General features: G+C 71.1%; 52 protein-coding genes and 2 pseudogenes (2 of these 54 only partly in view). 22 read left to right on the forward strand and 32 right to left on the reverse strand.

What is annotated here, in order from left to right; translation table 11 throughout:
* Positions 1–235: the 5' portion of a zinc-dependent alcohol dehydrogenase family protein gene (locus tag ACZ6WH_RS34775; protein WP_469733577.1), read on the reverse strand. 782 nt of this gene lie to the left of the window's left edge; the window shows 235 of its 1,017 coding nt (coding positions 1–235); it begins with the start codon at positions 233–235; its stop codon lies beyond the left edge, outside the window.
* Positions 236–529: 294 nt separating this feature from the next.
* On the opposite strand from ACZ6WH_RS34775, the gene ACZ6WH_RS34780 reads away from it, so the two are divergent.
* Positions 530–1,423 carry a helix-turn-helix transcriptional regulator gene (locus tag ACZ6WH_RS34780; protein ID WP_469733579.1) on the forward strand — a complete coding sequence of 298 codons (894 nt, stop codon included), beginning with the start codon at positions 530–532 and terminating at the stop codon, positions 1,421–1,423.
* 137 nt (positions 1,424–1,560) lie between these two features.
* On the opposite strand, the gene ACZ6WH_RS34785 is transcribed toward ACZ6WH_RS34780, so the two are convergent.
* Positions 1,561–2,226, reverse strand: coding sequence for an RsbRD N-terminal domain-containing protein (locus tag ACZ6WH_RS34785; RefSeq protein ID WP_469733581.1), 666 nt, complete (start codon positions 2,224–2,226; stop codon positions 1,561–1,563).
* Between the two features lie 149 nt (positions 2,227–2,375).
* Between ACZ6WH_RS34785 and ACZ6WH_RS34790 the strand changes: the two are divergent.
* From ACZ6WH_RS34790 to ACZ6WH_RS34800, 3 genes and pseudogenes are all read left to right on the forward strand, one after another.
* Positions 2,376–2,996, forward strand: a pseudogene (locus ACZ6WH_RS34790) (M20/M25/M40 family metallo-hydrolase); the annotation flags it as partial.
* Between the two features lie 202 nt (positions 2,997–3,198).
* Entirely contained in the window at positions 3,199–3,624 is a 426-nt protein-coding gene (locus ACZ6WH_RS34795; protein ID WP_469733583.1) for a M20/M25/M40 family metallo-hydrolase, read from the forward strand.
* A gap of 130 nt (positions 3,625–3,754) precedes the next feature.
* Positions 3,755–4,315: a hypothetical protein gene (locus tag ACZ6WH_RS34800; protein WP_469733585.1), complete on the forward strand. Its 561-nt coding sequence runs from the start codon at positions 3,755–3,757 to the stop codon at positions 4,313–4,315.
* Positions 4,316–4,378: 63 nt separating this feature from the next.
* Here ACZ6WH_RS34800 and ACZ6WH_RS34805 read toward each other — a convergent pair.
* A pseudogene (locus ACZ6WH_RS34805) lies at positions 4,379–4,672 on the reverse strand (aldehyde dehydrogenase family protein); the annotation flags it as partial.
* Between ACZ6WH_RS34805 and ACZ6WH_RS34810 the strand changes: the two are divergent.
* Positions 4,659–4,925 carry a helix-turn-helix domain-containing protein gene (locus tag ACZ6WH_RS34810; protein ID WP_469733587.1) on the forward strand — a complete coding sequence of 89 codons (267 nt, stop codon included), beginning with the start codon at positions 4,659–4,661 and terminating at the stop codon, positions 4,923–4,925. The pseudogene ACZ6WH_RS34805 and the gene ACZ6WH_RS34810 sit on opposite strands and share 14 nt — an antisense overlap.
* 14 nt (positions 4,926–4,939) lie before the next feature.
* Here the strand turns inward: ACZ6WH_RS34810 and ACZ6WH_RS34815 are convergent, their stop codons facing one another.
* On the reverse strand, positions 4,940–5,299 hold the full coding sequence (locus ACZ6WH_RS34815) for an ArsR/SmtB family transcription factor (protein ID WP_432851012.1): 360 nt from the start codon (positions 5,297–5,299) through the stop codon (positions 4,940–4,942).
* A 138-nt stretch (positions 5,300–5,437) separates the two neighbouring features.
* On the opposite strand from ACZ6WH_RS34815, the gene ACZ6WH_RS34820 reads away from it, so the two are divergent.
* A complete protein-coding gene (locus ACZ6WH_RS34820; RefSeq protein ID WP_469733589.1) occupies positions 5,438–6,823 on the forward strand; it encodes an MFS transporter in 1,386 nt (461 codons plus the stop codon).
* Positions 6,824–6,976: 153 nt separating this feature from the next.
* On the forward strand, positions 6,977–7,696 hold the full coding sequence (locus ACZ6WH_RS34825) for a class I SAM-dependent methyltransferase (protein ID WP_469733591.1): 720 nt from the start codon (positions 6,977–6,979) through the stop codon (positions 7,694–7,696).
* On the opposite strand, the gene ACZ6WH_RS34830 is transcribed toward ACZ6WH_RS34825, so the two are convergent.
* From ACZ6WH_RS34830 to ACZ6WH_RS34875, 10 genes are all read right to left on the reverse strand, one after another.
* Complete coding sequence (locus ACZ6WH_RS34830) at positions 7,623–8,318, reverse strand: class I SAM-dependent methyltransferase (RefSeq protein ID WP_469733593.1); 696 nt, start codon at positions 8,316–8,318, stop codon at positions 7,623–7,625. The two genes, ACZ6WH_RS34825 and ACZ6WH_RS34830, sit on opposite strands and share 74 nt — an antisense overlap.
* A 45-nt stretch (positions 8,319–8,363) precedes the next feature.
* Complete coding sequence (locus ACZ6WH_RS34835; RefSeq protein ID WP_469733595.1) at positions 8,364–9,593, reverse strand: peptidase C39 family protein; 1,230 nt, start codon at positions 9,591–9,593, stop codon at positions 8,364–8,366.
* Positions 9,590–11,692 carry an iron ABC transporter permease gene (locus ACZ6WH_RS34840; protein ID WP_469733597.1) on the reverse strand — a complete coding sequence of 701 codons (2,103 nt, stop codon included), beginning with the start codon at positions 11,690–11,692 and terminating at the stop codon, positions 9,590–9,592. The genes ACZ6WH_RS34835 and ACZ6WH_RS34840 overlap by 4 nt, the downstream gene beginning before the upstream one ends.
* 53 nt (positions 11,693–11,745) lie before the next feature.
* On the reverse strand, positions 11,746–12,810 hold the full coding sequence (locus ACZ6WH_RS34845; RefSeq protein ID WP_469733599.1) for an iron-siderophore ABC transporter substrate-binding protein: 1,065 nt from the start codon (positions 12,808–12,810) through the stop codon (positions 11,746–11,748).
* Positions 12,811–12,919: 109 nt separating this feature from the next.
* On the reverse strand, positions 12,920–13,783 hold the full coding sequence (locus ACZ6WH_RS34850; RefSeq protein WP_469733601.1) for an ABC transporter ATP-binding protein: 864 nt from the start codon (positions 13,781–13,783) through the stop codon (positions 12,920–12,922).
* Positions 13,784–13,961: 178 nt separating this feature from the next.
* Positions 13,962–14,834, reverse strand: coding sequence for a helix-turn-helix domain-containing protein (locus tag ACZ6WH_RS34855; protein ID WP_469733603.1), 873 nt, complete (start codon positions 14,832–14,834; stop codon positions 13,962–13,964).
* A gap of 149 nt (positions 14,835–14,983) precedes the next feature.
* Positions 14,984–16,165, reverse strand: a complete 1,182-nt coding sequence (locus tag ACZ6WH_RS34860) for an acyl-CoA dehydrogenase family protein (RefSeq protein ID WP_469733605.1) — start codon at positions 16,163–16,165, stop codon at positions 14,984–14,986.
* Positions 16,166–16,308: 143 nt separating this feature from the next.
* Positions 16,309–17,682, reverse strand: a complete 1,374-nt coding sequence (locus ACZ6WH_RS34865) for an NtaA/DmoA family FMN-dependent monooxygenase (RefSeq protein ID WP_469733607.1) — start codon at positions 17,680–17,682, stop codon at positions 16,309–16,311.
* Positions 17,683–17,703: 21 nt separating this feature from the next.
* Entirely contained in the window at positions 17,704–18,912 is a 1,209-nt protein-coding gene (locus ACZ6WH_RS34870; protein WP_469733609.1) for an LLM class flavin-dependent oxidoreductase, read from the reverse strand.
* Positions 18,913–19,070: 158 nt separating this feature from the next.
* A complete protein-coding gene (locus ACZ6WH_RS34875; protein ID WP_469733611.1) occupies positions 19,071–19,181 on the reverse strand; it encodes a putative leader peptide in 111 nt (36 codons plus the stop codon).
* A 460-nt stretch (positions 19,182–19,641) separates the two neighbouring features.
* Between ACZ6WH_RS34875 and ACZ6WH_RS34880 the strand changes: the two genes are divergently transcribed.
* Positions 19,642–20,289 (forward strand): class I SAM-dependent DNA methyltransferase, encoded by a 648-nt coding sequence (locus ACZ6WH_RS34880; protein WP_469733613.1) that lies wholly within the window; start codon positions 19,642–19,644, stop codon positions 20,287–20,289.
* 91 nt (positions 20,290–20,380) lie between these two features.
* Here ACZ6WH_RS34880 and ACZ6WH_RS34885 read toward each other — a convergent pair whose 3' ends face one another.
* Positions 20,381–20,812: a GNAT family N-acetyltransferase gene (locus tag ACZ6WH_RS34885; protein ID WP_469733615.1), complete on the reverse strand. Its 432-nt coding sequence runs from the start codon at positions 20,810–20,812 to the stop codon at positions 20,381–20,383.
* Between the two features lie 139 nt (positions 20,813–20,951).
* Between ACZ6WH_RS34885 and ACZ6WH_RS34890 the strand changes: the two genes are divergently transcribed.
* On the forward strand, positions 20,952–23,438 hold the full coding sequence (locus tag ACZ6WH_RS34890; protein ID WP_469733617.1) for a beta-L-arabinofuranosidase domain-containing protein: 2,487 nt from the start codon (positions 20,952–20,954) through the stop codon (positions 23,436–23,438).
* Positions 23,439–23,611: 173 nt separating this feature from the next.
* Positions 23,612–24,772 (forward strand): S1 family peptidase, encoded by a 1,161-nt coding sequence (locus ACZ6WH_RS34895; RefSeq protein ID WP_469733619.1) that lies wholly within the window; start codon positions 23,612–23,614, stop codon positions 24,770–24,772.
* Between the two features lie 166 nt (positions 24,773–24,938).
* On the opposite strand, the gene rph is transcribed toward ACZ6WH_RS34895, so the two are convergent.
* Positions 24,939–27,581 carry a rifamycin-inactivating phosphotransferase gene (rph, locus tag ACZ6WH_RS34900; protein WP_469733621.1) on the reverse strand — a complete coding sequence of 881 codons (2,643 nt, stop codon included), beginning with the start codon at positions 27,579–27,581 and terminating at the stop codon, positions 24,939–24,941.
* A gap of 437 nt (positions 27,582–28,018) precedes the next feature.
* Here rph and ACZ6WH_RS34905 point away from each other — a divergent pair, with 437 nt between their 5' ends.
* Positions 28,019–29,008 (forward strand): hypothetical protein, encoded by a 990-nt coding sequence (locus tag ACZ6WH_RS34905; protein WP_469733623.1) that lies wholly within the window; start codon positions 28,019–28,021, stop codon positions 29,006–29,008.
* A gap of 14 nt (positions 29,009–29,022) precedes the next feature.
* Here the strand turns inward: ACZ6WH_RS34905 and ACZ6WH_RS34910 are convergent, their stop codons facing one another.
* Complete coding sequence (locus tag ACZ6WH_RS34910; protein WP_469733625.1) at positions 29,023–29,544, reverse strand: MarR family winged helix-turn-helix transcriptional regulator; 522 nt, start codon at positions 29,542–29,544, stop codon at positions 29,023–29,025.
* Positions 29,545–29,584: 40 nt separating this feature from the next.
* Between ACZ6WH_RS34910 and ACZ6WH_RS34915 the strand changes: the two genes are divergently transcribed.
* Positions 29,585–30,496 carry an EamA family transporter gene (locus ACZ6WH_RS34915; RefSeq protein ID WP_469733627.1) on the forward strand — a complete coding sequence of 304 codons (912 nt, stop codon included), beginning with the start codon at positions 29,585–29,587 and terminating at the stop codon, positions 30,494–30,496.
* Here the strand turns inward: ACZ6WH_RS34915 and ACZ6WH_RS34920 are convergent.
* From ACZ6WH_RS34920 to ACZ6WH_RS34955, 8 genes are all read right to left on the reverse strand, one after another.
* Positions 30,465–31,307 carry a putative RNA methyltransferase gene (locus ACZ6WH_RS34920; RefSeq protein WP_469733629.1) on the reverse strand — a complete coding sequence of 281 codons (843 nt, stop codon included), beginning with the start codon at positions 31,305–31,307 and terminating at the stop codon, positions 30,465–30,467. The genes ACZ6WH_RS34915 and ACZ6WH_RS34920 overlap by 32 nt on opposite strands.
* Positions 31,308–31,545: 238 nt before the next feature.
* Positions 31,546–32,472: a LysR substrate-binding domain-containing protein gene (locus tag ACZ6WH_RS34925; protein WP_469733631.1), complete on the reverse strand. Its 927-nt coding sequence runs from the start codon at positions 32,470–32,472 to the stop codon at positions 31,546–31,548.
* A 46-nt stretch (positions 32,473–32,518) separates the two neighbouring features.
* A complete protein-coding gene (locus tag ACZ6WH_RS34930) occupies positions 32,519–33,889 on the reverse strand; it encodes an MFS transporter (RefSeq protein ID WP_469733633.1) in 1,371 nt (456 codons plus the stop codon).
* Between the two features lie 111 nt (positions 33,890–34,000).
* On the reverse strand, positions 34,001–35,443 hold the full coding sequence (locus tag ACZ6WH_RS34935) for an aspartate ammonia-lyase (RefSeq protein WP_469733635.1): 1,443 nt from the start codon (positions 35,441–35,443) through the stop codon (positions 34,001–34,003).
* Positions 35,444–35,525: 82 nt separating this feature from the next.
* On the reverse strand, positions 35,526–36,617 hold the full coding sequence (locus ACZ6WH_RS34940) for a M20 family metallopeptidase (protein ID WP_469733637.1): 1,092 nt from the start codon (positions 36,615–36,617) through the stop codon (positions 35,526–35,528).
* Positions 36,618–36,670: 53 nt separating this feature from the next.
* Positions 36,671–37,336 (reverse strand): DUF1028 domain-containing protein, encoded by a 666-nt coding sequence (locus ACZ6WH_RS34945; RefSeq protein ID WP_469733639.1) that lies wholly within the window; start codon positions 37,334–37,336, stop codon positions 36,671–36,673.
* A complete protein-coding gene (locus ACZ6WH_RS34950) occupies positions 37,333–37,803 on the reverse strand; it encodes a RidA family protein (protein WP_469733641.1) in 471 nt (156 codons plus the stop codon). The genes ACZ6WH_RS34945 and ACZ6WH_RS34950 overlap by 4 nt, the downstream gene beginning before the upstream one ends.
* 10 nt (positions 37,804–37,813) lie before the next feature.
* Positions 37,814–39,112, reverse strand: coding sequence for a flavin-containing monooxygenase (locus ACZ6WH_RS34955; protein ID WP_469733643.1), 1,299 nt, complete (start codon positions 39,110–39,112; stop codon positions 37,814–37,816).
* 251 nt (positions 39,113–39,363) lie between these two features.
* Between ACZ6WH_RS34955 and ACZ6WH_RS34960 the strand changes: the two genes are divergently transcribed.
* From ACZ6WH_RS34960 to ACZ6WH_RS34970, 3 genes are all read left to right on the forward strand, one after another.
* Positions 39,364–40,464 carry a baeRF2 domain-containing protein gene (locus tag ACZ6WH_RS34960; protein ID WP_469733645.1) on the forward strand — a complete coding sequence of 367 codons (1,101 nt, stop codon included), beginning with the start codon at positions 39,364–39,366 and terminating at the stop codon, positions 40,462–40,464.
* 100 nt (positions 40,465–40,564) lie between these two features.
* The gene (locus ACZ6WH_RS34965) at positions 40,565–41,446 is read left to right on the forward strand and encodes a universal stress protein (protein WP_469733647.1); all 882 of its coding nucleotides are present in this window, start codon (positions 40,565–40,567) and stop codon (positions 41,444–41,446) included.
* A 90-nt stretch (positions 41,447–41,536) separates the two neighbouring features.
* Complete coding sequence (locus tag ACZ6WH_RS34970; protein ID WP_469733649.1) at positions 41,537–42,118, forward strand: cupin domain-containing protein; 582 nt, start codon at positions 41,537–41,539, stop codon at positions 42,116–42,118.
* Between the two features lie 27 nt (positions 42,119–42,145).
* On the opposite strand, the gene ACZ6WH_RS34975 is transcribed toward ACZ6WH_RS34970, so the two are convergent.
* The gene (locus ACZ6WH_RS34975) at positions 42,146–43,174 is read right to left on the reverse strand and encodes a sporulation protein (RefSeq protein WP_469733651.1); all 1,029 of its coding nucleotides are present in this window, start codon (positions 43,172–43,174) and stop codon (positions 42,146–42,148) included.
* Between the two features lie 113 nt (positions 43,175–43,287).
* Positions 43,288–43,509, reverse strand: a complete 222-nt coding sequence (locus ACZ6WH_RS34980) for a hypothetical protein (protein WP_469733653.1) — start codon at positions 43,507–43,509, stop codon at positions 43,288–43,290.
* Between the two features lie 228 nt (positions 43,510–43,737).
* On the opposite strand from ACZ6WH_RS34980, the gene ACZ6WH_RS34985 reads away from it, so the two are divergent.
* Both ACZ6WH_RS34985 and mgtA read left to right on the forward strand, forming a co-directional pair.
* Positions 43,738–44,094, forward strand: coding sequence for an ArsR/SmtB family transcription factor (locus ACZ6WH_RS34985; protein ID WP_469733655.1), 357 nt, complete (start codon positions 43,738–43,740; stop codon positions 44,092–44,094).
* The gene (gene mgtA, locus ACZ6WH_RS34990) at positions 44,078–46,723 is read left to right on the forward strand and encodes a magnesium-translocating P-type ATPase (protein WP_469733657.1); all 2,646 of its coding nucleotides are present in this window, start codon (positions 44,078–44,080) and stop codon (positions 46,721–46,723) included. The genes ACZ6WH_RS34985 and mgtA overlap by 17 nt, the downstream gene beginning before the upstream one ends.
* Positions 46,724–46,728: 5 nt before the next feature.
* Here mgtA and ACZ6WH_RS34995 read toward each other — a convergent pair whose 3' ends face one another.
* Positions 46,729–47,235, reverse strand: coding sequence for a GNAT family N-acetyltransferase (locus tag ACZ6WH_RS34995; protein ID WP_469733659.1), 507 nt, complete (start codon positions 47,233–47,235; stop codon positions 46,729–46,731).
* Between the two features lie 90 nt (positions 47,236–47,325).
* Positions 47,326–48,894 carry an LCP family protein gene (locus tag ACZ6WH_RS35000; protein ID WP_469733661.1) on the reverse strand — a complete coding sequence of 523 codons (1,569 nt, stop codon included), beginning with the start codon at positions 48,892–48,894 and terminating at the stop codon, positions 47,326–47,328.
* Between the two features lie 159 nt (positions 48,895–49,053).
* On the opposite strand from ACZ6WH_RS35000, the gene tatA reads away from it, so the two are divergent.
* On the forward strand, positions 49,054–49,272 hold the full coding sequence (gene tatA / locus ACZ6WH_RS35005) for a Sec-independent protein translocase subunit TatA (protein ID WP_432851062.1): 219 nt from the start codon (positions 49,054–49,056) through the stop codon (positions 49,270–49,272).
* A 29-nt stretch (positions 49,273–49,301) separates the two neighbouring features.
* Here tatA and ACZ6WH_RS35010 read toward each other — a convergent pair whose 3' ends face one another.
* Complete coding sequence (locus ACZ6WH_RS35010) at positions 49,302–50,273, reverse strand: alpha/beta hydrolase (protein WP_469733664.1); 972 nt, start codon at positions 50,271–50,273, stop codon at positions 49,302–49,304.
* Positions 50,274–50,419: 146 nt separating this feature from the next.
* Here ACZ6WH_RS35010 and ACZ6WH_RS35015 point away from each other — a divergent pair, with 146 nt between their 5' ends.
* The 4 genes from ACZ6WH_RS35015 (at position 50,420) to ACZ6WH_RS35030 (ending at position 54,029) form a co-directional block, all read left to right on the forward strand.
* Positions 50,420–51,550, forward strand: a complete 1,131-nt coding sequence (locus ACZ6WH_RS35015) for a PP2C family protein-serine/threonine phosphatase (RefSeq protein ID WP_432851066.1) — start codon at positions 50,420–50,422, stop codon at positions 51,548–51,550.
* 250 nt (positions 51,551–51,800) lie between these two features.
* Entirely contained in the window at positions 51,801–51,944 is a 144-nt protein-coding gene (locus tag ACZ6WH_RS35020) for a hypothetical protein (RefSeq protein WP_469733666.1), read from the forward strand.
* Positions 51,945–52,006: 62 nt separating this feature from the next.
* Positions 52,007–52,135, forward strand: a complete 129-nt coding sequence (locus ACZ6WH_RS35025) for a hypothetical protein (RefSeq protein WP_469733668.1) — start codon at positions 52,007–52,009, stop codon at positions 52,133–52,135.
* A gap of 103 nt (positions 52,136–52,238) precedes the next feature.
* The gene (locus ACZ6WH_RS35030) at positions 52,239–54,029 is read left to right on the forward strand and encodes an ABC transporter ATP-binding protein (protein ID WP_469733670.1); all 1,791 of its coding nucleotides are present in this window, start codon (positions 52,239–52,241) and stop codon (positions 54,027–54,029) included.
* Positions 54,030–54,070: 41 nt separating this feature from the next.
* On the opposite strand, the gene ACZ6WH_RS35035 is transcribed toward ACZ6WH_RS35030, so the two are convergent.
* Both ACZ6WH_RS35035 and ACZ6WH_RS35040 read right to left on the reverse strand, forming a co-directional pair.
* A complete protein-coding gene (locus ACZ6WH_RS35035; protein ID WP_469733672.1) occupies positions 54,071–55,087 on the reverse strand; it encodes a LacI family DNA-binding transcriptional regulator in 1,017 nt (338 codons plus the stop codon).
* A gap of 131 nt (positions 55,088–55,218) precedes the next feature.
* Positions 55,219–56,059, reverse strand: the 3' end of a protein-coding gene (locus ACZ6WH_RS35040) for a PA14 domain-containing protein (RefSeq protein ID WP_469733674.1). It continues 1,769 nt past the right edge of the window; 841 of the gene's 2,610 nt are visible here — the last part of the coding sequence; its start codon lies beyond the right edge, outside the window; its stop codon occupies positions 55,219–55,221.

The raw sequence follows: 56,059 nt of genomic DNA on the forward strand, positions 1-56,059 counted from the left end.
GGCCCGGCTTGACCGAGGTGACCCCGCTGCCGACCTCCTCCACGACGCCGACGTACTCGTGCCCCATCGGGTGCGGGTCACCGATCGGCTCCAGGCCCCGGTAGGGCCACAGGTCCGAGCCGCACACGCAGGTGACGGCCGTGCGGATGATGGCGTCGGTCGGGTGGAGGATCTTCGGGTCGTCGAGGTTCTCGAAGCGCACATCGCCAGGGGAGTGGAGCACTGCTCCGCGCATGAGTGGTTCCTAACGTGCTGAGGGGCGGCCCGCGAGTGCGGCTGCGGCCGTCCGGGCCGGTCCGCGGCGGGCCCGCGTGCGGTTGCGTACCGGGGCACGAGGACGGCACCACTGTCGTCACGGTCGTCGGCGCACTCCCGGGTGGGCACACCCGACCGCCGCGGCGCCGTCGCGCCGGGCCGGGAAGTGCCACGTCACCCAGGTAACCGCCGTTTCTCGCGTGCAGCGAGTCACCAGCGAGGGGTGTACCACCAGTACACCCCTCCGGGGGCGTGTGCGGCGTACGGTCGAGGTGTGGACAACCGTGAAGAGGTCCGCGAGTTCCTGACCTCGCGGCGAGCAAAGATCACCCCCGAGCAGGCCGGGCTGCCCGCCGGGCCCCGGCGCCGTGTGCCCGGGCTGCGCAGGAGCGAGGTCGCGGCGCTGGCCGACGTCAGCGTCGAGTACTACGCCAAGCTGGAACGCGGCAGCCTCGCCGGCGTCTCCCCCGCCGTCCTCGAAGCCGTTGCCCGCGCACTCCAGCTCGACGACGCCGAGCGCGCTCACCTCCTCCATCTGGCCCAGGCCGCCGACGGCACCGACGCCCTCACCAGGCCCCGGCGCCGGCGCACCAAAGGGCAGTGGACGCCGCACCCCAGCCTCCAGTGGACCCTGGACGCGATCACCGAAGCACCGGCCTTCGTCCGCAACGGCCGCATGGACCTGCTCGCCGCCAATCAGCTCGCCCGCGCCTTCTACAGCGACATCTACAACAGCTGCTGCCGCCCGCCGAACTTCGCCCGCTTCAACTTCCTCGATCCGGTGTCCCGGCGCTTCTACCCCGACTGGGACCTCGCCGCCGACATCTCCGTCGCCATCCTGCGCACCGAAGCCGGCCGCAATCCGCACGACAAGGAGCTGCACGACCTGGTGGGTGAGCTGTCCACCCGCAGCGAGGAATTCCGTACCCGCTGGGGCGCCCACAACGTCCGCCATCACGGCACCGGAATGAAGCGCTTCCACCACTCGGCCGTGGGCGAGCTCACCGTCGCCTACGAGGGCCTCGAGATGGCCGCCGAACCCGGCCTCACCCTCACCATCTACACCGCCGAACCCGGCTCCCCCTCCGAGGAAGGACTACGCCTCCTCGCCTCCTGGGCCGCCACGCAGAAGTCGGAACCGTCAACGGATTCCCTCTCGGACAACTGACGGCTCGATCAATTGACGGCGCGTCAGCCAACACCGTCGGCTCTCGATCACGGCCCTCCCCCCGGACTCGACCGGACGTTGGGACGCCACCGGAACACTCCGCAAGGCATACAGCATCTTCTGAACCACAACACGCTTCAGGCCAGCGCCACCAGCACCACCGCGGCCTGCAGGTCGTGCCGGCGGCCCGACGGCGAGACCGGCCACATGAGGACGACGCGGCCGGGCTGGTTGACGACGAAGAGCTGCTCGCCGAGGGCGGTGATCTGGGCGGCCGCGCGGCGTGCGGCGTGCGAGGCCGACGCGTCGGCCACCACCACGCAGAAGGTGCCGTCGGCGTCGACTTCCAGGGCGCGCGCGATGTTCTGCACGTTACGGGGCGAGCGCCCCGCCGGGCCGAGCAGCTCCGCGAGATACGTGAGCTGCTCATCGCGCGTGGCGGCGGCCATGAGGGCCCGTTCCTCCAGGTAGCTCTGCTGGACCGCACGGGCGTAGTCGTCCACCACCCGCCACAGGTTCTCGGCGTGCAACGCCAGCACGGTCATGTCGCCGGACCGGCCCCGGGCCAGCATCGCGGACCATACGACGCCGAAGTCGAGCCGTACAGCGGCGACGAGGTCCTCTCCCGGTACTCCCTGGCGAGCGCGCAGCCGTCCCAGCTCGCCCGGCAGCTCGCTGAGCTGTGTCGTGGTGGAATCGGTGGCGAGCGCCCGGAGGATCAAGGCCAGCGAGTCGCGTGCCGACTCTCGCAACTGTTCGTCGGGCCCGGCCAGCGCGGTCATCCTCACGGTGATCGGAGTCATCGCGCTCGCCGGCGGCCTGCCGGCTCCGCGGCACAGCGTCGCCGAAGCCAGTCTCAAGCACTGACAACCGGTCTCAGGCACCAGCAGTGGCTCTCCACGCCGGCAGCCGGCCGGCGCTCCCAGCCCTCCCGAAAACTAAGGACATCACCATGACCAGCCCCGACCACGACCAGGACTTCCTGGCGGACTTCGCCACCCTCTCGCAGTTCGGAGAGACGCCCGGCGGCGGTGTCGAGCGACAGGCGGCCACCGCTGCCGACGGCGAACAGCGGGCCTGGTTGCACCAGTGGCTCACGGACCGCGGCCCCGAGGTCCACTACGACGGTGTGGGCAACCAGTTCGGGCTGTTCACCGTCACGCAGGGTGCGCCGTACGTCCTCAGCGGCTCGCACCTGGACAGCCAGCCGCTCGGCGGCCGTTACGACGGTGCATACGGTGTCCTCGCCTCGGCCCACGCCGCCCACCGGGCCGTCCGGCAGTGGGCCACCACGGGCAACAGCCCGCGCTACAACGTCGCCGTCGTCAACTGGTTCAACGAGGAAGGCTCCCGCTTCAAGCCGAGCATGATGAGCAGTTCGGTCTTCACCGGCAAACTGCCGGCCGAGACCGCGCTCGCGACGACCGACCCCGCCGGGACCACAGTGGAGGATGCCCTCCAGGCGATCGGCACCATCGGCGGCTACGAAGGCCCGGACGTGGCCGCGTACGCCGAAATCCACATCGAGCAGGGCCCTGGCCTGGAGAACGAGGGCACCACGATCGGGCTCGTGGACTCCACCTGGGCGGCGCGCAAGTACCAGGTCGTGGTACGCGGCGACCAGTCCCACACCGGTTCCACGATCATGGCGGACCGGCGTGACGCCCTGCTCGGCGCCTCGCTCCTGGTCGTCGCCGTACGCGAACTGGCCGAGGAGAGCACGCAAACGACGCTGCACACCTCGGTGAGCGAGATGACCATCCTGCCCAACTCCCGTGGTGGTGGCGCGCGAGGTACGTCTCCACGTCGACCTGCGCTCGCCCGACGAGGCGCTGCTCGACGCCGCGGCGAAGAAGCTGGCCGGGACGATCCCCGGTATCGAGGAGCGTGCGTCGGTCAGCATCGAGCAGGTCCAGACGCACGGCTGGGGTGTCGCCCCCTTCCCCGCCGCCGGTGTCGAACTCGCCGCCCAAGCAGCGGACGATCTCGGGCTCACCCACCAGAACGCCATGACCGTCGCGGGGCACGACTCGGTGAACATGAAGGACGCCGCACCGTCGATCATGCTCTTCGTGCCCAGCGTCGAGGGCATCTCCCACAACGAGGGCGAGTTCACCCACGACCGGGACGTCTGCGCCGGCACCGACCTGCTCACCGAGGTGCTCCACCGGCTCATGTCAGGTGCCATGGACTCCCGGTGATGCGGTGGGCGGCGTGCGGCAGTGACCACCGCACAAGGCGAACCGGGCGGCCATCGGCGCACCGTCCGCTGAGGAGAACGTCCGGCAGCGGGGTACAGTCCCGGCGAGCCGATCGGAGCCAGGGGGCAGCGTGAACAGCTCGTTCAGCCAGATCGTGATCGCGGTACTGGGCATTGGCGGCACCCTCGCTGCCGCCGTGATCACACAGCGCGGTGCCGACCGCGCCCGGGCCCGCGAGCTGGAGCACGCGAGGCAACTCCAGCAAGAGGACCGTGAGTACGCCACGCGCCAGGCTCAGCTCGAGGCGCGGCGCACGTGTTACGCAACTCTCAGCGCCGGGACTCGCGACCTGGCCAACGTGATGTCGAAGGTCCTGCACGCCCTGCAAAGAGGCGAGATGACCGAGGAGCTACGGACTGATCTGGATCGGGCGCGCCGTGAGCACCGCATGCGTCACGCCGAGGCCCAGATGGTGCTGCCCGACACCGTGGCGGAGGCGGCCAGCACGGCAAACCGTCATCTTGGTGATCTCTATGGCCTTCTGATGCGGCTCGATGGAAACACTCCGCAGCAGGGGGAGAACCTGGCAGCCGCCTCGGAGAGCATGGACCAGCTGTGGGATCCCCTGTGGAAGATGCGCCGCCTCATGCGTGTCGACCTCGGGATCACGGAGCCCGATCAGGCCCCGTAGGGCCAAGACACAGCCTTCAGTTCAGCCATCGAGACATCGTCCAAGCGGCGCGCAGGCTGCGTGTCAGGGCGTGGTGTGGGCGGCCATGACGTGCTTGACCCGGGTGTAGTCGTCGAATCCGTAGCGGCTCAGGTCGCGGCCGATACCGGACTGCTTGTAGCCGCCGTGGGGCATCTCCGCGAGGATCACCTGATGGCAGTTGAGCCAGACGCAGCCGAAGTCGAGTTCCGCGCTCAGCCGCGTGGCCCCTCCCAGGTCCGCCGTCCACACGCTGGAGGCCAGTGCGAAGTCGACTCCCGAGGCCAGCTCCAGGGCCTCCTCCTCGGTGTCGAAGGCCTGGACGGTGATCACCGGGCCCCCGGGTGGTGAAGCAGACGCCGGGTCGCCCGGTCAGTTTTCCGTACGCCTCCGACAGGTTCAGCTGCAGTTGTCGGGCGCCGGCTCGATCGCGGACACGGCCGCCGCCCTGTACTGCCATCGCAACACCATCCAGCACCGTCTCCAGCGCTTCGCCGAACTGACAGGACACGACGTACGGCGCCCTGAAAGCGCGGCACTCGTCACGCTGGCCCTGCGTGCCCGCGCTCGACATCACGAGGGCGGAAGGTGACTCGTCCGCGCCCGTCAGTCGTGTGCGGCCTCGCCACTGACGCGGTGGTCCGCGTGGCTCAGGGCCTCCAGTACGAGACGCCGCAGGTGCCCGTCGCTCAGCCGGTAGTAGATGTGCCGGCCCGCGCGCCGTGTCTCCACCAGCCCGGCGAGCCGTAGCTTCGCCAGGTGCTGGCTGACAGCGGTGCGCGAGGCCTCGGTGCGCTCGGTCAGTGAGCCGACGTCCGACTCCTCCTGTGCCAGCACCCACAGCAGGTGCAGTCGCGTCGCGTCCGCGAGCAGTGCGAACACCCCTGTGGCCTCGGCCAGGCGGGCGCTGTCGGGGACCTGCAGATGCGCATGTGGTGCAGATGGCACTGCATCGCGTTCGGGCATGCATACAGCCTAGAGCGCGGCGCCGGGCATGCGATCCCTCGGTCGTCACGGATGACGTAAACGATAGGTGCGCAGCTGCGCACCTATTCGTATAGTGGGCGGAGTCAGCCTCGACCGTTCGGGCCAAGGGACACCCGCATGCTCTCCGTACTGCGCGACCGCACGTACCTGCACCTCTTCGCAGCACAGGTCGTCGCCCTGGCCGGCACCGGCCTGGCGACCGTCGCACTGGGACTGCTCGCCTACGACATCGCCGGCGCGGCAGCCGGTTCGGTACTCGGCACCGCTCTGGCGATCAAGATGGTCGCGTACGTGACGATCGCCCCGGCCATCGGCGCGATCGCCGACCGACTCCCGCGCCGTGCCCTGCTTGTCGGCAGCGACCTGATACGCGTCGGCGTAGCCCTGATACTGCCGTTCGTCGACCAGGTCTGGCAGGTCTACCTCCTGGTCTTCGTGCTGCAGGCCGCCTCCGCCGCCTTCACCCCCACCTTCCAGGCCGTCATCCCCGACGTCCTGCCCGCGGAACGCGACTACACCCGGGCACTCTCCCTCTCCCGGCTCGCCTACGACCTGGAAAGCCTGTTCAGCCCGGCGCTCGCGGCCGCACTGCTCTCCCTGGTCACCTACAACTGGCTGTTCGCCGGCACCGCCGTCGGCTTCCTCGCCTCGGCCGCCCTGGTGGTCTCCGCGGTACTGCCGAAACCGGTCACCGCCCACCGCGCCGCCCAATACACGGGCAGCACCCGCAGCACCGGCGGCAAAGCCGGCACCGGCGCCCGGCTCTTCTTCACCACGCCACGACTGCGCGCACTGCTCGCCCTCAACCTGGCCGTCGCCGCCGCGAGCGCGGTCGTCACCGTCAACACCGTCGTCTACGTCCGTGACCACCTCGGCCGTTCCGCCAACGACGTACCGGTCGCGCTCGGCGCGTACGGCGCGGGATCCATGGCCGTCGCACTGCTGCTCCCCCGGGTACTCGACCGCATTTCCGACCGGACGGTGATGCTGAGCGGCGCCCTGCTGCTCACCGCGGCCTTCGCCGGCCTCGGCGGCATCACCGCGGCCGATGCGGGCAACTGGCGGTGGTCGGCCCTCCTGACGGCCTGGGCCGCGTTCGGCGCGGCCTGCTCGATGGTGCTCACGCCCGCCGGACGGCTGATCCGCCGGTCGGCACCGGCGGCGGGACGTACCTCCGCGTTCGCGGCGCAATTCGCCCTCTCCCACGCCTGCTGGCTGCTGACCTATCCGCTCGCCGGATGGCTCGGCGCGACGGCCGGACTGCAGTGGGCCGTCATCGCGTTGGGCGCGACGGCTCTGGCAGCCGGGCTCCTGGCGCTGCGGCTGTGGCCGTCGCGCGATCCGGACGTGATCCCCCACCTGCACACCGCGCTGGACGCCGAGCACCCGCACCTGGCCGACGCCGACCGCGCGCCGGAGGGCTGGCGGCACAGCCACACCTACGTCATCGACAGCCTCCACCACACATGGCCCACAGCTCCGCAGCACGCTCCCGGCCACTGACCCGCCCCGGGCGACCAGGTACCGCGGTCCGGTGGAGGCCCCTCCGACTTCCGCAGCGCTCCGGCACTGCGGTGTGCTGCAGTGCGGCGTCCGGCACTGCGGTGTGGATCTAGGGTGGCCACATACCTGGTCGGGCGGAGAGAGGGCGTCAGCATGTCGGAAGGCGGGCAGGAAGAGCTGGCCGAGGGGCAGCGTGAGCACTGGCAGCAGACCTACGGCGAACATCCCGGCATGTACGGCGAGGAGCCGTCCGCGCCGGCGGTCCACGCCGCCGCGGTGTTCCGGGCCTCCGACGCACACGAGGTACTGGAGTTGGGCGCCGGGCACGGTCGTGACGCGCTGTACTTCGCCCGCGAGGGCTTCTCCGTGCTGGCCACCGACTTCAGTCCGGTGGGGCTGGAGCAACTGCGGGAGACCGCCGCCGCGCAAGAGGTCGCCGAGAGGGCCACGACGGCGATCCACGATGTGCGCGAACCCCTGCCGCTCGCGGACGCCTCGGTGGATGCGGTCTTCGCACACATGCTGCTGTGCATGGCACTGTCCACCAAGGAGATCCACGCCTTGGTGGCGGAAGTCCGCCGCGTGCTGCGACCGGGCGGCACCTTCGTCTACACCGTCCGCCACACCGGAGACGCGCACTACCGGGCCGGTACCGGACACGGGGACGACATCTGGGAGCACGGCGGCTTCGCCGTCCACTTCTTCCCCCGCGACCTGGTGGACGCCCTGGCGGAGGGCTGGAGCCTCGAAGAGGTCCACGCCTTCGAGGAGGGCGGCCTCCCGCGCAGGCTGTGGCGGGTCACCCAGACCGTGCCACACCGCTTTCCACCATTGACGACCGCCCGGCCTGGACATACCGCAGCCACGGCCTGATGTCGCCACTGCCACTCACCACGAAACCCGCGTCTGTCACCAGTTCCTCCAGCAGCCCGGCCTCGTAGTCCCCCATGGAATGCCCGAGGAACAGGCCAGCCGTACGACGGCTCATGCGTCCCGACGGCGGCCGGAAGTCGGCAACCAACAGCCGCCCTTCAGGCCGCAGCACACGGAACATCTCACGCAATGCCAACGGTCGCAGCTCCGCAGGCAAGTGGTGCAGCATCAGGCTGGACACCACGACATCGACGGATGCGTCGGGGACGTCCAGCGCCTCGGCGACGCCCTCCCGGTACACGCACACGCCCTCGTCCTGGCCTTCTCGGCTCTTGCGACCGGCGTACGCGAGCATGGCCGGCGAAGGGTCCACACCGGTCGCCGTGCCGTCGGGGCCGACCACGGCTGCCATGCACCGCGTCAGGTACCCCGTACCGCAGCCCACATCCAGTACCTGATCTCCGGGCCCCGCGCCGGTGAGTGCCGCGAGCTGTGCGAAGGCCCGGCGCCGCTTGCCGCCGAAGAAAAGCTCACTGAACAGTTCGTACCCGCGAGCAGGCCCGATCGTCAGGCCGGGCGTCTGCTCGTGCTGCCGGCCCCGCAGAAGCCGCCCGATGACCATGCTCCTCACCCACCGTCCCGACCTTGACTGTGCGCACAAACCAATCTAGCCACGGCCGCGCGCACTCGCCGTCCGGCTCGTCCGGCCGATGGTCACGGCTCCGCGGAAGCGGTCTGCCGGGCTGCTCTCCGCTTCCGCCGAGTCCGCGGAGTCCGGGGAGAGGGGCGCGATGGTTGCGATGGTCGACATGGTGTCGAGCGACGGGTCGGGGACGGGGAGCAGATGGGCGTCGACCCAGGTGTCCCCCGCGTCCGCATGCGCCCACGGGTCCTCGATCACGAGGGCGCCCGGTACGGCGCCGTGGCAGAGCACCCAGTGCGGTACGTCGAACCCCTGCATCCCGGCGAGCGAGACCAGGAGCAGCACGTGTTCGCGCCGGCCGATCGCACTCCGGATCGGGGCCAGGGAGAGGCGGTGCGGGTCGATCGGAACGCCGATCCGCGCGGCCTCCGTACGCGACGTGCGTTGGAGCAGGGCACGCCACTCCTGCTCCTTCTCCGGGTAGTCGTCGAGCAGGACGGGCCGGTCCACATCGAGGTGGACCGTGACGGGGGACGACGGCCACGCTCGGCGCACGGCGACGCCCAGGCCGACAGGCTCGCACGCGGGGAAGTTGGTCGCGTCGCGCCACAGCGTCAGCTCCGCCTCGCGGTCGAGTGCCTCCCGCGGCAGTGTGCCCGCGTGCGCCTGCGCGACCAGCGCGGTGACGGCGCCGCACGTGAAGTGCGTGGTCTGCCCGTAGTACGGGGGTTCGGTCACCGTGGTCACCATGTCGTCGTGCAGCCAGCGGACGTACCCGGTATCGGGCCCTGCCGCGTGCTCCGTCGGCGTGAGCGGAGGGCTCAGCGGGGCGAAGCCGGCGGCAGCGGCGTCCTCTGGACTCGCCGTCCAGCCTTCCCACTTGACCTGCGCGAGCCCTTGGCGGCGTGCGTGGGCGACGACAGCCTCGACGGCTGCCGGTACATCGCCGACGGCATCGACGATCTTCAGGTACGCCGTGTGCGGGCGTGCCGTGACGAGCGCGGCAGCGACCCAGCCCGCACCGTCGGAACCGTAGCTGCCGTCGGAACCATCGCTACCGTCGGAGGCTTCGGCACTCGGAACCGCCACGATGCGGGGAGCGTGAGCGGACCGGTCGACCGTGTGCCAGCGCTCCGGCACCTCGTGGTGACCGAGCCGCCTCAGCGAAGCCGGCGACGTGTCGGGCTCGAACGGGACAACGACGCTGTTCACAAACGCCTCCTGTCGCTTCTGGGTGCTGCCGTCCGCCGTCATGCGCGGGACTGCCGGAGCACCCAGACGAAGTACGGGGCTCCGACCAGGGCGATCATGAGACCCGCCGGCACCTGGGCGGGGGCGACGAGCGTGCGGCCGAGGGCATCGGCCACGCAGACCAGCAACCCGCCGAGCAGCATCGCGACCGGGATCGCGCGGCCGTGCCGGGCGCCCACCAGCGACCGGGCGAGGTGCGGAGCGACGAGCCCCACGAAGCCGACGACGCCCACGGCGATCACACTGAGCGCCGCGAGCACCGCGGCGATCGTCAGTGCGGCGAAGCGGGTGCGTACCGGCCTGACGCCGACGATGCGCGGGGTGTCCTCGTCGACGGCGAGCAGGTCGAGCCGGCCGCGCATGGCGAGCAGCACGGGCAGCGCGAGCGCCAGGGCCACCGCGACCGGTACGACGTCGGGCAGCGTGCGTCCGTAGGTCGTACCGGAGAGCCAGGTGAAGATCCGGGGCGTGTTGTACGGGTCGGCACGCAGCAGGAGGAAGGTGGTGAGGGAGCTGATGCCGTATCCGCAGCCGATGCCGATCAGTACGAACCGGTCGGGCAGGAAGCCGCCGCGCCAGGACAGCAGGGCGATGACCGCGAACGTGGCGAGCCCCGCCGCGATGGCGACCGCGATGAGCAGCGGCTGTCCGCCGGACAGGCCCGACGTGACGACGGCCGCCGCACCCAGCCCGGCGCCCGCCGTGATGCCGAGCACGCCCGGCTCCGCCAGCGGATTGCGCACCGTGCTCTGTACGACGCATCCGGCCAGTCCGAGTGCCGCGCCGGCGAGGACCGCGGCGAGCACGCGCGGGACCCGGTCGTCCAGCGCCTGCCCGATCAGGGCAGGCGCTGCGCCCTGCGCCCAGAGCGCGATGTCCCCCGTACGCAGCCAGAGACTTCCCGCCAGGACCGCCACGAGGGCCGCCCCGGCCAGGAGTGCCACCGCGCCGAGCACAACGAGCAGGAACGCGCGGCGCGACCGTGCGGCGACCCGCGCGTGCGGTGGTTGCCGGAGCCGGCCCGTGTCGCGGAGGCGGAGCGCGAGGACCACGATCACCACGGCGCCGAGCAGCGCGGTCGGTACGCCGGTGGGAATGGAGGCGGCCCCGTCCGCACCCTGCACCGCGCGCAGCGACGCGTCCGCGAGCAGGATGAGCAGCGCACCGACCAGCCCGGCCGCCGGCACCAGGAAGAGGTGGCGGCGCAGCGCCCGTACCCTTCCGGCGACCAGTCGGGCCAGCACGGGGGCGCCGAGGCCGACGAAGGCGATCGGACCCGCGAGCGTCACCGCCGTGCTGGTCAGGAGCACCGCGCAGAGCACGGCGGTCACCCGGGTGGTCCGGATCGGCACGCCGAGGGAGGACGCGGCGTCGTCGCCGAGGTTCATCACGTCCAGCCGCCGGGACAGCGCCAGGGCCACGCACGACACCAGGGCCACGAGGGGCAAGGCCCGCATCGACGCATCGATGTTCAGCTGGGCGAGCGAACCGCTCCCCCAGGCGAAGAGACCGGTCGTGTTCTGCTTGAACAGGATGAGCAGCATCGCGGTCGCCGCGTCCAGGGCCATCGCGATCGCCGATCCGGCGAGGATGAGCCGGGTGCCGGCGGTGCCCGCGGCACGGCCCGCGAGGAGCAGTACGAGCGTCGCCGCTGCCAGACCACCGGCGAAGGCCACGGCGCCCGACGCCCAGAGCGGTACGGCGAGTCCGAAGGCCGCGACGAGCGAGAGCGTGAAGTAGGCCCCGGCCGAGACCGCGAGGGTGTCGGGTGAGGCGAGCGTGTTGTGCGTGACGGACTGCAGCAGTGTGCCGGCACAGCCGAGGGCGAACCCCACTGCCACGCCCGCGAACAGGCGCGGCAGCCGCGAGCCGGTGAGAATCTCACCGACCGGCGCCCCACCGGTGTGCTCCCGTTCCCCGGCGAGATGCCGCACCAGGTCACCGACACCGACGCCCGATGTTCCCTGCGTCAGGTGCCACATGCCCACCAGGGCGGTCAGGACGAGAAGGACTGTCAGTACGGCCACCCCGGCGGGGCCGCCGCCGCGCTCGCTGCGCGGCAGCGCCTCCCCTTCGCGTACCGATGTCTGTGCCGTGTTCACTTCTTGCGCCGTGTTCACTTCGTGCCGAGTACGTCGAGCTGTCCGCGGTGCGCTCACTTCTTGTCGAGTACGTCGACGTAGGCGTCGATCGCCTGCTCGCAGGAGCGCGGGCCGCCGGCGCCCCACACCCGGGCGGGGAATGAGTGCGCGCGGCCTTCCTTCACGGCCGGGATGGTCTTCCAGAGCGGGTTCTTCTTCAGCGCGGCGACGTACCCTCCGGCCCCTTCGTCGTTGGCGTAGAAGAGGTTGGCGTCCCCTACCGAGGTGAGTCCCTCGACGTCGGTCTGGGCGAGACCGTAGGACGGGTCGACGCCGCCGTCACCGTGCGCCTTGTTGACGTCGTCGGTCCACGCGGGGTGCATGCCGAGCTCTTCGCCTATCTCGGTGAACAGGGCGCCCTTGCTGTACGGGCGGACGGTGAGGTTGCCGCCCTCCAGCCATCCGTCGAAGAAGAGGAAGTCCTTCGTCGGCAGATCGGCGTCGGCGACCTGCTGCTTCGCCGTCGCGAGATGCTCGTCGAACTCCTTGAGCACCTTGTCCGCGCGCTCGGTGCGTCCCGTCGCCTTGCCGATCATGCTGAACACCTCCCGCATGTTCCCGATCGGGTCCTTCGGGTTGGCCCCCCGCGTGGCCATTACGGGGACGCCTCTCTTCTCCAGCTTCGCGATGGTCTCGTCGTCGGCCTTGAACGCCTCCACGACGATGAGGTCGGGCTTCGCCGCGTAGAGGGTGTCGAGATCGGGCTCCTCACGGGTGCCGATGTCGGTCACTCCGCTGGGCAGCTTCTCCGCGCTGACCCAGGTGCCGTATCCCTTCGCGTCGGAGACCGCTGTGGGGGTGACGCAGAGGGTCAGCGCGTCCTCGACCTGCTGCCATTCCAGGACCGCGATCCGCTCGGCGGGCTTGTCGAGCTTCACCTGCCGGCCGACTCCGTCCTTGAACGAGACGGGCTTCGTCGAGGTGGTCGTGGTGTCGTTGGCGCAGTCCTTCGACGCGGGCGACGCGCCGGCGCCGCTGCCCGCCTCGGCCTTGTCGACGTTGGTCGTGCCGCAGGCCGTTGCGGCGAGGACGATGAGTCCCGCGGAGGCTGACGCCGCCAGGCGACGGGCAAGCTTCATGAAATATCCTCGTTTGCGATTCATGGGATGAGAGGGATGAGCGGGAACGGCGGGCGCGCCGCTCCGGCGAAGCGCCCCGCCCTCTTCGGGCGAGGTGTTGCTTCAGACTTCAGACGAAGTGCCGCCCGATCGGGTCGATACGGAGACGGCCCGTGCGCGGGTCGACGCCGACCTCGACGCGGATGTCGTAGACCTCGCCGATGTTCTGCGCGGTAAGGACATCGGCGGGTGCGCCCACCGCGTGCACGCGGCCGGAACTCATCAGGACCAGCGTGTCCGCGACACGGGACGCCTGGTCGAGGTCGTGCAACACGATCCCGACCGCGATGCCGTGCTCCTCCACGAGATCGCGCACCAGGTCGAGCGTCTCGATCTGGTAGCGCAGGTCCAGGTGGTTGGTCGGCTCGTCCAGCAGCACAACGCCGGTGTCCTGGGCCAGGCAGGCCGCGAGCCAGACACGCTGCAGCTCCCCGCCGGAGAGCTCCCCGACCGGCCGGCCGGCCATGTCCCGTACGCCGGTGACACCCATGGCGCGGTCGATGACGCTCCGGTCCTCGGCGGTCGGTCCGGCGAAGCCACGCCGGTACGGGTGGCGTCCAAAGGCCACGACCTCCGCGACCGTCAGCCCTTGGAGCGCGGGCCTCGACTGGGAGAACAGTGTGACCTCGCGGGCGAACTGGCGGGCGCTGAGCAGGGCCGCGTCGCGCTCGGCCGGTCCGTCGGGGGCGCCGAGCGTGACCCGGCCGCCGTCCACCCGGTGCAGTCGGGAGAGCGCGCGCAGCAGCGTGGACTTGCCGCTGCCGTTCGGCCCCACCAGGGCGGTCGCGCGGCCGGGCTCCAGGGCCAGCGAGACGCCGTGGACGACCGGTGTGCCGCCGTACCGCAATACCAGGTCGTGCCCGTTGAGGGCGGCCACCGGCGTGGCGGGGGCGGGCATGGGGCGACCGGCGCGCCGGGAGGTGCTTGTGAACATCGGTGGGTCCGGACGGTCGGAGGGGCAGGGGCTGCGGCACCCTCCGTCCGGCCTTCGCCGTCCGGCTTGCACCGTAGGGCTTCCGCCGTCCGGGCAGCGAACTCTCCCGCACACGGACAGCACCAACTAAGGGTTACCTAACTCCGAGAAGAGTATGTTCCGCCTGCCATGTCGGCAATCAGGAGTTCTGGACAGCCGATACGGGATTCCGGACATCCCCGGGGGCGCCGTCCGCGTCGAAGAACGCACCCGGCGTGGTTCCCATGACCCTGCGGAAGGCGGCGATGAAGGTACTGGGCTGCGCGTAGCCGAGCGCCTCGGAGACCGCCGTCACATCGAGCCCCTCGGAGAGAAGCGTCAGCGCCCGGTGCACGCGCAGCACCTGTCGCCACTGCGCGAAGGTCAGGCCGGTCGCGTGGCGGAACGCGCGGGTGATCGTACGGTCGCTCATCCCCAGACACTGCGCCCACTCCTCCAGCGACCTGCCGTCGGCGGGGTCGTCCAGCAGGGCTTCGGCGATCGCGTCTATGCGGGCGTCGCCAGGCAGCTGCAGCGCGAGCTGGTGTTCCGACGGCTCCAGCACGTCGAACACGACCGACTCCGCCCGCGCCCTGGCCGCCGCGTCGAGGTCCGTGCGGCACAGATGGGTCAGCAGCGACTCCAGCAACGGCGTCATCGCGATCGCTCTCGGCTCCGCGAACGCGAACGGTGCCCGGTCGGGGGCGAAGAAGGCTTCGTAGAACTTCGCGCCCGCCGTCGCCCGGCCTCCGTGCACCACTCCGGCGGGCATCCACAGTCCGTGCCCCTCGGCCACGGTGAAGACGCGGTCCGCCACCCGGGACGTCAGCGTTCCGCCGCGTACCCAGACGAGCTCGTGCCGGGGGTGCGAGTGCGGCGCCCACTCCGTGGGAACGCGGGGGATCTGCAGACCGGCGAATATCGCGAACGGAGCTATCGCCTGCTCCGGGAACGGCTCCACCCGGCGCACCACGGTGCCCGCCTCGCGCCGCCACATCCCGGGGCTCGCATCACCACGGGAAGATCGGACCATGCGGACGATTCTACCCGGACCCCGGACCCCGGGCCCACGCCTGCGCCGGAGGCCCGTTCCCATACACCTACACCCCACTTCCTGGAATTGGCCACTATCGCACCAATATGAGGCTTTTGATGTCGATGTTCGGCTCGCCTGCCTGTTGATCACGGCACCAGGTCGAGAAATTCCCAGTGCGCTTGGGGTTCTGCACCGCTCAGCCATTTCCCGCAGTTCTGCAGGACCACCGGACTTGAGGTGATGTGCTGGGTACCTGTGCCGAGGTCGCGCAGGAACCGGTCGATCGGCCCGCGCCGGATCGCTGCCGTCCCCGCCCAGCGGTGCACCGTCCGGCCCACGTCCTGCGCGGTCCATGTCGCATGATTGAGCGCCAGCCTGAGCAGCGTGTCCTGCTCGGTGCTCAGCAACTCCCCCTTGTCCAGCATGGCTTCGATGTCCTGCCATACCTCCATCGCCCACGCCCGCGCCGAACGGAGCTTGGCTTCGGCGGTCGCGTACTCCGCGTGGAACTGCGTGGTGTCGACGGCGGCGTTGGGTGTGCCGGACTTGGCCGCTGCGACCGACCTCAGTTCATCGAGCAGGCGCCGCCCGACACCGAAGGCCCAGCCGGTGTGGCCGATGGCGGCCATGTTGACCAGGCCGAGGCGGTAGATCGCTCCACCGTTGGCCGGGGTCGTCGTGGTGGCGACGTAGGTGTGCGTCGCCGGGACGTACTCATCGGCGCAGTGGTAGTCGATGCTGTGCGTCGCCCGCAGCCCGAGTACATCCCAGTTGTCGACGAGTTCCACCTGCGACTTCGGCATCGCCAGCACCCGGAACTCCCCGGTGCCCTCGACCTGGATCGCGCTGTGGATATGGGTGGCGTGCGCCATGCCGGAGGCGAACTGCCAACTGCCGCTCACCAGAAAGCCGTCGCCCACCGGGACGGCCCGGCCGGGCCGGGTGCCGTGCCCGGCCAACAGCGCGTAATCCCCGCCGGCGACATCGGGGAACAGGTCGGCCGCCGCGACGGCATCGACATAGGCCGCGGTGGTGCCGGTCACCAACTGCAGCGCCATCATGGTCCAACCGGCCGCGGCATCGTGGTAGCTGACCCGTTCGACCGTCTCGATCAGTTGGCGCGGGGAGAACTCGTATCCGCCGAGGCTCAGCGGCAGTTCGGCCCGGACGATGCCCGCGTCCAGCAATGCTCGCGCGGTGTCCTCGGGGAGCCTGCCGAGTTCCTCGGCCGCGTCCGCCTTCGTGTCAAGTTCCCCGCCGAGTGCGTCGATTCGCTCGAGCAGCGCGGGGAATTCCGCGCTGACATGCAATCCGGCCGAAACCGCCATGGATGGTCGCCCCCTCGCTATCCAGACCGAGTCGGCGTCACTCTAACGAGAAGCCGTACCGTTCCCCAGCCTGCGCCCGGAAGTTTCCCGCGCGAGACCTGAGGGTGACCGGTGCGCCGATTCGTACGCGAAATCCACTGACTTCACGACGCCACCCGCTCGCCGCCCATGTCGTCCGGATGAGCGAGGCCGAGGTGGTGGCGCAGGGTCGGGCCCTCGTACTCGGAGCGGAAGACGCCCTGCTCCTGGAGGATCGGGACGACCCGGTCGGCGAAGGCGTCGAGGCCGCCCGGGGTGATGTGCGGGACGAGGATGAATCCGTCGCCGGCGTCGGCCTGGACGAGGTCGTTGATGGTTTTCGCGACGGTGGCGGGGGCGCCCACAAAGGTCTGCCGGTTGCCGGTGTTGATGACGAGGTCGCGGATGGACCAGTTGTGTGCGGCGGCCAGCTCGCGCCACTCGCGGGCGGTGGCCAGCGGGTCCCGGTACATGCGCACCTGGGCGCGCCCCTTGGCGATGTGCTGGTCGTTCACGTCCGGGTCGATGTCGGGCAGTGGCCCGTCCGGGTCGTACGACGACAGGTCGCGGTTCCAGACGAACTCCAGGTGCTTGACTGCGGTGGCCCCGCTGACCTGTTGCCTGCGCACATCGCGAGCGATCTCCTCGGCCTCCGCGTCGGTGTCGCCGAGCACGAAGGTCGCGGCGGGCAGGATCTTGAGCTGGTCCGGAGTGCGTCCGTACGCGGCCAGCCGGCGCTTGACGTCCGCGTAGAACGCCTGCCCCTCCGTAAGGGTGGCGTGCCGGCTGAAGATCGCGTCGGCGGTCGACGCGGCGAACTCGCGGCCTTCTTCGGAGTCCCCGGCCTGGAAGATGACCGGCCGGCCCTGCGGAGACCGGGGGACGTTGAACTGCCCCTGGATGTCGAAGTGCGGTCCGGTGTGGACGAAGGAGCCCGCCTTGGCGTCGCTCAGGAAGGTGCCGGTGGCCTGGTCGGCGAGGATCTCGTCGCCACGCCAGGAGTCGAAGAGTTCGCCCGCGGTGGTCAGGAACTCCTTGGCCCGGGAGTAGCGCTCCTCCTGCGGCAGGAAGCCGCCGCGGCGGAAGTTCTCGCCGGTGAAGGCGTCCCAGGAGGTGACGACGTTCCAGGCGGCACGTCCCCCGGTGAGGTGGTCGAGGCCGGCGAACTGCCGGGCCACCTCGTAGGGCTCGTTGAACGTGGAGTTGATGGTGCCGGTCAGCCCGAGGTGTTCGGTGACGGCGGCGAGCGCGGACAGGACGGTGAACGTGTCGGGGCGGCCGACGACGTCCAAGTCGTATATTTCTCCGCCCTGTTCGCGAAGTCGAAGGCCCTCGGCGAGGAACAGGAAGTCGAACTTGGCACGCTCGGCGGTCCGCGCGAAGTGCGCGAACGAACTGAACTCGATGTGACTGCCGGCCTCCGGGTCGCTCCATACGGTGGTGTTGTTGACACCGGGGAAGTGCGCGGCCAAGTGGACCTGCTTCTGGGGCTTGCTCATGGCGTACGGTCTCCGTCCGGCTCAGGCGGCAGTGGCGGCGTATCGGTTGGCAGGGCGGGCGAGGCCGAGCAGGCCGCGCAGGGTGTCGGCTTCGTAGGCGCGGCGGAAGGCGCCCCTGCGCTGAAGTTCGGGGACGAGGCCGCGGGTGATCGCGGGCAGGTCATGGCCGACCACGGCGGGCCGCAGCCGGAAGCCGCTCAGCCCTGCGGACTGGAACTCCTGCAGTGTGTCCGCGAGTTGGGCGGGGGATCCGGTGAAGACGAGGGCGTCGTCGGCGTACGGGGACCCGGCGAGGTCATCGAGGCGCGCACGGCGGGCACGTGCGTCGGCCGGGTCGTCGTCGAGGAAGACGACCAGGTCACCGAAGACGTGCAGGGGCTGCCCCGAGCGGCCGGCCGCTTCCTGCTCGGCGCGGATCTCGCCGACGATCGCACGGGCCCCGTCGACGTCGTGCGGGGTGACGTAGCCGATGTCGCCCTGCCGGGCCACCAGCCGGTACGGCGCGGACCGGTGGGCGAGGGCGCTGACGACGGGCTGGCCCTGGGGCGGACGCGGAGTGATCGAGGGGCCCTTCACACTGAAGTGGCGGCCCTCGAAATCGATGTAGTGCAGCTTGTCGCGGTCGATGAAGCGGCCGGTGGCCGCGTCCCGGATCTCCGCGTCGTCCTCCCAGCTGTCCCAGAGCCGGCGCAGGACCTCGACGTAGTCGGCGGCCTCGGCAACGAGGTCTGTCACCAACTTCTCCGCGTCCGGGCTGTCGTACGCCTCGATCGGCGGGATCGTACGACGGCCGAAGTGCGCGGCCTCGTTCGGGCGAGCACTGATCTGGACGCGCACTCCCGCCCGGCCGCTGCTCACATAGTCGAGGGTGGCGATGGCCTTGGAGAGGTGGAACGGCTCCGTGTGCGTCACCACCGCGGTCGGCACCAGACCGATGTGCCGGGTGAGCGGGGCGACGCGGGCCGCGAGCAGGACGGCGTCCAGCCGGCCGCGCACCTGGTCGGTGCGGCCGTCGAGCTCCAGGAAGTGGGAGGACTGCAGGCCGAGGCCGTCCTCGAAGGTCACGAAATCGAGCAGCCCGCGCTCGGCCTCGGCGACCAGGTCGGCCCAGTACGGGGCGGTGAAGAGGTCCCGGGGCCGGGCCACCGGCTCACGCCAGGACGCGGGATGCCGGCCGGTGCCGTCCAGAGCGACGGCAAGATGCAACGCGGAAGCGGGAGATGGGGACACGGGCGTGCCTTCCTATGGGTGTCCGTAGGTCGTCGTGCGTCCCTACGTCCGTACCTCCGTACGTCCGCACGGGATCGCTGATGGCCCACACGTGACGGGCGCGGGCACGGTGAATGAGGGGCCCGGGCGAGCGAGAGCCTGGGCAGACGTCGCAGACGTCAGGGACGACAGAGCGCGCCGGCGAAGCGCTGCAGGTCGATGTACGGCCGGGAGTGGAGCCGGACGCGGCGGCGGGGGTTCAGGGCGTGCGGGTCGAGCACGCGTCGCATGCCACACACCTCCGCCCGCCGAGCCGCCAGGACGGCGCGCCCCGTGGAGCGCCGGCCGCCGTGAGTCACAACAGCCCCGTCCCGCCTTCTGTTCCTGGCGTGCGCACCTGAAGGCTGCGGGTGCGGGTACGCCGGGTGCAGAGGGCTCACCTGCTCATGTTTAACAGGAAGCTGATCCATGGTTCATTGCGGACGCATGAACTTTGACGGCTCTCCCCAGAAGGAGTGCCCACCGTGATCCTCCCGAAGGTCCGTGCCCCCCGCTTCGTGACGATCCGGCGCGGTGGGACGCTCACCGATCCGCGAGCTCGTCCATGACGATCAGCGGCTCCGCAACGAGATGTACTGGTCGGTGTTTGACTGCTGAGCAGGGCGTGCGGCTCCTCATGTGATCGGCCGCACAGGCCCTCCGTCGCACGTTCTCGAAGCGCATGCGTGCTTCACCCGCTACGGTCTCCGGGTGACCGAACCTCAGACCCTGTGTGCCACCCGTGAGTCCTACGACGCCATCGCCCCGACCTACGTGGAGTTGTTCCAGGACTCCCTGCGCGACCGCCCCCTGGAGCGCGCGCTGCTGGGCGCCTTCGCGGAGCTGGTGCGGGCGGACGGCGACGGTGATGTCGCGGACCTGGGCTGTGGGCCGGGGTACGTCACAGCTCACCTGCGCGGGTTGGGCCTGAGTGCCTTCGGCGTCGATGCTTCCCCGGTGATGATCGATCTCGCTCGCGAGGCGCACCCCGAGCTTCGCTTCGAGGTCGGCTCGATGGCCGCGCTGGACATCGAGGACGGCACTCTGGCCGGGGTGCTCTCACGGTGGTCCGTCATCCACACCCCGCCGCGGGACGTGCCCGCCATCCTGGCCGAGATCGCCCGGGTCCTGACTCCCGGCGGGCACCTGCTGATCAGCTTTCCCGGCACCGACGGCCCCCACCACGAGACCGAGGCCTACGACCATGCGGTGGCAACGGCCTACCGCTGGTCTCCCGACCGTCTCGCCGCGCTCCTGCGCGACCACGGACTGGCCGAGGCGGCCCGCACGGTGATCGAGCCGCAGCCCACCGACAAGCGTCAGTTCCAAGAGATCCAGCTCCTCGCCCGCAAGGCGTAGGCCAGCGGGGACCGGTACCCACGGCAGTCCTGGCGAGGGGCCGGCCCGCAAAGGAGAGACGGGACCGCCACGAGGCCCGCCGCCGGCGCCGTCAGCTCGCGCGCATCCAGCGGTACATGCCGATCGAGTTGTGCTCGGCGGTGTCGGCGAAGCCGAACTTCTCGTAGAGGAAGCGCGCGGGCCCGTCCGCGATCAGGGAGACGTACGCCGTCTCGGGCGCGCGGCGCTCCAGTTCCTCGGTGAGCGCGGCCATGATGCGCCTGCCCAGCCCCCGCCCCTGATGTGCGGGGTGCACGCAGATGTCGACGATCTGGAACGCGGTGCCGCCGTCCCCGATGACACGCCCCATACCGATGGGCTCACCCTCGTGGTGGAGCACCACGCCGTGCCACGTGTTGGGCAGGGCCGGCGCGACCGCCTCGGGAGCTCTGTCGGAGAGCCCGGCGTCGGTGCGCAGCTTTCGGAAGATCTCGACGGAGGGGACGCCGACACGCAGCTCGTAAGGGTCAGTATCGGTATTCATGCATTACACGCTAGCAGGGGCGCGGGAGCTTGTGTGAGATGGGGCTTCCTGAGGGTGGGCAATTACTCGCACAGTTCCTAACATGTTTCCCCATCAAGGCTGCGCAAAAGTCAACGCATGTCTTTCTGGAGGCACCCGCATGCCCCTCTCTCGCAGACAGTTGCTCGCCACCGGCGTCCTCGCGCTCGGCACTCCGCTACTGACCGCCCGGTACGCCGCCGCAGTCACCCCTCCCACCGGCCGGGTGGCACCTGCCCCCGGCGGCCATTACGCCCCCAACGCCGCGCCCCTCTCCCCCACTGCCTTCCTGCGGCTGCCCCCGGGCTCCGTCACCGCGCACGGCTGGCTCGCAGGGCAGCTCAAGCTCCAGCTCGACGGGCTGTGCGGCCAGTACGAACGCGCCTCGCATTTCCTCGACTTCGAGGACACCGGATGGGTCGACCCGGAAAAGAACGGCTGGGAGGAAGTCACCTACTGGTTGCGCGGCTACGTCAGCCTGGCCATCGCCACGCGCGACAGCACCGCGCTGGAGAACAGCCGGTGGTGGATCGACGCAATCCTCGCCACCCAGCAGGACGACGGCTTCTTCGGCCCGCGCACGCTGCGCACGGCATTGAACGGGGGCCCGGACTTCTGGCCGTTCCTGCCGCTCCTGATGGCACTGCGCACCTGGCAGGAGTACGCGCACGATGACCGCATCGTGCCGTTCCTGACCCGGTTCACCCGCTTCATGAACGCCCAGGGGCCGGGCGCCTTCGACAGCAGCTGGGTCTCCTTCCGGTGGGGTGACGGGCTGGACGTCGCACAGTGGCTCTACAACCGCACCGGCGAGCCGTACCTGCTCGATCTCTGCGACAAGATGCACCGGTACGGAGCCGACTGGACCGGAGAACGGCTGCCCAGCCCGCACAACGTCAACATCGCGCAGGGCTTCCGCGAGCCCGCACAGTACGCCGTACGGTCCGGCGACACCCGGCTCACGCAGGCCACCTACCGCGCGTACGGCGAACTGCTGCGCACCTACGGCCAGTTCCCCGGCGGCGGCTTCGCCGGCGACGAGAACCGGCGGCCCGGCTTCGGCGATCCCCGGCAGGGCTTCGAGACATGCGGGATCGTGGAGTTCATGGCCAGCCACGAACTGCTGGTCCGCCTCACCGGCGACCCGCTGTGGGCAGACCGGTGCGAAGACCTGGCCTTCAACATGCTCCCCGCCTCCCTCGACCCGCAGGGCAGGGCCATCCACTACATCACCAGCGCCAACAGCGTCGATCTGGGCCGGGAGAAGAAGACCCAGGGGCAGTTCCAGAACGGCTTCGCGATGCAGACCTACGAGCCCGGTGTCGACAACTACCGCTGTTGCCCGCACAACTACGGCATGGGCTGGCCCTACTTCACCGAGGAACTGTGGCTCGCCACCCCCGACCACGGACTGGCCGCGGTCATGTACGCCGCCGGCGAGGTGACCGCGAAGGTCGCCGACGGTACGGAGGTCACCTTCCGCGAGGAGACCGACTACCCCTTCGACGAGACGGTGACCCTCACCCTCTCCGCACCCAAACGACTCTCCTTCCCGCTTCGGCTGCGCATCCCCGCCTGGTGCGACAACCCCACACTCAAGGTCAACGTCCGTCGTACTACGGCTCGTTCAGGTCCCGCCTTCGTCACGATCGACCGTACGTGGGCGGACGGTGACACGGTCACACTCCGACTGCCCCAGCACACCGCGCTGCGGACCTGGCCCGGCAACGGCAACGCTGTGAGCGTCGATCACGGACCGCTCACGTACTCGCTGCGCATCGGTGAGAAGTACGTCCAGTACGCCGGCGACGCCACGTTCCCGCACTACGAGGTGCATGCCACCACCCCGTGGAACTACGGGCTCTCCCTCGCGGCGGATACGGCGCATCCGGCTGATGTAGCGGCCGACGCCGAACGAGCCGCCGCCGCGCTGAAGTTTCACCGTGACCGAAGGCCCCTGGCGGACAACCCCTTCACCCACGACGGCACCCCTGTGCGGATCAGCGCCCCGGCCCGGCGCATCGCGGCGTGGACGGCCGACAGCGAAGGTGTGGTCAACCCGCTCCAGTCGAGCCCTGCCCGCAGCGAGGCCCCCGAGGAGCAGGTGACGCTGATACCGATGGGCGCGGCCCGGCTGCGTCTCACCGCGTTCCCCACCGTCTCGCCGACGGGACGGCGGTGGCACGAGGAGCCTCCGTACCACCGCGTCCAGAACAAACACAGCGGGAAGGTGCTCGCCGTGGACGGGATGTCGCTGGAAGACGGCGGACGCGTCGTGCAGTTCGACAACTCCGGCACGGGCGACCACGCCTGGCAGCTTCTCCCACGCGACGGCGGCCAGCTCGTCATACGCAACGGCTACAGCGGCAAGGTGCTCGGTGTCGAGGGCGGCTCGGGCACGGACGGTGCGCGCGTCGTGCAGTACACGGACCATGACGACCCCGGCCTGCGGTGGCGCATGACCGACAGCGGCGACGGATGGCACACACTCACCCACGTGCTCAGCGGCAAGGTACTCGGCGTGCTGGACGGGTCCACGCAGAACAGCGCCCAGGCCATCCTGCGCGAGGACACCGGGGCGGACGACCAGCGGTGGAAGCTGCTCTAGCCAGGGCCGGGAAGGCCGCTCCCGCACCGGCAGCAGCACCCCGCGCTCGTACCGGCGTCATTGGCATGGACCTGATACCCAGGTCGGGCTAAGCTCGACGCGACCCCGATGAGAGCGCTCTCAAATAGCGGTTGTTCCACCCATCCTTGCTGGAACGACGAAGGGCAACTCCCGTGAGACGCAGCAGACTCAAGCACGTCGGCGTGGCCACCCTCCTCCTGCTCGGCAGCTGGACCGCGTCGGGCACCCTGCCGGCCGCTGCGGCCGACTCCCCCACCACCGCCAAGGCCCCGTCCGCCGCCACCGGCCTGCTCAAGGCCATGCAGCAGGACTTCGGCCTCACCCGGGCGCAGGCCGAGCACCGGATCGCGGCCGAACGCCGCGCGACCGGCATCGCACCCAAGGCGGAACGGGCCGCCGGAGACGCCTTCGGCGGCTCGTGGTTCGACGCCGGCCGCGAGCGGCTGACCGTGGCCGTCACACCGGCCGCGACACCGGCCACCGTCCGGGCCGTCCGCGCCACCGGCGCCCAGGTGCGTACCGTCGAGCACAGCGCCCAGAAGCTGGACGCCGCCAAGACACGCATCGACCGCCTCGACGCACCCACCGGCGTCAGCGGCTGGCACGTCGATCCTGCCGCCAACACCGTGGTGGTCGACGTGGTGAAAAACAAGCGCGCTGACAACGATGTCCAACGCTTTGTGAGCCGAGCCCGCGAGTCCGGACCGGTCAAGGTCCGGACGGTGGCGTCCGCGCCCCGGACCTTCGCGGCGGGCACGGTCGGCGGCGACCCGTACTACACCGGCAACGTCCGCTGCTCCATAGGCTTCTCGGTGCACGGCGGGTTCATCACCGCCGGCCACTGCGGCAAGGCCGGTGCGGCCGTCAGCGGCTGGGACCGTTCCGCCATCGGCACGTTCCAGGGATCCTCGTTCCCGGACAACGACTACGCCTGGGTCAGTGTGGGCAACGGCTGGTGGACGGTGCCGGTGGTCATCGGCTGGGGCACGGTCTCCGACCAGCTCGTACGCGGTTCGGCGGAGGCCCCGATCGGCGCCTCCATCTGCCGTTCCGGCTCCACGAGCCACTGGCACTGCGGCGCCGTACTCGCCAAGAACGAGACGGTGAACTACAGCGAGGGCGCGGTGCATCAGATGACCAAGACCAGCGTCTGCGCCGAACCCGGCGACTCGGGCGGTTCGTTCATCAGCGGTGACCAGGCGCAGGGTGTCACCTCCGGGGGCTGGGGCAACTGCTCCAGCGGCGGGGAGACCTGGTTCCAGCCCGTCAACGAGATCCTGAGCCGTTACGGACTGACGCTGCACACGTCCTGACTCTGCACGGGGTCCTGACTCCGGACGGGCCCTGACGCCGCACGGCCCTGAATTGCCCTGGGGCCGACACCGCGAACGGGCTGCGGCCTGCACCATCTCCACCACCGGCGATGAACCGGCGGCGATGGCGCAGGCCGCTCCTCTCAGGTCTTCGCCGTGTGCTGGGTCACGGCAGGAGCTCGACGTATCCGTCGGTTCCGTGTACGCGGATCCGCTGTCCGTCCCGGATCCGCCGGGTGGCCTGTTCCACGCCCACCACGGCCGGCAGGCCGTACTCCCGGGCGATCACCGCGCCATGGGTCATCAGGCCGCCCACCTCCGTCACCAGGCCCGCGATGCCGACGAACAGCGGCGACCAGCTGGGGTCCGTGAAGGCGGTGACCAGGATGTCGCCCGCTTCGAGGTCGGCCTCCGCCATGTCGAGGACGACGCGTGCCCGTCCCTCGATCGTCCCGGCGGAGACCGGCAGGCCGACCAGGGCGCCGGCCGGTACGTCGTCGCGCCGGTACGCACCGGTGACGGCCTCGCCGTCCGAGGTGAGCACCCGGGGCGGGGTGAGCGCGTGGTACGACCGGAACGCGTCCTTGCGCTGCTGGATGAGCTGGTCATCCACCAGGTGCGAGCGCACGACGTCGTGGAACTCCTGGAACGTGAGGTAGAAGACGTCCTCCTGTTCGGGAAGCACGCCTGCCCGCACGAGGCGCTCGGCCTCCGCCAGCAGCGCCTGCTTGTAGACGAAGTAGCGGCTGATGATGCCGTACTTCGGGTACTCCCGGTACCCGATGAAGGTGCGGACCCGGTCGATCATCCGCTTGGCCTCGTCGGCCTTCCGGTCCCCGTCCGGCAGGGCCCGCAAGCGTGACAACACCTCCTGTTCCTTCTGCTGCGCCTTCTGCCGGCCTTCCTCGAAGCGCCGCTCGGCGGCGCCCGGCTCGAAGTTCCTGACGTTGTCGAGGATCACGGGAACGAGCGTGGTGGGGCGCTCACGCCAACGCGGCCTCGTGATGTCGATCTCGCCGACGCAGCGCATGCCGTACCGGTCGAGGTAGGACTCGATGGCGTCGCGCGCTTCGGACCCGCCCGCGAGCTTCGCCAGCTCGTCCGGAAAGTCCTCGTCCTCGACGCCGACACCCTGGAGGAACGCCACCACCTCCGGATGCGGGCGGATCACGTCCGCGACGTCGAGCAGCGCCAGCCCCATCTCCGAGGTGATGTTGTCGGGGGCGGACAGGGTGAGCGTGTCAGCCGCGTTCTTCTCGCCCAGCCACTCCTGCAGCTTGTCGTTGAGCCACCACGTGGCCTCCATCCCCGCCATGATCGCCTGCATGCTCAGCGGATCGCTGAGGACCCGCTTGTGCTCCTCGAAGGCTTCCAGCAGGAAGTCGAACAACGCCGGTCCGGTCTTCGTCCGGATGTCGCGCTCCAGGGCCGCGATGGACGCCTGGCTGCGCTCGATCAGCTCGGTGACGATGGCCGGGTCGGTCTCGATCGGAGCGGACGCACCGCCGGGCTTGGGGGTACCTCCCCGGCTCCCCGGGCCGGGGGGAGGCCCGCCGGGACCCGCGTCCGGGAGCGACGGTACGAAGCCGTCGCGGTCGAGGACGGTCTCCAGCGCGTCCCTGACCAGCGGGTCCCCCTTCCCCATGACGTCCAGGAGGCCCGCGCGGCTCGCGGGCGAGGCCAGCCGCCCGGTGGTGTCGACGAACAGCCGCCCGCCGGCCGTGTGCATCTGCACCATGGCCGTCAGCTGCCACACGGAGAGCCCCAGGGGCTTCATGGGGTCGGTCATCATCTGCTGATGACCGACGGAGACATAGACGTGATTCTCCTGGTCGTCGGCCTCGGGGATCGGAAAGAGCGTAGTGATCGGCCGGCTCTGCACGATCTGGAAGCCGGCGTCGTCATCGGCCAGGCACCATTCGATGTCCTGCGGGCTGCCGAAGTGGGCTTCGATCCGCCGCCCGAGCCGCACAAGATCCACGACCTGGGCGTCCGTCAGCGCCGGCTGCTCCTGCCGCCGCGAGTCGATCTCCACTTCCTGCGTGCCGCCGGCCGGCAGGGCGTGCACGGCACGCTGTTTGGCGGCGATCGTCCTGGCGATGACTTCGCCGTCCCGCACCTTGTAGACGTCCGGGTTCACCAGGCCGGAGACCAGTGCCTCGCCGAGGCCGAAGCCGGCGTCGACGGTGGCGACCTTCCGGTTGCCCGTGACGGGGTCGGCCGTGAACAGGATGCCGGACGCATGCGGGAAGACCATCTGCTGCACGACCACGGCCATGTGGACCGTACGGTGGTCGATGCCGTTCCGCTGACGGTACGTCACGGCCCGCTCGGTGAACAGCGAGGCCCAGCACCGGCTGATGTGCTGGAGGATCGCCGTCGGCCCCACGATGTTCAGGTACGTGTCCTGCTGACCGGCGAAGGAGGCCGTCGGCAGGTCCTCTGCCGTCGCGCTGGACCGGACCGCGTAGGCGGCCCGGTCGCCGAGCCGGGCGAGCGCGCCGGTGATCGCCGCCGCGAGATCGTCCGGGATGGCGATGTCTTCGACGGTCCGGCGGATCTGCGCGCTGAGCGTGCGGATCGCCTCCCGGTCGTCCGGGTTCAGGCGCGACAGCCGATCGAGCCGATCGCTGACCGCCGGCGCCTCCGCCACGATCCGCCGGAAGGCGTCCGTCGTCACGCAGAAGCCGGCCGGTACGCGTACGCCTTCGATCCGCGCCAGCCCGCCCAGGTGGGCGCCCTTGCCGCCGACGGCCGCGACCTGCGTCTCGTCGGCCTCGTCAAGATTCCACACGTACTGCTCGATCACCGCGCCACCTCCGAGGCAGTCGTGTCCTGTCGTCGTACCGCACCGGCCCATCGAATCACCGGCGCCTCAGGTTCTGCCGAACCTCTTGTCCGGCGCGTCCGCACCGTCCTGTGCGCTTGCGACCGCACTGCCGGTTCCCTCCCTGGTCCGACGTCACCGCGTCCCCCAGACGTCGACAACACACGCACGTCGTGTCCCCATTTCCGCAGGTTGTGGCCTCGACGGAGGATTTTGCTGCACCCCCCGGGCCTTGCCGCAAGCCCCCCGTTGCGCTATACATTGAGAGTGGCAAGGAGAAACTTCTCCTTGCCTTTGTCATTTCCTTCTGCCGTCGGCCCACGGATGCAGCCGCGGAACCTCGCACGTCCGAAGAACCGTTACGGTCCGTCTCGCGTCCCCACGGGGAACGGAACCGGAACGTACAGAAGGCTCGCACCATGACGCGCACCACACCACACGACCGCACAGCGCCGCCGAGCGTGGACTCGGGACGCGGTGTCACCGCCACGACGTTCGCCGTCCTGCGGCAGCACCGGCGAGCGCTGGCGGGTGCGACGGTACGTGTCGTCGGGTCGGCCGGGCTGATCGGGCTGCTGCTGACGGCCGCGATATTCGCGCTGGGCTGGCCCCTCTTCACCCACATGCGGAACCAACGCGTCTGGTACCACCACAACGAGGACCCCTACCTGCACGATCACAGCGACCTGGGACTGGTCGCCGCCTGCACGCTCCCGCTCTTCCTGCTCCTCTTCGGCATGGGCAGCGCGGCCCTGCAGAGTGTGTGCTCACGCGCCGTCGCCGTGGGGGTGCAAACTCCCGAGGCCGGTGACTCGTTGCGCGCCGCGGGCCGCGCGCGGCTGCGGCCGCTGCTCGTTGTGTACACGCTGCGCGGCCTCGCCGTATGGGCGCTGCCGCTGCTCTTCATGGCTGTGGCGGACAGTCTCACCGGCTACCAGATCGACACCGAGGACGAGATTCTGACGCGTGGATCGTGGCCCCACACACTCGTCAAGACCTCCCCGGTGGCGGCCATTGTCGTCGCCGTGCTGCTGCGTCTCGCGCTCGCCCTCGCCCCGGCAGCGGCGGCCGACGGGCTCGGCCCCGTCGCGGCCCTGCGGCGTTCCTGGTCGCTGACGTGGACGCGCACCGGAGGGCTCCGCGTCCTCGCCCTCGCACTGCCGCTGGCCGCGCTCACCGCCGGGGTGCTCCGGCTGGTGGTGCAGCTCGCCCTGCCGCTGCGTCCCCTCGTGCGCACCCTCCTCGAACAGGCCACGGGAAACTTCTTCGCCGCCTACTACGCCGGCATCCTCGCCCCCGTCATCGTGGGCCTCCTGGTCACCGCGGCCCTGACGCTCCCCCTCACGTACACGGCCTTCGCGGCCCTCCACGCCCACCTTCGGTCCCGGTCACTCCACGCCTCTCCGTAAGACACCGCGGTAGGTCACTCACTGCCGGGGGTGGGCTGTTCCATATGAGAGAGCCAGGTCGTGAGCAGCTTCTCGAGGGCGGTGGCCTCGGTGGGTGTCAGGAGGTCCAGTAGCCGGCGCTCGTTGTGCATGTGGTCGGTGAATGCCTGGTCGATGAGGTCACGCCCGGGTGTGGTGAGGGCGACGATCCGACCGCGCTGATCGTTGTCGGAGCGGCGGCGGGTGACGAGTCCGGCGCGCTCCAGGCGGTCGATTCTCTTCGTCATCGCGCCGGTGGTGACCATGGTGTGCGCGGCAAGCTCGCCGGGAGCCCGTTCGTAGGGCTCACCGGCGCGGCGCAGTGCGCACAGGACGTCGAATTCCCCCTCGCTCAGGCCGTAGCGCTCGTAGACGAGGCAGAGGTTGTCGGTAAGGCGGTCGCCCAGCCGGTGCAGCCGGCCGATCACTCCCTGCGGGCCGACGTCGAGGTCGGGGCGTTCGCGGCGCCAGTCGGCCTGGATGCGGGCCACGCGGTCCAGCGGTTGCCGATCGTTCATGGATCCCATAGTAGCTTCCCAGGAAGGTACATTAGCTTCCATGGAAGCCAATGTGCGTTGGGTGGCGCTGACGGCGGTCGCGCCGGTGGCCTGGGGAACCAACTACTACGTCACACGCGAGTTCCTGCCGGCGGACCACCCGCTGTACGGGGCCGCCCTTCGGGCACTGCCCGCCGGCCTCGTCCTGCTGGCCTTGCGCAGACGGCTGCCACGCGGTGCGTGGTGGTGGCGGTCCGCGGTGCTCGGGCTGCTCAATGTGAGCGTGTTCTTCGTCCTCGTCTACGCCGCCTCCCAGCTGCTTCCGACGAGCATCGCCTCGACCGTCATGGCACTGGCCCCGCTGACGATGATGCTCATGGCCTGGCTCTTGGTGTCCGAGCGGCCCCGAGCCGCCCATCTGGCCGGCGCGGCGACCGGGTTGGCGGGGGTGTGCCTCATGCTGCTCACGGGGGCGGGAGGAGTGAGTGCGGCCGGAGTCCTCGCCTCGGCCACCGCCATGCTGACGTCGTCCGTCGGTTACGTTCTGACCAAGCGATGGAGCGCCGGTACCGACGTACTCGCCTCGACCGCCTGGCAACTCACCGCCGGGGGCCTGTTCCTGCTGCCGATCGCCGCTGTCACGGAAGGCGCTCCGCCCGTGCTCTCCCCACCGACGCTCCTCGCGTTCGGCTACGTCACCCTGATCGCCACGGCACTGGCCTTCGCCGCCTGGTTCACCGGACTACGGCATCTGCCCGCGGGAACCGTGGGCCTGGTCGGTCTGCTCAACCCCGTTACGGGCGTACTGCTCGGGCTGGCGCTCGCCGGCGAGGCACTGGCTCCGCAGCAACTGTGCGGTCTGGCCCTGGTGTTGGCGGGGGTCGCCCTCGGGCGCCCCAGGGGTGCCGGGCGACGCGGCAGGACGGCGGCGCAGCGCTCGGCTACGGCAGCGGCCGGTACGCGGTCAGTGTGACGGACAGGGTGACGGGGCTCGATTCCGGCAGTTTCCGGACCCGCTCCTGGACGTCCTGGGCGTCGTGATGCCAGGCGTTGGGGCCCATGGCGACCAGCTGGGCCAGCGCCTGGTGGTCGAGCGTCATCGTCCGCGTCAGCTGCTCGGACTCGGCGACCGTGAAGTACGGGGCGAGCTGTTCGGTCAGCCTCGACTCCTTGCGGTCGTCCACGCGCAGCAGGCCCAGCGCATCGATCAGCTCCTGGAGATGGCCGGGTCGGGCGGTGACGACCAGCAGGACTCCGCCGGGCGCCAGGATCCGCCGCAGCTCCGGGCCGTTGCGCGGTGCGAAGGTGTTCAGCACCAGGGAAGCGGCACCGTCCTGGAGGGGCAGCCCCTGCCATGCGTCGGCCACCGCGGCACCGATCCGCGGATGCGTCCTGGCCGCGTGCCGCGCTGCGAACTTCGAAATGTCGAGCAGGACTCCCACGGCGTCCGGAAAGGCGTCCATCACCCGCGCGTGGTAGTAACCGGTGCCACCGCCGATATCGACGACACAGCCGGACTCCGCCGGATCGCTCGTACGGAGTGCCAGCTCGACCAGCGCCTCGGAAATGGGGGCGTAGTGCCCGGCTGCCAGGAATCCGGCACGCGCCTCCACCATTTCCCTGGTGTCCGCGCTGAGCTTCGTCGCGCCCGACAGCAGGTTCACATAGCCCTGCTTCGCGATGTCGAAGTTGTGACCAGCGGAGCAGAGCAGGGCGCGATCACGTTGGTCGAGCGCGGCGCCGCAGTGAGGGCAAGCGAGTGCGTGCACGACTCTGTTCAGCATGAGGCACCGTTCATCCGTGGGCAGCCGGGGATTACCTCCTGCAAGCTTATCGCGGGGCGCGGCAGTGGCGGACCTCACCGGGCGGCCGGCGAAAAGGGGCAGCTCGGGATGCCGCCCTTTCCCCGGTGTCCGGACATCCGAATTCAGGGCAACGCATTCCACCTCGCCGGACCTTCAACTTGTCAGTCGAATTCACAGCGCCCGATGGCGATCAATTCCCTGGCCGGTTTCTCGCAGGTCAGTTCCCGGGAGGACGGGTGGCGATTTCGCGCAGCAGGTCCATCACCGCCCGGGTCCGGGTGGTCTGGGTCATGCCCGCGACGGAGGTGAGTTTGACTTGCAGTGGGGGGCTGCCGTCCCGTAGCTCCAGCTCCGCGATCTCGCCGCCGCCGTAGGTCTGGCTCGTCGCCGGCCGTTGGTTCAGTACGGAGTAGCCGAGGCCCCGGGCCACCAGGGACCGTACGGTCTCGTAACTGCGGGTGCGGTAGCGGACATCGGGCGCGACGCCGGTGGCGGCCACCAGCGAGCGGAAGTAGTCGCGGCTGTGCGGCAGGTCGAGCAGGACGAGGGGCTCCGCCGACAGTTCGGCCAGCTCCACGGCGCCCTGCCCGGCCAGCGGGTGACCGGCCGGGACGATGACGTAGGCCGGGGCGGGCGCGATCGTTTCGCTGAGCAGGTTCAGCTCGGCAGACAGGCCGATGTCGTAGGTGAGGGCGAAGTCGATGCGTCCCGCGCCCAACGCCTGGACGAGCTGGTCCGTCTCCCCTTCCACCACGTTGATCTCGATGCCCGGACAGCGGTCGGTGCACTCGCTGAACAGGGGCGGCAGGTAGTACGGCGCCAGGGTCACGAAGCAGCCGACGGTCACCGGCCCGGAGATGGTCTCACCGTCTCCCCGGGCCTCCCGTTCGACCTCGCATGCGCGGGCCAGCAGCTCCCGCGCATGCTGCTGCAGCCTCTCCCCCGCCGGCGTCAGGGTCAGCCCCCGGCCCCTGCGGCGGAGGAAGAGCTGCACTCGCAGGTCACGCTCCAGGTTGTTGATGGCCGTGGACACGGCGGACTGTGCGATGTGCAGCTCCCCGGACGCCTCCGTCATCGACCCGCACTCGGCGGTGACGAGGAAGTAGCGGAGCTGAACGAGGGTGAAACCCGTCAGTGGCGTCATACGTGACCGGCCCTTGCGCCTCGTGAATCGCGTCCCGTGCCCGGCCTCATGCGGCAGGCGTCGCCCGGCGGGCCTCCGCGGGTGCGTCGGAGACGTCCTCGGGGCGCAGCAGGGCGGAACCCTTGGTCTCCTTGAGGGACAGGGCGGCGACGAGGCCGCCGACGGCGAACACCATCAGGTACGGACCCGGTACCAGAGTGCTGCCGGTCGCCGAGATGAGCACGGTCATGACGTAGGGCACCGTGCCGGCGAACAGGGCGGCGGTGAGGTTGTAGGCGATGGACAGGCCGCTCTGGCGGGTGCGGGTGGGGAAGGTCTCCGCCGACCACACCGCGTACGTACCGAGGATCGCCGCGAGGATCACGCCGAGCAGCAGCCCGGCGGCCCAGGTTCCGGCGAGCCCGACCCGCATGAGGAGGAACGCGGGAGTGGAGACGACCAGGAGGGCCACGGTGGCTCCCACGAAGACCGGCTTGCGTCCCACCCGGTCGGAGAGGTGGCCGAAGACCGGAACGAGCACCAGGCCCAGCAGTGAGATCACCGTGGACAGCAGCGCTGCGCTGTCGGCCGAGTGGCCCAGATGGTCGGTCTCGTACGTGACCAGGTACGTCAGCACCATGTAGAAGGGCACGTGCATGGCCGTCATCAGGCCGGCCGCCTGGAGCAACTGCCGCTTGTGCGAGCGGAACAGTTCCCGTACAGGGCTGCTCGGCACGGCGTCGTTGGCTTCGAGTGCCCGGTACTCCGGGGTGTCCTCGATCTTGTTGCGGATGATGACGCCGATGACGCCGAGCGGCGCGGAGACGAGGAAGGGGATGCGCCAGCCCCAGGACGTGAGCTGGCCGTCGTCGAGGCTCGTGGACAGCAGCAGGAAGACGAAGGAGCCGGCGAGGAAGCCCAGCAGGGAGCCGACCTCCAGCCAGCTGACACCGAATCCGCGGCGGCGCCGCGGGGCGCTCTCGGCGAGGAAGCTCGCCGCGCTGCCGAACTCGCCGCCCGCGGCGAAGCCCTGGACGAGGCGGAGGGCCACCAGGAGTATCGGGGCGGCGATCCCGATCGATGCGTAGCCGGGAAGCAGACCGATGGTGAGGGTGGCGCCGGACATCATGAAGATGACCAGCGACAGGGTGCGCTTCCGTCCGATCTTGTCGCCGAGCGGACCGAACACCATGGCACCGATGGGGCGGATGCCGAACGACACGGCGAAGACGCCGAACACGGCGAGCAGCCCGGTCGTACTGTCCTCGGCCGGGAAGAACACGGTCGCGACGGTACCGGCGAGATAGGCGTACGCAGCCCAGTCGAACCAGTGCACGAACACGCCGATGGCTCCCGCGACGACGCTTCTGCGCAGTGCGACAACATCGGTGGCCACCTCGGCCTCCGTCGTCGTGGCGTCCTTGTTGCAGGTGGGCATATGCACCTCCTTGTGGGAATGGGTGGAAGAGCCGGGGCGGTACGGATGCCGTCGGCGTCGTGTTCTCAGAGCGGTGGTGCTCTCAGATCGGTGGTGCTCGCGGTCGTGCTCTCAGAGGGTGGGCAGGCCGGTCAGGGAGGCCGGGCTGGTGAGTACGCGGAGTTCGGCCTCGGTCAGCAGCTCGCGCTCACGTATCAGGTCGAGCGCGGGCGTGCCGGTGTGGTGTGCCTCCAGGGCGATGGCGCAGGCGGTCTCGTAGCCGAGTGCGGGGCTGAGCGCGGTGACCAGTCCGGTGGAGGCGGCGACGGTCTCCGCGAGCCGGCGCCGGTTGGCGGTGATGCCGCGTACGCAGTGTTCGGTGAGGACCCCGATCCCCGCGGTGAGGTGGTCGAGGCCGCCGCCCAGGCTCCGGTAGATGATCGGCTCGAAGGCGTTGAGCTGGAGCTGACCGCCCTCGGCGGCGAGGGTGACGGTCACGTCGTTGCCGATGATCTCGAACGCGATCTGGTTGACCGCTTCGGGGATCACCGGATTGACCTTGCCGGGCATGATGGACGAACCCGCCTGGCGGGCGGGAAGGTCGATCTCGCCGAACCCCGCCTGCGGCCCCGAGGACAGCAGCCGCAGGTCGTTGCAGATCTTGGACAGTTTCACGGCGACGCGCTTGAGCACGCCGGACAGCTGGACGAAGACCCCGACGTCCTGGGTGGCCTCGATGAGATCGGGCGAGGACACGAGCGTCGGAATCCCGGTCAGCCGGCGCAGGTGTTCCACCGCGCGTTCCCGGTAGCCCGGGCGGGCGTTGAGGCCGGTACCGATGGCCGTACCGCCCAGGTTGAGCTCGTGCAGCAGCAGGCGGGCCTCGCCGAGGCGCTGCTCGTCCTCCGCGAGGGTGGCGGCGAAGGCGCCGAACTCCTGACCCATCGTCATGGGCACGGCGTCCTGCAGCTGGGTGCGGCCCATCTTCAGCACATCGGCGAACTCGGCGGCCTTGGCCTCGAACGCTTCGCGCAAGCCGGCCACGGCGGCCAGCAGTTCGGCGAGGTGCGCGTCCAGAGCCAGCTTCACCGCGGTCGGATAGACGTCGTTGGTGCTCTGCCCGAGGTTGACGTGGTCCAGGGGGTGCAGGGAGGAGTACTCCCCGCGGGGGCGGCCGAGCAGTTCCAGGGCCCGGTTGGCGATCACCTCGTTGGCGTTCATATTGGTCGACGTGCCCGCGCCGCCCTGAATGAGGTCGACGACGAACTGCTCACGCAACGCACCGTCACGGATCTCGGCGCAGGCGTCCGCGATCGCCGACGCGCGTCGGTCGTCCAGGGCGCCGACCTCGGCGTTGGCGCGGGCCGTGGCGTGCTTGACCGCCGCCAGGGCACCGATCAGGTGGGGCCGGGCGGCGAGCGTCTCCCCGGTCAGCGGGAAGCTGGCCACGGCACGCACCGTGTGCACTCCGTAGTAGGCATCCGCCGGCACGTCGACGGCGCCGAGCATGTCGTGCTCCGTCCGGTGCCCGCCGCTCGCCGGGGCGGTGTGCTGTGAGCCGGGAGTCAGGGACATCGGGGTCCTCCGGGTTGTCGGGGATCGGGGGATGAACGTCAGGTCGAGGCGTGGCGAGCCGTTCCCACGGGCGCCACCCTCTTCACGCCGCCGTTTCCCCGGCAGGCGTCGCCCGGTCCACACCGGTCCAGGCCAGCGCGACGGCACCGTCCAACAGGGCACGCTCGGCCGTCCCGCCCACACAGAACGCGGCGAACTCGTGCTGGTGGTTGGTGGCGGGCAGGGAGCCGATGCCGATGTAGGGGTGGATGGCGGGCACCACCTGCGAGACGTTGCCCATGTCGGTGGAGGCCCGGTTCATCCGCGCGGCCTGTCCCGGCGGCGCGAACTCCCGCCCCAGGGCGAGGGCGTTGGCGCGGTAGTGGCCGAGCGCGGTCTCGTCCGTGCGGAACTCCGCGTACGGCTTGCTCTCCGGCTCGATCTCCAGCTCGCACCCCGTCGCGAGGGCGCCCGCCTCGAAGGCACGCATGACGCGTGGCTCCAGCTCGGCCAGTTCGGCGAGCGTCTCGGCCCTGACGTACCAGCGTCCCGTCGAGCGCTCGGGGATGGCGTTCGGTGCGTCCCCGGCGTGCGTCACCACACCGTGGACGCGGGACGAGGCCGGCAGCTGCTGGCGCAGCAGTCCGATGGCGACCTGAGCCACGGTGAAGGCGTCGGCCGCGTTGATCCCGGCCTCCGGGTATGCCGCGGCGTGCGCGGACTTGCCGGTGTAGGAGACCTTGGAGTGGCTGACCGCGAACGGACGGGCCTCGGCCACGTCCACCGGCGCCGGGTGCACCATCATCGCCAGGTCCACGCCGGCGAAGGCGCCGCGCTCCAGCATCTCGATCTTTCCGCCGCCGCCCTCCTCGGCGGGGGTGCCGTAGACCTCCACGGTGAGCCCGGCGTCGTCGGCGACGGCGGCCAGCCCGAGCGCGGCACCGACCGAACTCGCCGCGATCAGGTTGTGCCCGCACGCGTGGCCGAGTCCGGGCAGGGCGTCGTACTCGGCGCACAGCGCTATCCGCCGGGGCCCGCTGCCGAACCGGGCATGGAACGCCGTCTCCAGCCCCAGGTAGGAGGGGGTGACATCGAAGCCCGCCCGGTCCAGGAGTTCCGGTACGGCGGCCGCGGCCCGGTGTTCCTCCCAGGCGGTCTCCGGGTCGGCGTGCAGCCGCTCCGAGAGAGCGATCAACTCCTGTGCGTGCCGGTCGATTTCGCGCCGGGCAGCCTCTTTCCGCGGGCCCATCACAGGTCGCCCGGAACGCCGTACGAGGGTGCGGAAGCGGGGTCGAGACCGCGCCGCACGTAGTCGTCCCGCTGCGGCAGCCATACCGACACGAGGTCCGCGAGCCGCTCCTCGGGGTCGTCGGCCCAGTCCACGCGCAGGTCGGTGACGCGCCAGTCCACGTCCGCCACCACCGAGAGACCCGCGGAATGCACCGGCCCCTCCTCACCGCCGGCCGCGACGGCGGCCCGCAGTGCGGCGACGAGCCGCTCCTCCAGCTCACCCGTGGTCGCGAAGTAGGTGTCGAGGAGAACGTCGGGGATGTGCTCGCCGGAGAGCATGTTGCCCGCCGCCACCGCACCGTCGGCGGTGGCCGAGGCGTGCTTGCCCAGCGTCCGGGAGCCGCTGTGGGCGAACCCGGGACCGGAGCGGCCGACCACGGTCAGCTGCCGGTACTCGATGTTGCCGACCGCCTCGGTGACGTCGGTGAGTGCGCGTCCGGCGTCGCCGTGCTCGCCCAGCCGGTCCAGCAGCCTGGTCCCGAGGGTGGGGTCGGTGATGTTCTGCGAGGTCGCGGCTCCGATGCCGGGCCGCAGATGGGCGACCCGGGCCGCCACCGCCGGACTGGACGAACTGGCCACGATGCCGAAGCGCTCGCCATCGCGGACCACCAGGGAAAACGTCATGCCTGCTCCTCCTCGGGGATTACGGCGATCGCGTCGATCTCGCACAGCCACTCCGGGCGGGCCAGCGCCGACACCACCAGGCCGGTGGAGATCGGGTGCACGCCCTTGGTCCAGCGGCCCACCGTGCGGTACACCGCCTCGCGGTAACGCGGGTCGATCAGGTAGATCGTCAGCTTGACCAGGTGCTCCAGGCGGCTGCCCGCTTCTTCGAGCAGCATCTTGATGTTGGCCATCGCCTGCTCGGCCTGCGCCTCGGCGTCGCCGATGCCCACGGACTCGCTGGTGTCCAGGTTTTGGCCGATCTGGCCCCGTACGTAGACGGTGTTGCCTGCGACGACGGCCTGGCAGAGGTCGTTGTCGAGACTCTGCTCGGGATACGTGTCGCGGGTGTTGAACGGCCGGATCCGGGTGTGGCCGCCGGTGACGATCGGGGCCTTCACCTGGCGCCCTTCGTTCGTCGAGGTCATTCTGTGCTCCTCAGGCGTGCTGGGTCGCCGGCGTGGTGCCGGGGCGGTCGGGGGTGCCGTACGCGAGGTATCCCCGCTGGGTCGTGATGTGGTCGGCGACGTGCCTGGCGTCGTGCCAGACCCCCCAGATGAAGCTCGACCCGCGGCGGGACAGCCAGGGCAGGCCCAGGAAGTAGACGCCGGGCTCGGACGACACACCGCGCCGCTGCTCCGGCCGGCCCTTCTCGTCGAACGCGTCGACCTGGAGCCAGCTGTAGTCGGCGGCGAAGCCCGTCGCCCAGACGATCGAGGTGACACCGGCCTCGGCCAGGTCGAGTTCCCGTCGGGGGCTGGTCACACAGTCCGGGTCCGGCCCCAGGACGTGGGCCTCCGGCTCCTCCGGCAGGTCCAGTCCGTTGCGCTCGACGTACGCGTCGGCCGCCCGCAGCAGCTCCAGGTACTTCTCGTCGCCGAGCGCGATGTTCGAGGCGAGGTCCGGCGCGAAGCGCAGCACGCCCTCGTCGTACGACGCGGTCAGACCGACGAGTTCGACACCGTCGGCGGCCAGGGCGCGGAAGTCCACGGTGTGGCCGCCGCGTGCACCGCTGACCGCGATGGTGACGTGTTCGGCGCCCTGCGGAGGCGTCTCCGCGTCCCAGCGCCCGAGCACACCGAGCCACCAGCAGAAATCGCGTCCGCGGTACTCGCGGGGCGGCCGGTCGTGGGGGCCGACGGAGAGGAGGACCCGGCGGCCGGACCGGCGCAGCTCGTCGGCGATCTGGACGCCCGAGGAGCCGGCCCCGACCACGAGGACCGCGCCCTCGGGCAGCTGCTCCGGGTTGCGGTACCCACTGGAGTGGAGCTGCACGGGAACAGCGCCGTTCGGGACGATGGGCGGGATGACGGGCCGCTGGAACGGTCCGGTCGCGGCCACGACGAAGCGCGTGTCGATGACGCCCTCCGACGTCTCGACGCGGAAGCCGGGCCGCCCGGTGTGCTTCCGCACCGAGGTCACCTCGACCCCGCACCGGATCGGCGCACCGATCTTCTCGGCGTACGCAACGAAGTAGTCCGCGACCTTTTCCTTCGAAGCGAAGGCATCGGGGTCGATGTCGGAGAATTCCAGCCCCGGGAATCGGTCGTGCCACGCGGGCCCGTTCGCGACCAGGGAATCCCACCGCTCCGAACGCCACCGCTCGGCGATACGGTGCCGCTCCAGGACGACGTGCGGTATGCCGCAGGCTCCCAGGTGCTCACTCATCGCCACGCCTGCCTGGCCCGCCCCGACGACGACTACTTCAGTCTCTTCGCTCGACAATTCGACCTCCAATCAGGCGGTAGTCCATGCCCGCTGCCGAGCCGACCGATCTACCGCACGAGAGATCCTCAGACGCACCCGAAATTCTGTCCAACAGTTGTTTTCGTTGCAGGCGATCTGATTTATAGATGCAGCGCGCGTGGCTGACACGCCTCGCACGGCGCAATTCGAGGGGTTTCGGACGGTACGTGAATTAGTGTGCCGTGACCGCTTCGGCAGCACCGAGAGGGAAGGCAGCGGGGCGAAAGCGCCCGGACACAGCCATGGACCTGCAGTTTCTCCGTCCCCTCTACGAGGGCGGCAGCGCCGTCGCATCGGTGCACCTGGACACCGCGCGCGAGGCCCACGACTCCGGCAAGCAGATCGAACTGCGCTGGCGGGCAGCGCGCCGGTTGCTGGCCGAGCAGGGCGCGGACGAGGAGACCCTCACCGTGCTCGACGAGGCGGTCGGCGGCGTGCCGGACGTGCCGGGGCCGCAGGGCGAAGCGCTGTTCGCCGCCGCCGGGCAACTGCTCGGTGTGTACACCATGGCGGAGCCGCCGCGCGCCGACAGTGCCACCGTCCTCCCCGTGGCCGATCCGCTGGACCTGGTGATCGACCGCGACCACCAACTGCCCCATGTCGTGGTCGCGGTGGACCGGGAGGGCGCGGACGTCGACGCGTACCCGGCGGCCGCCCACGAGCCGTCCTTCCGGCGTACCTTCCACGGCAGCACCCTGCACATCTCCCGGGTGCGGGCCGGCGCCGAGGCACAGTCCTCCTTCCACCGGCGCAGCGTGAACGTGTGGAGCGAGAACACCGCGCAGGCCGCCGACGACGTACGGGCGGCGGCCGCCGAGGTCGACGCCGCGGTGATCCTGATCGCCGGGGACCCCAAGGCCCTGGGCCTGCTGCGGGAGCACTTGGCCGAGCGGCCGCCGGCGGGGCGGCTGGTGTACGTGGAGGGCGGCCGGGCGGACGCGTCCGCGCAGGCCGGGCTGCGCGCGAGCGTGGACGAGGCCGTGCGGGAGGCCATGGACGCCGGCCATCGCGAGGTGCTGGAGGAGCTGAAGTCGAAGCTGGCCAGCGGTCACGAGCAGGCTCTGGAGGGCATTCCCGCCGTGAAGGAGGCGCTGGCGCAGGGCAGGGTGGAGACCCTGTTCCTGGCCGCCGACCGCACCGGCGACCCGGAGCTGTACGCCTCCCGCCGCGACCCGATGGCGCTCGGTACCGATGCCGCCGCGCTCGGGGACGATGCCGAGGTCTTCAGCGGCCCCGCGGGCGCGCTCCTGCTCCGCTCGGCCGTGCTCGGCGACGCCGGGTTCACCGAAATCCTCCCGCCGATGCGCTGTACGGACGGCGTCGCCGCCCTGCTGCGCTACTGACCGACAGCGCACCCCGGCGCATACTGAACGAGGTCGCACCTGACGCACCGTCACGGTGCAGATCGCCCGGCACGCTCCGTCTCATCGGAAGGTCCTTCGGATGGCTTCGACCGTCGTCGTCGGTATCGACGGCTCCGCCGAGAGCACGGCTGCCGCCGACTGGGCGGCGGAGGAGGCGCTCCGCCGCGGTCTGCCGCTCACCCTGGTGCACGCCTGGGATCCGCAGCGGCTGGCGAACGTATCGCTCGCCATGGCGCCGGATGCGCAGCAGGCCGTCGCCGCCCGCCTGGTACGGGACACCGAGGAGCGGGTGAGCGCGCGCCATCCGGACGTACGGGTCACGGGCGAAGTCGTGACGGGACCGGAGGCCGCCGGGCTGGCCGGGCGGAGCGAGGACGCGGCGTTGCTCGTGCTGGGTTCACGTGCGCTCGGCCCGGTGCTGGGGTTCCTGGTGGGTTCGATCGGCCTCAAGGTGCTCAAGCGGACCCGGTGTCCGGTCGTCATGGTCCGCGGCCGCGAGGACGGGGCGGAAGGCGGCGGTGGCGAGGGCAGCAGCGGTGACATCGTCGTCGGACTGCAGGACGCGGGCGAGGCGGCCGCCGCGGTGTTGTCGTTCGCCTTCGAAGCGGCCGCGTCCCGCGGTGCGGCGGTACGTGCGGTGCGGGCGTGGAGCCTGCCCACCGTCTTCTCCTTCCGGCCGTCGACGATGCGGCGCGCCGACGAGCACGGCGGCCTCGAAGAACTGGAGCGGCAGACGCTGGAGGACACGCTCGCTCCCTGGCGGGAGAGGTATCCGCAGGTCTCCGTGACACCGGTCCTCGAATTCGGCGGTGCGTCGGAAGTCCTGCTGTCGTCCTCCTCCGACGCACAACTGCTGGTCGTGGGAGCACGCGGCCGGCCCGGCGGCCGGCACATCGGCGCGGTCGGGCACGCCGTACTGCACTTCGCCGACGCCCCGGTCGCCGTGGTGACCGACGCCTGACACCGCCGCACGCCGGCCACCGCGGTACGCGCCGGACCGCGGGCGTTCGCGCCGGAGGACGACGCCGGCGGCGGTGCTACGGTGCGGCACATGCCCTCACAGACCGATCCGTCCGGCACCACGCCTTCCGCCGAGCCGGACACCGCAACGGGACACGACGCCTTCCACCCCGACCTGCCGCACCACGACCACGACGGCGACGGCGACGGCGAGCAGCTTCCGCTGCGCGCCCGGCTCCACCACGTACGGGCCGGCGCGCTGGACGGGGACACCGCGCAGACGGGCGGGATGCGGCGGCTCGCCGCGATCAGCGGCGGCACCGTCGGGTCGGAGCGCATCTGGATGGGCCAGACCCACGTCGCCCCGTCCACCGCCTCCTCCAACCACCACCACGGCGCCTCCGAGACGGCGATCCACGTGGTCAAGGGGCACCCGGAGTTCGTCTTCCTCGACGACTCCTCGGGCACCCCGGAAGAGGTCCGCATCCGCACCTCACCGGGCGACTACATCTTCGTACCGCCCTACGTGCCGCACCGCGAGGAGAATCCGAGCCCGGACGACGAGGCGGTGGTCGTGATCGCCCGCAGTACGCAGGAGGCGATCGTCGTGAACCTCCCCGAGCTGTACGTCCTCGGCAGTGCGGACACACCGGAGCCGCCCGCGGCGGGCTGACCGCAGCGGGCCGGCCGCAGCAGGCGCTCAGTCCTCGTCGCCGCCCTGGTCCTCGCCTTCGTCCTCGTCGTCGAAGACCTCGTCGATGACCTCGGCGGCGACGAATCCGCCCACCACGCCGACCGCGGCACCCGCGGCGACGCCCGCCACGACGGCCCCCGTGCTCGGGCCGGAGCGGTGGCCGCTGTCGTGATGGTGACCGTCGTGGTGGTGGCCGGCGAAGTGGGGAGCCGCGTGGTCGTCGTGGGGTGCGTACGGACCGGCGTGCCCGGCGGCGTGCGCACCGTGGCTGTCCACGAGCTGCCGCACCCAGGAGTCCACCTGCGTCTTCCAGTCGATGTGCTCGACGCCGTCGTGGCCGACGGTGAAGCGGTTGACCACGTCATGGCCGTCGGAGAAGAGGCCGCCGCGCTTGTCCGCCTCCAGGACGACCTCCATTCCGCCCGGCGTGGCGAGGAAGGTCACCTCGATCTCGTTGACGGCGTGCGCGTACCGCGGGGGCGGGGTGAGCTCGATCTCCTGGTAGAAGGGGAGCGTCTGGCCCGTGCCGCGGATGTGCCCGAGCTCCAGGTCGGCGGAGCGGAAGCCGTAGCCGAGCTGCCCGAGGGCCTCCAGGATCGCCTCCTGGACGGGCAGCGGCCCGATCCGCAGCGGGTCCAGGTCGCCCTTGTCCTTGGCGCCGGCCACGGCCAGTTCGGTGCGTACGCCGAGGACGATGCCGAGCGGCTGCCCGTACAGCTCGGTGACCGGCGTCTCCCAGGGGAGCCGGACGGTGAACGGGACGCTGCGCCGCTCGCCCGCGGCGAGGCGGAAGCCGCCGCCGACCGTGAACCGGTCGAAGGACAGGGCGCCTTCGCGCTCCCCGTCGTCGTGCTCGGCCTCGACGCGGGCGACGAGTTCGAGGGTGATGTGCTCGATGTCGAAGGCGGCGCTGCCGCCTTCGAGATGCACCTGTCCGGACAGGCTGTCACCGGGCCGGACGGCGCCGCCGTCCAGGACCGTGTCCACCGAGGGGGCTCCCACGCCGATCGCGCCGAGCAGCCGTTTGAACACCATCGCGGCGTTCTCCTTCAATTGTTCAGTTGGGGGAAGGGTGAGCGGATGGGGGACGAGGAGGGGTCGGTCGGGTGGTGGTCCCGCGCCGGGACCACCACTGTGCCGCCGCTGGCCTACTTGGCAGTGGCGTCCAGCGTCGCCAGGGCCGACGCCCAGTGGAAGTACTTCAGGTGGGCGAGGTCGGACACGGTCTTGATGCCGAACGCCTCCTCCAGCAGCGCGCCCTGGCGGTCCGATACGCCCTTGAGCGCCGACGCCGGCGCTGCGAGCACCTCCGCGAGGTCCTTCTCCGCCCACACCTTGTCGAGCACCTTGGTGAGGTCGATCGAAGCCATGTCTCTCCTCTGTGTGGTCGTGAGTGCCTGCCGCGGGGGGCGGCGGGGGTGTCACGCGACAGGCTACGAGAAAGTTCTACAGCTCTGTAGATACGGCAGCGGCGGCGATCATTATCGGCCACCCCGGCAGGGCAGGTGGCGAGCGGCGGCGCGGTGGTGCGTGCGCCTAAACTGAAGGGCGCAAAACCGTGCCGGGAGGCACGGACCGGGCAGGACGGGAGAGCGATCGTGGCGGCAGGAGCCGGGGACTTCGAGGATCCGTCCGCCGAGGTGTTGTCCGAATCGGCTGCCGTCTTCGGCCTGCTGGCCTCGCCCGCGCGGCTGCACATCGTCTGGGTGCTGGCGCAGGGCGAGAGCGATGTGACGGGGCTCGCGGAGCGGGTGGGCGGTGCGCTGCCCGCGGTGAGCCAGCATCTGGCGAAGCTGAAGCTGGCCGGGTTCGTACGGTCGCGGCGGGAGGGCCGGCGGCAGGTGTACTTCGTCGACGACCCGGACATGGTGACCGCGATGCGGCTGATCGTCGGCCAGCTCTCGGACCGTACCGCGCAGGCCCCGGCCCGGCGTCGCCGTGACCTCGGCGCCTGAGACCGACGGGGCCCGCGGCACACCGTACGCCGACCGGGAGGTCCGCGCGGCGGCACTCGGCCCCGTATCTGACGATGCGTCTCCCGGCGCGGACGCCCTTCCCACGATGCAACTGCTGCGGCACCTGGACACCGGTCCGCGCGGCCTGACCGAGCGCGAGGCCGAGGAGCGGCTGGCACGGTTCGGCGAGAACACCCTCCCCGCGTGGCGCACCGCGTCCTGGCCGCGCCGTTTCGTACGGAGTCTGCGCGACCCCTTCACCGCCGTGCTGTTCTGTCTGGCCCTGGTGTCCGCCACCGTGACGGCCTGGGGCACGGCGGGAGTGATCCTGACGCTGGTCGTGGTCAGCTGCGTCCTGCGCTCCTCCGGCGAGTACCGCGCCGACCGCTCCATGGCCGCGCTGCGTGAGCTGGTGGCCACCACCGCCACGGTGCTGCGCCGTACGGAGCGGGACGCGCCGGCGCGGGACCGTGAGACACCCGCCGGCCTCCTGGTGGCCGGGGACGTCGTCCGGCTGGGCCCCGGCGACCTGGTACCGGCCGATGTCCGGCTGCTGAAGGCGACCGGCCTGACAGTGCATCAGGCGGCGCTCACCGGGGAGTCCGCTCCGGTCGCCAAGCGTCCGGTCGACGCGCCGGAGCCACCGCGGGCCGGCGTCCTCGACCAGCCGCAGATGTGTTTCCAGGGCAGCAGCGTGGCTTCCGGCAGCGCCACCGCGGTCGTCGTGGCGACCGGGCCGCGCACCCGCTTCGCCACCGCGCACGGCGGCCCGGGGCGCCGCGCGGCGAGTGCGTTCGACCGGTCGGTGCACCGGGTCTCCTGGCTCCTCGTACGGTTCATGCTGCTCACCCCGCCGCTCGTGCTGCTGGCGGGCGCGGCGCTGCGCGGCCGCGGCCTGGAGACGCTGCCGTTCGCGGTGGCGGTGGCGGTCGGACTGACGCCGGAGATGCTGCCGGTCATCGTCACGACCTGCCTGGCGCGCGGCGCTTCCCTGCTGGCCCGCGACCACGGTGTGATCGTCAAGCGGCTGCCGGCACTGCACGACCTGGGCGCGGTCGATGTGCTGTGTCTGGACAAGACCGGCACGCTCACCCAGGACCGCCCGGTGCTCCACCGCGCGCTGGACGCCGAAGGGCGGGACGCGCCCGAGGTGCTCCGGTGGGCGGCGGTGAACTCCTGGTGGACGCTGCACCTCGCCGACCTGCCCGTCCCCGACGCGTTGGACGAGGCGCTCCTCGAAGCGGTGGACGAGGACGCGCTGACCTCGTACGACGGGGTGGCGGCGCTCCCCTTCGACCCCGTACGCCGGCTCGCCACCGCGGTCGTCCGCGGCCCTGGCCGGCTCGGCGTCCACACGCTCGTGGTCAAGGGCGCCGTCGAGGACGTCCTCCAGCGGTGCGCGCTGCCCGACGAGGAGCGGGACCGGCTGCGCGCGCTCGCGGCCCGCGAGACCGCGGGCGGCCTGCGGCTGCTCGCCGTCGCCACCGCCGAACGGCCGGCCCGGCACCGCGACTGGACCCCGGCCGACGAGCGCGGCCTGGTCTTCCGCGGCTTCGTCGCGCTGCGCGACGCGCTCGCGCCCACCGCCGCCGACGCCCTGGCCGGCCTCACCCGGCGCGGCCTCGCCGTCAAGGTGCTCACCGGCGACCATCCCGGCACCGGCGTCCGGGTCTGCCGGGACCTGGGCCTGGCGCCCGGTGCGGTGCTCACGGCGGACGGTATCGACGCACTCACCGACGCGGAGCTGGCCGGAGCGGCCCGCCGTACGACCGTCTTCGCGCGCTGCACACCCGCCCACAAGGCCCGGGTGGTGTCCGCGCTGCGGGCCGGCGGGCACACCACCGGCTTCCTCGGTGACGGCGTCAACGACCTGCCCGCGCTGCACGCCGCCGATGTGGGCATCTGCCCGCGGGACGCCGTCGATGTGGTCCGCGACAGCGCCGATGCCGTGCTGGCCGAGAAGGACCTGACGGCGATCGACCACGCGATCTGCGCGGGCCGGCACAGCAGCGGCAACATCGCGACGTACCTGCGCATCACCCTCTCCTCGAACCTGGGCAACGTGATCGCGATGCTCGCGGCCGGTCTGCTGCTGCCGTTCCTGCCCATGCTCCCGGCCCAGGTCCTCGTCCAGAACCTCTTCTTCGACGCCGCCCAGCTGGCCTTCGCCCACGACCGGCCGCCCCGCTCCGCGCTGCGCCGCCCCACCGAGCTGCTGCCCCGCGCGCTCCTCCGCTTCATCACCGGCTTCGGGCTGCTCAACGCCGTCGCCGACCTCGCCACCTTCGCGGTGCTGGCGCTCGCCGGACACACGGCGGGCAGCGGCGGCGAAGCGGCTTTCCACGCCGGGTGGTTCACCGAGAACCTGCTCACCCAGGCTCTGGTGATGGTGCTGTTGCGCACCGGCCGCGGCGCCGCCGAGGGGCGCGCGCCGAGCCCCGTACGGTGGGCCGCCGCCGCGCTCGCGGCGATCGGCGTCCTGTTCCCGCTGACGCCGCTCGGCCCCGCACTGAACATGGCGGCGCTGCCGCCCGCGTACTACCTGCTGCTGACCGCCGTCCTCACGTTGTACGCGCTCGCCCTGCTGGCCGCCCGGGCGCGCCACGAGCGGAGCCTGCGGGACGGCTGAGGGCTTCAGACGTCTCTGCGCATGCAGACACGCGGCCACCGGTCCAGGCCCTGGGCGGCTTCCTGGCGCCGGATTTCCCGCAGTCCGGCACCGGTCTCGGCACCGTAGAGGACGCGGAAGCCGCAGCGCGCGTAGTACGGCGCGTTCCACGGGACGTCGGCGAAGGCGGTGAGGGTCAGGGCGGGCACCTCACGCTCCACCGCGTGCTCCGTGAGGCGGTCGAGCAGGGCGCGTCCGATGCCTTGGCGCGCGCTGTCCGGGTGCACCGAGACCTGGTCGACGTGCAGGTTGCCGTCGACGTGCGAGGCGATGAGATAGCCGACCGGGGTGCCGGTCCCCTCGGCGGCGACCCAGGCCAGGCCCGCCCGCTGGTGGCGGCCGAGTACGGCGAGCGGGGGCGGTGCGTCGTCGGCGATCTCCGGCATGCCGATGTCGCGGAAGCACCGCCCGGCGGCTCTCTCGATGTCCTGGAGGCGGGCCAGTTCGTCGGCCCGGGCCGCTCGGATACGCATGGGCCCATTGTGCTGCGGCTGCCCCGGCGTGCGGTGGTCGGGGCGGCCCCCCCCCGGGTACACCTTCGGGAGCTCCGCCGCTCCCCCGGCTCAGCCGTAGGAGAGCCGGGAGCAGGGCGAGTCGGCGGCCGAGCGGGCGTCGTCGGCCACCTCGGACGGCACCTTCGCGGGCACGTCGGAAGAACCGCCGGAGGCGGCGGACGGGTCGTCCGCGTACGACCGGCCCAGGGTCACACTGATGCCCGGTGCGCTTCCGGAGCGGAGTTCCGCGCCGGGGAAGAGGCGCGCGACGGTGCGGGCGTGGTCCTCCTCGCCGGGTCCGTACCGGATGCGGGTGGCGGCCAGGTCCTGGCTGCTCGCGGTGGCGGTGCCGGTGACGGTGAACCCGTGGTCCTTCAGCGCCTGCGCGCCCTGGGCGGCCAGGCCGGTGACGGTGGTGCCGTTGTACACGGCCACCTCGACGCCCTCACCGGACACCGATTCCGGCGAGGGCGAGGGCGACGGGGACCCTGTGCTCCTGCCCGCTCCCCCGGTCTCGTCCTTGGCTCCGCCCTTGCCTCCCGCACCGCCCTTGCCGCCGGCGTCCTCGCCGTCGATCGTCCGGTCCTCCCGGAGCGCCGCCCACAGCGCGTCCGCGTCCGGCTCGACGATCGCCACCCGGGCGCCCTCGTACCGCCAGGGCACCGTGACGAACTTCGTGTTCCGCAGGTCGATGTCCTTCAGCGAGAGTACGAAGGAGAGCAGCTTGTCGGCCGAGTCCAGGCCCGGGTCGACGGTCATCGCCCCGATGGCGGCATCCGTGAGCGGCAGCAGCCTGCCGGGGGTGAGCCCGTCGCTCTTCACCTTCTTGAGGAGGGCGGCGACGAACGCCTGTTGCCGTTTGATGCGGCCGATGTCGGAGCCGTCACCGATGCCGTGCCGCAGGCGTACGTAGTCCAGCGCCCGCTGCCCGGAGACGTCCTGCTCGCCCTTGGCGAAGATCCGCCTGCCCCGGTCGGTGCGATGCGGGTCGAGGTCCTTCTCGTACACGTCCTGCGGCAGACACACCCGCACCCCGCCGACGACCTCCGTCAGCTCGGCGAAGCCCTGGAAGTCGACGACGACGGTGTGGTCGACGCGCACGCCGGTGAGCTTCTCGACGGTGTTCTGGGTGCACGCGGGGTTGCCCTGCGCGGTCTCGCCGACGGAGAACGCCGAGTTGAACATGGCGTCGTGCCGCGGTGCCGTCCACGATCCGTCCGGCAGCCGGCAGGCCGGTATGTCCACGAGCGCGTCGCGCGGGATTGACACCGCGAGGGCGTGCCGGTGGTCGGCGTACACGTGCAGGAGGAAGGCCGTGTCGGACCGGCCGATGTCCCCCTTCCGCCCGCCGCCCAGTTCCTGGTTGTTGCCGGTCCGCGCGTCCGAGCCGATGACCAGGACGTTCTGCCCCTTGGACGACGCGTCCGGCCGGTCGCTGGACAGCCCGTCCGCATCAAAGGCGGAGATGTCGCCGCCGAGCTCGATGTAGAGCCAGCCCACCCCGGCCGCTGCGAGCACCAGCAGGGACAGCGCGATGACGAGCGTGCACCGCGCCCAGCCGCGCTTCCGCCGCCGGCTACGGGCCGCGGACCGTGCGCCACCGTGGCGCGGTGCTGCCGTCCGATGGCTTGTCGTCATGTCTGCGCCCTCACCCGTCAGGTTCCCGCGGCGGGGCGAACGGCACGGCCGACCCACCAACAGTTGTACAGTTGCGCAATGTAGCAACTAAAAGAACGGGCGCTTCCCCAGGGGCACACCCGGGGCGGGCCCGCCGTCGACACGAGGAAGGTGAGCGGAATGTTGCGCAACGGGCTGGAGCCGTGGCATCTGCTGATCGTGGCAGTGATGTTCATCCTGCTGTTCGGCGCCAGGAAACTCCCCGACACCGCCCGCTCCTTGGGGAAGTCACTGCGCATCCTCAAGAGCGAGGCCAAGGCGATGAAGACGGACGACGCACCGTCCGCGCCGTCCGCACCGCCGGTGCCTGCGCGGGAACGGCCCGACGGCAGCCCCTGACCGGGCCGCTGCCTGACCCGGGCCGGGCCTCAGCGGGGGCGGTGTGTCCGGTCCGTCGTCAGGTGGTGCGCCATGACGTCCAGTGCGAGGTCCGTGGGTTCCTCGGTGCCGGGGCGGGTCAGGAAGCCGTGCAGGGTGCCGCGTACGAGTACCTGGCAGACGTCGGCGCCGGCCGTGGCCAGTGCGGCGGTGAAGGCCTCGCCGGACGGCCGGAGGTCGTCGTACTCCGCGTTCAGGACGGTGGTGGGCGGAAAGTCCTGAAGGTCCGCCAGGGCCGGCGCCGCGTATCCGTCGGCGGTGCTGAGCGAACCGCCGAGGTAGTTCTCGAAGACCCGCGCGAAGTCCGCCAGGAGCCTGGCGGCGCTCGGGACACCGGCCATCAACTCGGTGAGCCGCGGGGGCGGCGCCGGGAGTACCGCGTGGACGGCCGGATAGGCGAGGACCACGTGCGCGGGGACCCACCCCGACTCGTCCCGCAGCCGGAGCACGGCACCGGCGACGAGGTTGGCTCCGGCGCTGGCCCCGCCGACGGACAGCGCCGCGTCCGCGGTCCCCGCGCCGAGCTCGCGGCGATGGTCCCGTACCCAGGCGAGCGCGTCGGCGACGTCGTCCAGCGGTACCGGGAAGGCGGTGCCGTCGACGGCCTTGCGGTAGTCGATGCTCACCACCGTTGCGCCGCTCCGCGCCACGATCTCGCGTGCCGTCCAGTCGGCCTCGGCCATGTCGAGGTCGCCGAACACCCAGCCGCCCCCGTGCACCCAGACGAAGCAGCGGTCGGCAGCGGGGGTGGAACCGGCAGCGGAATAGACGCGCGCCGGCACTTCCCCGTGCCGTCCGGGAAGGGCGACCGGCTCCACTTCCGCCGCGGGCGGCGCGTAGCCGTGCGCTTCGTGGAACTGCGCGAGCCGCGCTTCCTGCTCCGGGGTCAAGGGGCCGTCGAAACCTTTGGGCAGGTCTTCCAGCAGGTGCAGCTTCGAGGCGATCGCGGTGTGCAGCGGCATCACGAGCCTTTCTCGTGAGATGCGGGGGAACAACAGTTCTCCGGTGACACACGTTACCGAGGAAAGAATACGGTGACCGGTCCGTCGCCGCGCCGTGAGCTGCCGGGCGCGGGCCGGGAGGGCAAAATGGCCAGGTGAGGGAGTTCATGACCTGGTCACGCATACGTCGGTGGATCCCCGCCCTGGTGATCGTGCTCGCCGCGGTGGTGGACCTGCTGACGCCTCCCTCCGTGTCGTCCGCTCCCCTGCTGGCCGTGGCGCCGGTGACGGCGGTGACGCTCCTCCGGCCGTGCGGCATCCTGGGCACCGGCCTCGTGGCGATGGCGGTGCACGCGGCGCTGGCCTACGCGAGCGACACCCTCGACTGGCAGCGCGGCGTCGCCAACCAGGTCACTCTTGCGGCCGTCACCGCACTGGCCATCGGACTGAACCGCTCCCTGCACTCCCAGCACGTCAGCGCGAGCCGGGCGCGGTACGCGGCGGAGGTGGCACAGCGCGCGGTGCTGCCCAGGCCCCCGAGCCGGCTGGGCGCCCTGCGGATCGCCGCCCGCTACGTACCGGCCGAGGACATGGCGCTGATCGGCGGCGACCTGTTCGTTGTACAGGACACGCCCTACGGGGTCCGGGCCATGGTCGGCGACGTGCGCGGCAAGGGGCTGTCCGCCGTGACCGCGGTGAGCATCGACATCGGCGCGTTCCGGTACGCCGCCGACCACTCGGCCGACCTGCCCGAACTGGTGCAGTGCATGGAGGAGGCGCTGCTGCGCGAGGGGCACCGGAGGGAGGGGCTGGACGAGACGGAGGGGTTCACCACCGCCCTGATCGTCCAGTTCACCGCGGACCTGGACCGGGTGCAGCTGGTCAACCGCGGCCACCCCGCTCCCCTGCTGCTGGAGGCGGACGGGCAGGCGCGCGTGCTGGAGCCGGCGGAAGAAGCACCGCCGCTGGGCATCACCGCCCTGGGAACGTGGCGATCGCCGGTGGAGACGTACGACTTTCCGCCCGGGGCGATGCTGCTGTGCTTCACCGACGGCGTCACCGAGGCCCGCGACCGGGCCGGCGTCTTCTACGACCCGGCGGACCGCGTCCCCGCCATGGTGCGGTCCTACCTGCGCCAGACCGGCTATCCGCCGGAGCCGTCGGCCGTCCTGGACTTCCTGGCCCGCGACGTGAGCCGGCACAGCGGCAGCGCTCCCCAGGACGACCAGGCCCTCCTGGTCCTGCACCGCCCCCGGACGCAGGAGGACCTGCTCGCCCGGGAGCCCGTCGGTCCGTAAGGGGCCCGCGAGCACCGTCTCCCCGGCTGCCACATTTCCTGTCAATTACCTCGGTAAATTATGGGTGAGTGGCGTAATAAATTCTGTGTGAGCATCCCCGCAGTTCCCTGGCAATCCTGAGAAATTACCTCACGCGCAATTCATGGAACCCTAAGAAGAAAAGGCTTTTTCCGGCCGCGGAATCCCGTAATGTTTTCCATGTCGAAAGCGAACGGCGCTTACGGCAAAGGAAATACAGAAGGGAAACACCATGAGCTTCCACAAGATCGCCCCGGTGAAGAAGACCCGCAAGCACGCGCCGGCGCCGAAGCAGCAGCACGGCCGCCCGGCCAAGAAGGCCGCGCCGGCGCACCGCGCGCCCCGGCGGCCCGTTGGCGCCCAGCGCCGCGGCTGACCCCGGCGCCCGGAGCGGCAGCCCCCGTCACACCCACCACACGAGCGGAAAAGGACACCGACATGAGCTTCCACAAGATCGCCCCCGTCAAGAAGGCCCGCAAGCACGCCCCGGCGCCGAAGCATCACGCGAAGCCGGCGCGGAAGAAGGGCGCGCCGAAGCGTCGGCCGGTGAGCCGCCAGGGCCGCTGACGGAACGCATGGGCGGGGCCCGCCGGAACGCACCGGCGGGCCCCGCCCGGCCCTGCCCGGCAGTGCAGGAGACCGCTGCCCCACGACCGAGAAGGAGTTGGACATGCGCGGAGTAAAAGAGGCGTTCGCGCGCTTCTGGCCGCTGACCCGTGGCGACCGCGGCCGGCTGGCGCTGGTCGTCGCGTGCGTGATCGTGGCGGCCCTCGCCGAGACCGCGTCGATCCTGCTCTTCGCGCAACTCACCGACGAAGCGCTCAAGGCCGGTTCACTCGCCGCGTTCTGGGGCCCGGCCGGGGCCTGGCTCGGCGTCGCGGTGGTCGGCGCGCTCGTCGGCTACCTGGGCAACTCGCTCGCCGTGTGGACCGCGGAGCGCTTCGTCCTGCGGCTGCGCGCAAGCGTGTTCCGGCACGTCCAGGACCTGCCGCCGGACTTCTTCCAGCGGCACCGCCAGGGCGATCTGGTGGAGCGGCTGACCGGGGACGTCGAGGCCATCGAGCAGATGGTCGTCTCGGGCGTGGTCGGCACCGTCTCCGCCGTGTTCTCGGCGGTGCTCTACGCGGGCGCCGCCTTCTGGCTGCGCTGGGACCTCGCGCTCGCCACCTTCGTCCTCGCGCCCCTCTTCCTCGTCGCGGCCCGCCGGTTCGCCGGCCGGATCAAGGAGGCCGCGCAGGACGAGCGGGTCGCCGACGGCGCCATCACCTCGGTCGTCGAGGAGTCCCTCGGCAATATCGTCCTCACCCAGGCGTACAACCGCCGGAGCGCCGAGGAGCGGCGGCTGCACCGCGAGGCGCGCGCCTGGATGCGGGCCTCCGTGCGCGGGGCGCGGGCGAGCGAGATGTACGAGCAGTTCGTCGAGGTCGTCGAGACGCTGTGCGTGCTCGCGGTGATCGGCCTGGGCGCCTGGGAGATCTCCCAGGACCGCATGTCGCTCGGCCAGTTGCTGGCCTTCGCGGCCTTCATCGGCTACCTGTACCCGCCGATCCGCAGCCTCGGACAGCTCGGCCTCACCCTCACCGCCGCGACGGCGGGCGCGGAGCGGCTGGGCGAGATCCTCGACGAGCGGCCGGCGGTGGCGGACCCCGCCGAGCCGTCCCGGCCGGCGGCCGGCCCGCCCGTACGCGGCCGCGTCAGCTTCCAGGACGTGTCCTTCCGGTATCCGGGCGCGGCGGGCGAGTCGCTGCGGGAGGTCACCCTCTCCGCCGGTCCGGACGAGCTGATCGTGGTCACGGGCCCCAGCGGCGCCGGGAAGTCCACCCTCTCCAAGCTGCTGACGCGGTTCTACGACCCGACGGCGGGCACGGTGTGCCTGGACGGTGTGCCGCTCACGGACCTGCCGGTGGAGTTCCTGCGGGAGAACGTGGCGCTGCTGCCGCAGCACACGCTGGTGCTGCGCGGCACGATCCGCGAGAACATCGCATGCGGCCGCCCCGGCGCGTCCGACCGGGAGATCGAGGACGCGGCACGGGAGGCGGCGGCGCACGACTTCATCACCGCACTGCCGGACGGCTACGACACCGCCGTCGCCCCCGGGACGGCGGCGCTCTCCGGCGGCCAGCTCCAGCGCGTCGCCCTCGCCCGCGCGCTGCTCCGCCGGGCTCCGGTGCTGGTCCTCGACGAACCGACGGCAGGGCTCGACGGTCCGGCCGCGCGTCAGGTGACGCAGCCGCTGCGGCGGCTGCGGGCCGGCCGTACGACCATCCTGATCACACACGACCTGAGCCTGGCGCCGCACGCGGACCGCGTCCTCGTCATCGACGGCGGCCGACTGGTGGAGACCGGTACCCACGCGGAGCTGCTGAGCCGCGGCGGCACGTACGCACGGCTGGCGGCGCCGCTCCCGGCGGCCGTCGTCACCGGGCGGTCGGCGGACGACACCCTCTCGCTCCATGTCTGACGGTGCGGCGGCCGCGGCCCGTTCAGCGGGGGCGGCGGACTTCAGCGGGGCGCCGGACGCCCCAGCGTGCTCTCGCGCTCGATCAGCCGGTAGTCCGCCCATACGCGCCGGGGCTCGGGCGCCTCGCCGCTCAGCCGGGCCAGGACCGACTGCACCGCGAGCCGGGCGATGGCCTCCTTGTCCGGGGAGACGGAGGTGAGGGTGACCGTGCCGAACCGGCCCTCCTCCACATCGTCGAAGCCCACCACGGCGACGTCCTCGGGCACCCGCAGACCGTGCTCGGACAGGGCACGCATCGCGCCGATCGCCACCGGGTCGTTGTACGCGAAGACGGCGTCCGGGCGCCGTCCGGTCTCCAGGATTCGGTGCATGGCCGCCGCGCCGTCCGCGTGCCCCCAGCCGTCGGTGGTGGCGACCAGCCCCTCGTCGGAGGACAGGCCGGCGGCGGTCAGCTCCTCGCGCCAGCCCCGTACGCGCAGTTCGGCCGGCCGGCTGTTGCCGCGGCGGGCGCCGATGAAGGCCACCTCGCGCCGCCCCAGCCCGGTCAGATGGCGGACGGCGAGCCGCGCGGCGGCGACGTTGTCGATGGCGATGTGGTCGTACGGCAGGTCGTAGTGGCGCTCGCCGAGGAGGACGAGCGGAACGTTCTCGGTCCGGTCGCGGAGGTCCTCCGCCTCCAGCTCGATGGGGCTGAGGATCAGGCCGTCGATCACCCGGGCCCGGAACCCCTGGCTGACCAGGACCTCTTGTGCGCGCCGGCCGCCGGTGTGGTCCAGGAGCACGATGTAGTCGTGCTCGGCCGCCGCGTCGATGACCGCGGCGGCGAGCTCCGCGAAGTAGGGGTTGCCCAGTTCGGGCAGCGCGAGGGCGATCATGCCGGTGCGCCCTTTGCGCAGATGGCGTGCGGTCAGGTTGGGCCGGTAACCCAGCTCGTCGATGGCCCGCTGCACGCGGTCGCGCATCTCCGGAGTGACGTGCCGGTAGTTGTTCACCACGTTGGAGACGGTCTTGATCGACACGCCCGCATGCGCGGCGACGTCCTTGAGGCTGACCCGCACGAGTTTCCTTCCGGCGACAGGTGGCAAGAGGTGGACCGCGGCCCGGTCCCCCGGCCCGCCCCCCCCGATTCTGCTGTACGGAGGACGGGCCGGAGCACCGTGGGCCGCGGTCGCCGGGTGACGCCGGTGGATCAGGACGCCGGGCAGCCCGCCGGGACGGCCTGCGACGCGTCGCGGATCAGCGCCTCGTGGGCCGCCTTCAGCCGCTTCACATCGGGCTTGACGACCTTGCGGTCGTACGTCAGCAGGCCGTTGAGCTCGCCCTCGACGTCCGAGATCTGCGTGTAGACGGCGCCGTTGCCGCCCTTGCAGGCGAGCTTGTGCACCTCGTCGAGCTTGGTCAGGTAGTCGTCGGTGTACGTCGTGGGGTCGACGTCCACGTAGGACTGCTGAACCGACCAGGCGTGACCCGGCACCGCGAGCCCGAGACCACCGTACTCGCCGGCGACCAGGGCGCGTTCGCCGTCGGGGTGCGGCGGCAGGGCCGGGCTCGGGTAGCCGTGCTCGTCCATGATGTCGCCGGCGTTGCCGTCGGCCCCGAGGTTGAGGCCCGACTGGTTGTTCACCAGGCGCGTCGGGTCCCAGGACTTGGCCTGCTCGGCGACGCGGCCGATGTCGTACTGGCCCCAGCCCTCGTTGAAGGTGACCCACATGACGACCGACGGGCTGCTGATGTGCTCGTCGATCATCTCCTTCATCTCCCGCTCGTACTCGGCGCGGGAGGCGGCGTCCGGGTTCACGCCCGCGGTCATGGCGGGCATGTCCTGCCAGACCATCAGGCCCAGCTTGTCGGCCCAGTAGAACCAGCGGTCGGGCTCCACCTTGATGTGCTTGCGCACCGAGTTGAAGCCCATCGCCTTGTGCATCTTCAGGTCGTGGGCGAGCGCTTCATCGGTGGGCGCGGTGTGCAGGCCGTCGGGCCAGAAGCCCTGGTCGAGCGTGGCCATCAGGAAGGTGGGCTGGCCGTTGAGG

Source organism: Streptomyces sp. NPDC050806, assembly GCF_055586425.1.

Bases quoted from the DNA above. Each gene is read 5' to 3' on its own strand.
- ACZ6WH_RS34785 (WP_469733581.1), bottom strand. From the start codon at position 2,226: ATGACTCCGATCACCGTGAGGATGACCGCGCTGGCCGGGCCCGACGAA.
- ACZ6WH_RS34815 (WP_432851012.1), bottom strand. From the start codon at position 5,299: ATGCCCGAACGCGATGCAGTGCCATCTGCACCACATGCGCATCTGCAG.
- ACZ6WH_RS34820 (WP_469733589.1), top strand. From the start codon at position 5,438: ATGCTCTCCGTACTGCGCGACCGCACGTACCTGCACCTCTTCGCAGCA.
- ACZ6WH_RS34825 (WP_469733591.1), top strand. From the start codon at position 6,977: ATGTCGGAAGGCGGGCAGGAAGAGCTGGCCGAGGGGCAGCGTGAGCAC.
- ACZ6WH_RS34830 (WP_469733593.1), bottom strand. From the start codon at position 8,318: ATGGTCATCGGGCGGCTTCTGCGGGGCCGGCAGCACGAGCAGACGCCC.
- ACZ6WH_RS34835 (WP_469733595.1), bottom strand. From the start codon at position 9,593: ATGACGGCGGACGGCAGCACCCAGAAGCGACAGGAGGCGTTTGTGAAC.
- ACZ6WH_RS34845 (WP_469733599.1), bottom strand. From the start codon at position 12,810: ATGAAGCTTGCCCGTCGCCTGGCGGCGTCAGCCTCCGCGGGACTCATC.
- ACZ6WH_RS34850 (WP_469733601.1), bottom strand. From the start codon at position 13,783: ATGTTCACAAGCACCTCCCGGCGCGCCGGTCGCCCCATGCCCGCCCCC.
- ACZ6WH_RS34855 (WP_469733603.1), bottom strand. From the start codon at position 14,834: ATGGTCCGATCTTCCCGTGGTGATGCGAGCCCCGGGATGTGGCGGCGC.
- ACZ6WH_RS34860 (WP_469733605.1), bottom strand. From the start codon at position 16,165: ATGGCGGTTTCGGCCGGATTGCATGTCAGCGCGGAATTCCCCGCGCTG.
- ACZ6WH_RS34865 (WP_469733607.1), bottom strand. From the start codon at position 17,682: ATGAGCAAGCCCCAGAAGCAGGTCCACTTGGCCGCGCACTTCCCCGGT.
- ACZ6WH_RS34875 (WP_469733611.1), bottom strand. From the start codon at position 19,181: ATGCGACGCGTGCTCGACCCGCACGCCCTGAACCCCCGCCGCCGCGTC.
- ACZ6WH_RS34885 (WP_469733615.1), bottom strand. From the start codon at position 20,812: ATGAATACCGATACTGACCCTTACGAGCTGCGTGTCGGCGTCCCCTCC.
- ACZ6WH_RS34890 (WP_469733617.1), top strand. From the start codon at position 20,952: ATGCCCCTCTCTCGCAGACAGTTGCTCGCCACCGGCGTCCTCGCGCTC.
- ACZ6WH_RS34905 (WP_469733623.1), top strand. From the start codon at position 28,019: ATGACGCGCACCACACCACACGACCGCACAGCGCCGCCGAGCGTGGAC.
- ACZ6WH_RS34910 (WP_469733625.1), bottom strand. From the start codon at position 29,544: ATGAACGATCGGCAACCGCTGGACCGCGTGGCCCGCATCCAGGCCGAC.
- ACZ6WH_RS34915 (WP_469733627.1), top strand. From the start codon at position 29,585: ATGGAAGCCAATGTGCGTTGGGTGGCGCTGACGGCGGTCGCGCCGGTG.
- ACZ6WH_RS34920 (WP_469733629.1), bottom strand. From the start codon at position 31,307: ATGCTGAACAGAGTCGTGCACGCACTCGCTTGCCCTCACTGCGGCGCC.
- ACZ6WH_RS34925 (WP_469733631.1), bottom strand. From the start codon at position 32,472: ATGACGCCACTGACGGGTTTCACCCTCGTTCAGCTCCGCTACTTCCTC.
- ACZ6WH_RS34930 (WP_469733633.1), bottom strand. From the start codon at position 33,889: ATGCCCACCTGCAACAAGGACGCCACGACGACGGAGGCCGAGGTGGCC.
- ACZ6WH_RS34935 (WP_469733635.1), bottom strand. From the start codon at position 35,443: ATGTCCCTGACTCCCGGCTCACAGCACACCGCCCCGGCGAGCGGCGGG.
- ACZ6WH_RS34945 (WP_469733639.1), bottom strand. From the start codon at position 37,336: ATGACGTTTTCCCTGGTGGTCCGCGATGGCGAGCGCTTCGGCATCGTG.
- ACZ6WH_RS34950 (WP_469733641.1), bottom strand. From the start codon at position 37,803: ATGACCTCGACGAACGAAGGGCGCCAGGTGAAGGCCCCGATCGTCACC.
- ACZ6WH_RS34960 (WP_469733645.1), top strand. From the start codon at position 39,364: ATGGACCTGCAGTTTCTCCGTCCCCTCTACGAGGGCGGCAGCGCCGTC.
- ACZ6WH_RS34965 (WP_469733647.1), top strand. From the start codon at position 40,565: ATGGCTTCGACCGTCGTCGTCGGTATCGACGGCTCCGCCGAGAGCACG.
- ACZ6WH_RS34970 (WP_469733649.1), top strand. From the start codon at position 41,537: ATGCCCTCACAGACCGATCCGTCCGGCACCACGCCTTCCGCCGAGCCG.
- ACZ6WH_RS34975 (WP_469733651.1), bottom strand. From the start codon at position 43,174: ATGGTGTTCAAACGGCTGCTCGGCGCGATCGGCGTGGGAGCCCCCTCG.
- ACZ6WH_RS34980 (WP_469733653.1), bottom strand. From the start codon at position 43,509: ATGGCTTCGATCGACCTCACCAAGGTGCTCGACAAGGTGTGGGCGGAG.
- ACZ6WH_RS34995 (WP_469733659.1), bottom strand. From the start codon at position 47,235: ATGCGTATCCGAGCGGCCCGGGCCGACGAACTGGCCCGCCTCCAGGAC.
- ACZ6WH_RS35000 (WP_469733661.1), bottom strand. From the start codon at position 48,894: ATGACGACAAGCCATCGGACGGCAGCACCGCGCCACGGTGGCGCACGG.
- tatA (WP_432851062.1), top strand. From the start codon at position 49,054: ATGTTGCGCAACGGGCTGGAGCCGTGGCATCTGCTGATCGTGGCAGTG.
- ACZ6WH_RS35010 (WP_469733664.1), bottom strand. From the start codon at position 50,273: ATGCCGCTGCACACCGCGATCGCCTCGAAGCTGCACCTGCTGGAAGAC.
- ACZ6WH_RS35015 (WP_432851066.1), top strand. From the start codon at position 50,420: ATGACCTGGTCACGCATACGTCGGTGGATCCCCGCCCTGGTGATCGTG.
- ACZ6WH_RS35020 (WP_469733666.1), top strand. From the start codon at position 51,801: ATGAGCTTCCACAAGATCGCCCCGGTGAAGAAGACCCGCAAGCACGCG.
- ACZ6WH_RS35025 (WP_469733668.1), top strand. From the start codon at position 52,007: ATGAGCTTCCACAAGATCGCCCCCGTCAAGAAGGCCCGCAAGCACGCC.
- ACZ6WH_RS35030 (WP_469733670.1), top strand. From the start codon at position 52,239: ATGCGCGGAGTAAAAGAGGCGTTCGCGCGCTTCTGGCCGCTGACCCGT.